Source organism: Streptomyces sp. NPDC060035 (assembly GCF_042736635.1).
Lineage (GTDB): Bacteria > Actinomycetota > Actinomycetes > Streptomycetales > Streptomycetaceae > Streptomyces.
This window is the reverse complement of record NZ_JBHWVO010000009.1, coordinates 57672-114027: the sequence shown is the minus strand read 5'-3', so window position 1 is coordinate 114027 and position 56356 is coordinate 57672. Positions and strand designations below refer to the sequence as shown.

General features: G+C 68.3%; 53 protein-coding genes, 1 tRNA gene and 1 riboswitch (2 of these 55 only partly in view). Of the genes, 27 read left to right on the top strand and 27 right to left on the bottom strand.

Annotation, left to right across the window (positions count from 1 at the left end; genetic code table 11):
- The 8 genes from ACFWBQ_RS16690 to ACFWBQ_RS16655 all read left to right on the top strand — a co-directional run.
- On the top strand, positions 1-21 hold the 3' portion of the coding sequence (locus ACFWBQ_RS16690) for a YcnI family protein (protein WP_385488829.1). Its footprint begins 720 nt before the window's first position; 21 of the gene's 741 nt are visible here — the last part of the coding sequence; its start codon lies beyond the left edge, outside the window; it ends in the stop codon at positions 19-21.
- 43 nt (positions 22-64) lie between these two features.
- Entirely contained in the window at positions 65-721 is a 657-nt protein-coding gene (locus tag ACFWBQ_RS16685; protein ID WP_385488826.1) for an SCO family protein, read from the top strand.
- Complete coding sequence (locus ACFWBQ_RS16680) at positions 718-1161, top strand: copper chaperone PCu(A)C (RefSeq protein ID WP_385488823.1); 444 nt, start codon at positions 718-720, stop codon at positions 1159-1161. Before ACFWBQ_RS16685 ends, ACFWBQ_RS16680 begins: the two co-directional genes overlap by 4 nt.
- A 14-nt stretch (positions 1162-1175) precedes the next feature.
- On the top strand, positions 1176-3149 hold the full coding sequence (locus ACFWBQ_RS16675) for a copper resistance CopC/CopD family protein (RefSeq protein WP_385488820.1): 1974 nt from the start codon (positions 1176-1178) through the stop codon (positions 3147-3149).
- 5 nt (positions 3150-3154) lie between these two features.
- Positions 3155-4495 carry an iron uptake transporter deferrochelatase/peroxidase subunit gene (gene efeB, locus ACFWBQ_RS16670; RefSeq protein WP_385488818.1) on the top strand — a complete coding sequence of 447 codons (1341 nt, stop codon included), beginning with the start codon at positions 3155-3157 and terminating at the stop codon, positions 4493-4495.
- Between the two features lie 41 nt (positions 4496-4536).
- Complete coding sequence (gene pheA, locus ACFWBQ_RS16665; RefSeq protein WP_385488816.1) at positions 4537-5472, top strand: prephenate dehydratase; 936 nt, start codon at positions 4537-4539, stop codon at positions 5470-5472.
- A gap of 678 nt (positions 5473-6150) precedes the next feature.
- Positions 6151-7428 carry a serine--tRNA ligase gene (gene serS / locus ACFWBQ_RS16660; RefSeq protein ID WP_385488813.1) on the top strand — a complete coding sequence of 426 codons (1278 nt, stop codon included), beginning with the start codon at positions 6151-6153 and terminating at the stop codon, positions 7426-7428.
- Positions 7425-8240 (top strand): HAD family hydrolase, encoded by an 816-nt coding sequence (locus tag ACFWBQ_RS16655; RefSeq protein WP_385488811.1) that lies wholly within the window; start codon positions 7425-7427, stop codon positions 8238-8240. The genes serS and ACFWBQ_RS16655 overlap by 4 nt, the downstream gene beginning before the upstream one ends.
- Before the next feature lie 31 nt (positions 8241-8271).
- Here the strand turns inward: ACFWBQ_RS16655 and ACFWBQ_RS16650 are convergent.
- The 6 genes from ACFWBQ_RS16650 to ACFWBQ_RS16625 form a co-directional block, all read right to left on the bottom strand.
- Positions 8272-8361 (bottom strand) — tRNA-Ser (locus ACFWBQ_RS16650).
- Positions 8362-8632: 271 nt separating this feature from the next.
- Positions 8633-9325: a hypothetical protein gene (locus ACFWBQ_RS16645; protein WP_385488808.1), complete on the bottom strand. Its 693-nt coding sequence runs from the start codon at positions 9323-9325 to the stop codon at positions 8633-8635.
- Positions 9326-9619: 294 nt separating this feature from the next.
- Complete coding sequence (locus tag ACFWBQ_RS16640; RefSeq protein WP_385488805.1) at positions 9620-10339, bottom strand: ABC transporter permease; 720 nt, start codon at positions 10337-10339, stop codon at positions 9620-9622.
- 30 nt (positions 10340-10369) lie between these two features.
- Positions 10370-11281, bottom strand: a complete 912-nt coding sequence (locus ACFWBQ_RS16635) for an ABC transporter ATP-binding protein (RefSeq protein WP_385488802.1) — start codon at positions 11279-11281, stop codon at positions 10370-10372.
- On the bottom strand, positions 11278-12192 hold the full coding sequence (locus tag ACFWBQ_RS16630) for an ABC transporter permease (protein ID WP_385488799.1): 915 nt from the start codon (positions 12190-12192) through the stop codon (positions 11278-11280). The genes ACFWBQ_RS16635 and ACFWBQ_RS16630 overlap by 4 nt, the downstream gene beginning before the upstream one ends.
- The gene (locus ACFWBQ_RS16625) at positions 12182-13192 is read right to left on the bottom strand and encodes an ABC transporter ATP-binding protein (RefSeq protein ID WP_385489162.1); all 1011 of its coding nucleotides are present in this window, start codon (positions 13190-13192) and stop codon (positions 12182-12184) included. Before ACFWBQ_RS16625 ends, ACFWBQ_RS16630 begins: the two co-directional genes overlap by 11 nt.
- Positions 13193-13536: 344 nt before the next feature.
- On the opposite strand from ACFWBQ_RS16625, the gene ACFWBQ_RS16620 reads away from it, so the two are divergent.
- The 5 genes from ACFWBQ_RS16620 (at position 13537) to ACFWBQ_RS16600 (ending at position 19104) form a co-directional block, all read left to right on the top strand.
- Positions 13537-15300 carry an SDR family oxidoreductase gene (locus tag ACFWBQ_RS16620; protein ID WP_385488796.1) on the top strand — a complete coding sequence of 588 codons (1764 nt, stop codon included), beginning with the start codon at positions 13537-13539 and terminating at the stop codon, positions 15298-15300.
- 59 nt (positions 15301-15359) lie between these two features.
- Complete coding sequence (locus tag ACFWBQ_RS16615; protein ID WP_385488793.1) at positions 15360-16334, top strand: MerR family transcriptional regulator; 975 nt, start codon at positions 15360-15362, stop codon at positions 16332-16334.
- Between the two features lie 148 nt (positions 16335-16482).
- Positions 16483-17025 (top strand): RNA 2'-phosphotransferase, encoded by a 543-nt coding sequence (locus ACFWBQ_RS16610; RefSeq protein WP_385488791.1) that lies wholly within the window; start codon positions 16483-16485, stop codon positions 17023-17025.
- A gap of 174 nt (positions 17026-17199) precedes the next feature.
- Entirely contained in the window at positions 17200-18111 is a 912-nt protein-coding gene (locus tag ACFWBQ_RS16605; RefSeq protein ID WP_385488788.1) for an LLM class flavin-dependent oxidoreductase, read from the top strand.
- A gap of 147 nt (positions 18112-18258) precedes the next feature.
- Complete coding sequence (locus ACFWBQ_RS16600; RefSeq protein ID WP_385488786.1) at positions 18259-19104, top strand: Cof-type HAD-IIB family hydrolase; 846 nt, start codon at positions 18259-18261, stop codon at positions 19102-19104.
- Positions 19105-19255: 151 nt separating this feature from the next.
- Here the strand turns inward: ACFWBQ_RS16600 and ACFWBQ_RS16595 are convergent, their stop codons facing one another.
- The 5 genes from ACFWBQ_RS16595 to hisC all read right to left on the bottom strand — a co-directional run bounded on the left by ACFWBQ_RS16595 (position 19256) and on the right by hisC (position 28544).
- Entirely contained in the window at positions 19256-20956 is a 1701-nt protein-coding gene (locus ACFWBQ_RS16595) for a GAF domain-containing sensor histidine kinase (RefSeq protein ID WP_385488783.1), read from the bottom strand.
- A gap of 56 nt (positions 20957-21012) precedes the next feature.
- On the bottom strand, positions 21013-24573 hold the full coding sequence (cydD, locus tag ACFWBQ_RS16590; RefSeq protein ID WP_385488780.1) for a thiol reductant ABC exporter subunit CydD: 3561 nt from the start codon (positions 24571-24573) through the stop codon (positions 21013-21015).
- Positions 24574-24651: 78 nt separating this feature from the next.
- Positions 24652-25653, bottom strand: coding sequence for a cytochrome d ubiquinol oxidase subunit II (cydB, locus tag ACFWBQ_RS16585; RefSeq protein ID WP_385488777.1), 1002 nt, complete (start codon positions 25651-25653; stop codon positions 24652-24654).
- Positions 25654-25671: 18 nt separating this feature from the next.
- A complete protein-coding gene (locus ACFWBQ_RS16580) occupies positions 25672-27180 on the bottom strand; it encodes a cytochrome ubiquinol oxidase subunit I (RefSeq protein WP_385488775.1) in 1509 nt (502 codons plus the stop codon).
- A gap of 284 nt (positions 27181-27464) precedes the next feature.
- Positions 27465-28544 carry a histidinol-phosphate transaminase gene (gene hisC, locus ACFWBQ_RS16575; protein WP_385488772.1) on the bottom strand — a complete coding sequence of 360 codons (1080 nt, stop codon included), beginning with the start codon at positions 28542-28544 and terminating at the stop codon, positions 27465-27467.
- A 403-nt stretch (positions 28545-28947) separates the two neighbouring features.
- Here hisC and ACFWBQ_RS16570 point away from each other — a divergent pair, with 403 nt between their 5' ends.
- The 3 genes from ACFWBQ_RS16570 to ACFWBQ_RS16560 all read left to right on the top strand — a co-directional run bounded on the left by ACFWBQ_RS16570 (position 28948) and on the right by ACFWBQ_RS16560 (position 32297).
- The gene (locus tag ACFWBQ_RS16570; RefSeq protein ID WP_385488770.1) at positions 28948-30060 is read left to right on the top strand and encodes a LacI family DNA-binding transcriptional regulator; all 1113 of its coding nucleotides are present in this window, start codon (positions 28948-28950) and stop codon (positions 30058-30060) included.
- A gap of 174 nt (positions 30061-30234) precedes the next feature.
- On the top strand, positions 30235-31290 hold the full coding sequence (locus tag ACFWBQ_RS16565) for a metallophosphoesterase (protein WP_385488767.1): 1056 nt from the start codon (positions 30235-30237) through the stop codon (positions 31288-31290).
- 182 nt (positions 31291-31472) lie between these two features.
- Complete coding sequence (locus ACFWBQ_RS16560; protein WP_385488764.1) at positions 31473-32297, top strand: hypothetical protein; 825 nt, start codon at positions 31473-31475, stop codon at positions 32295-32297.
- 129 nt (positions 32298-32426) lie between these two features.
- Here the strand turns inward: ACFWBQ_RS16560 and ACFWBQ_RS16555 are convergent, their stop codons facing one another.
- Both ACFWBQ_RS16555 and thiC read right to left on the bottom strand, forming a co-directional pair.
- Positions 32427-32783 (bottom strand): DUF805 domain-containing protein, encoded by a 357-nt coding sequence (locus ACFWBQ_RS16555; RefSeq protein ID WP_385488761.1) that lies wholly within the window; start codon positions 32781-32783, stop codon positions 32427-32429.
- Between the two features lie 320 nt (positions 32784-33103).
- On the bottom strand, positions 33104-34933 hold the full coding sequence (gene thiC / locus ACFWBQ_RS16550; protein ID WP_385488758.1) for a phosphomethylpyrimidine synthase ThiC: 1830 nt from the start codon (positions 34931-34933) through the stop codon (positions 33104-33106).
- Positions 34926-35059: riboswitch (TPP riboswitch) on the bottom strand. (Overlaps the previous gene by 8 nt.)
- A 71-nt stretch (positions 35060-35130) precedes the next feature.
- Between thiC and ACFWBQ_RS16545 the strand changes: the two genes are divergently transcribed.
- Positions 35131-36486: a YibE/F family protein gene (locus ACFWBQ_RS16545; RefSeq protein ID WP_385488756.1), complete on the top strand. Its 1356-nt coding sequence runs from the start codon at positions 35131-35133 to the stop codon at positions 36484-36486.
- A gap of 57 nt (positions 36487-36543) precedes the next feature.
- On the opposite strand, the gene ACFWBQ_RS16540 is transcribed toward ACFWBQ_RS16545, so the two are convergent.
- The 4 genes from ACFWBQ_RS16540 to ACFWBQ_RS16525 form a co-directional block, all read right to left on the bottom strand.
- The gene (locus ACFWBQ_RS16540) at positions 36544-36981 is read right to left on the bottom strand and encodes an SsgA family sporulation/cell division regulator (protein WP_329209020.1); all 438 of its coding nucleotides are present in this window, start codon (positions 36979-36981) and stop codon (positions 36544-36546) included.
- Positions 36982-37082: 101 nt separating this feature from the next.
- Positions 37083-37853: an IclR family transcriptional regulator gene (locus ACFWBQ_RS16535; protein WP_385488753.1), complete on the bottom strand. Its 771-nt coding sequence runs from the start codon at positions 37851-37853 to the stop codon at positions 37083-37085.
- 288 nt (positions 37854-38141) lie between these two features.
- The gene (locus tag ACFWBQ_RS16530; protein WP_385488751.1) at positions 38142-38351 is read right to left on the bottom strand and encodes a DUF5326 family protein; all 210 of its coding nucleotides are present in this window, start codon (positions 38349-38351) and stop codon (positions 38142-38144) included.
- A gap of 127 nt (positions 38352-38478) precedes the next feature.
- Positions 38479-38796 carry a cupin domain-containing protein gene (locus ACFWBQ_RS16525; RefSeq protein ID WP_385488748.1) on the bottom strand — a complete coding sequence of 106 codons (318 nt, stop codon included), beginning with the start codon at positions 38794-38796 and terminating at the stop codon, positions 38479-38481.
- A 78-nt stretch (positions 38797-38874) separates the two neighbouring features.
- On the opposite strand from ACFWBQ_RS16525, the gene ACFWBQ_RS16520 reads away from it, so the two are divergent.
- The 5 genes from ACFWBQ_RS16520 to ACFWBQ_RS16500 all read left to right on the top strand — a co-directional run bounded on the left by ACFWBQ_RS16520 (position 38875) and on the right by ACFWBQ_RS16500 (position 42751).
- Positions 38875-39252: a phage holin family protein gene (locus ACFWBQ_RS16520; RefSeq protein WP_385488746.1), complete on the top strand. Its 378-nt coding sequence runs from the start codon at positions 38875-38877 to the stop codon at positions 39250-39252.
- A 69-nt stretch (positions 39253-39321) separates the two neighbouring features.
- Entirely contained in the window at positions 39322-40446 is a 1125-nt protein-coding gene (locus ACFWBQ_RS16515; protein ID WP_385488743.1) for a cystathionine gamma-lyase, read from the top strand.
- A 282-nt stretch (positions 40447-40728) separates the two neighbouring features.
- A complete protein-coding gene (locus ACFWBQ_RS16510; protein WP_385489159.1) occupies positions 40729-41625 on the top strand; it encodes a LysR family transcriptional regulator in 897 nt (298 codons plus the stop codon).
- A gap of 52 nt (positions 41626-41677) precedes the next feature.
- The gene (locus ACFWBQ_RS16505; RefSeq protein ID WP_385488741.1) at positions 41678-42157 is read left to right on the top strand and encodes an NUDIX domain-containing protein; all 480 of its coding nucleotides are present in this window, start codon (positions 41678-41680) and stop codon (positions 42155-42157) included.
- A 108-nt stretch (positions 42158-42265) separates the two neighbouring features.
- Entirely contained in the window at positions 42266-42751 is a 486-nt protein-coding gene (locus ACFWBQ_RS16500; protein WP_385488738.1) for a DUF2269 domain-containing protein, read from the top strand.
- 79 nt (positions 42752-42830) lie between these two features.
- On the opposite strand, the gene ACFWBQ_RS16495 is transcribed toward ACFWBQ_RS16500, so the two are convergent.
- On the bottom strand, positions 42831-43253 hold the full coding sequence (locus ACFWBQ_RS16495; RefSeq protein ID WP_385488736.1) for a heme-binding protein: 423 nt from the start codon (positions 43251-43253) through the stop codon (positions 42831-42833).
- Positions 43254-43347: 94 nt separating this feature from the next.
- Positions 43348-44559, bottom strand: a complete 1212-nt coding sequence (locus tag ACFWBQ_RS16490) for an MFS transporter (protein ID WP_385488733.1) — start codon at positions 44557-44559, stop codon at positions 43348-43350.
- A gap of 139 nt (positions 44560-44698) precedes the next feature.
- Between ACFWBQ_RS16490 and ACFWBQ_RS16485 the strand changes: the two genes are divergently transcribed.
- The 3 genes from ACFWBQ_RS16485 to ACFWBQ_RS16475 are packed head-to-tail and all read left to right on the top strand — an operon-like array spanning position 44699 to position 46831.
- Complete coding sequence (locus tag ACFWBQ_RS16485) at positions 44699-45157, top strand: MarR family winged helix-turn-helix transcriptional regulator (protein WP_385488730.1); 459 nt, start codon at positions 44699-44701, stop codon at positions 45155-45157.
- A gap of 27 nt (positions 45158-45184) precedes the next feature.
- Positions 45185-45637, top strand: coding sequence for a GNAT family N-acetyltransferase (locus tag ACFWBQ_RS16480; protein ID WP_385488727.1), 453 nt, complete (start codon positions 45185-45187; stop codon positions 45635-45637).
- A 30-nt stretch (positions 45638-45667) separates the two neighbouring features.
- Positions 45668-46831 carry a winged helix DNA-binding domain-containing protein gene (locus ACFWBQ_RS16475; RefSeq protein WP_385488724.1) on the top strand — a complete coding sequence of 388 codons (1164 nt, stop codon included), beginning with the start codon at positions 45668-45670 and terminating at the stop codon, positions 46829-46831.
- Positions 46832-46881: 50 nt separating this feature from the next.
- Here ACFWBQ_RS16475 and ACFWBQ_RS16470 read toward each other — a convergent pair whose 3' ends face one another.
- Both ACFWBQ_RS16470 and ACFWBQ_RS16465 read right to left on the bottom strand, forming a co-directional pair.
- A complete protein-coding gene (locus tag ACFWBQ_RS16470) occupies positions 46882-48261 on the bottom strand; it encodes a serine hydrolase domain-containing protein (protein ID WP_385488723.1) in 1380 nt (459 codons plus the stop codon).
- A 98-nt stretch (positions 48262-48359) separates the two neighbouring features.
- Complete coding sequence (locus ACFWBQ_RS16465; protein WP_385488721.1) at positions 48360-48944, bottom strand: dihydrofolate reductase family protein; 585 nt, start codon at positions 48942-48944, stop codon at positions 48360-48362.
- A 149-nt stretch (positions 48945-49093) separates the two neighbouring features.
- Here ACFWBQ_RS16465 and ACFWBQ_RS16460 point away from each other — a divergent pair, with 149 nt between their 5' ends.
- Entirely contained in the window at positions 49094-49675 is a 582-nt protein-coding gene (locus ACFWBQ_RS16460; RefSeq protein ID WP_385488719.1) for a TetR/AcrR family transcriptional regulator, read from the top strand.
- 50 nt (positions 49676-49725) lie between these two features.
- Here ACFWBQ_RS16460 and ACFWBQ_RS16455 read toward each other — a convergent pair whose 3' ends face one another.
- From ACFWBQ_RS16455 to ACFWBQ_RS16440, 4 genes are all read right to left on the bottom strand, one after another.
- Entirely contained in the window at positions 49726-50394 is a 669-nt protein-coding gene (locus ACFWBQ_RS16455) for an NADAR family protein (protein WP_385488717.1), read from the bottom strand.
- Between the two features lie 998 nt (positions 50395-51392).
- A complete protein-coding gene (locus ACFWBQ_RS16450; protein ID WP_385488714.1) occupies positions 51393-51989 on the bottom strand; it encodes an MBL fold metallo-hydrolase in 597 nt (198 codons plus the stop codon).
- 590 nt (positions 51990-52579) lie between these two features.
- The gene (locus ACFWBQ_RS16445; RefSeq protein WP_385488711.1) at positions 52580-53788 is read right to left on the bottom strand and encodes an FAD-dependent oxidoreductase; all 1209 of its coding nucleotides are present in this window, start codon (positions 53786-53788) and stop codon (positions 52580-52582) included.
- Positions 53785-54246 (bottom strand): hypothetical protein, encoded by a 462-nt coding sequence (locus ACFWBQ_RS16440; RefSeq protein WP_385488708.1) that lies wholly within the window; start codon positions 54244-54246, stop codon positions 53785-53787. The genes ACFWBQ_RS16445 and ACFWBQ_RS16440 overlap by 4 nt, the downstream gene beginning before the upstream one ends.
- Positions 54247-54347: 101 nt before the next feature.
- Between ACFWBQ_RS16440 and ACFWBQ_RS16435 the strand changes: the two genes are divergently transcribed.
- Complete coding sequence (locus ACFWBQ_RS16435) at positions 54348-54962, top strand: PadR family transcriptional regulator (protein ID WP_385488705.1); 615 nt, start codon at positions 54348-54350, stop codon at positions 54960-54962.
- Positions 54963-55182: 220 nt separating this feature from the next.
- On the opposite strand, the gene ACFWBQ_RS16430 is transcribed toward ACFWBQ_RS16435, so the two are convergent.
- Both ACFWBQ_RS16430 and dnaB read right to left on the bottom strand, forming a co-directional pair.
- Positions 55183-55305: a hypothetical protein gene (locus ACFWBQ_RS16430; protein WP_385488703.1), complete on the bottom strand. Its 123-nt coding sequence runs from the start codon at positions 55303-55305 to the stop codon at positions 55183-55185.
- A 259-nt stretch (positions 55306-55564) separates the two neighbouring features.
- Positions 55565-56356, bottom strand: the 3' portion of a protein-coding gene (gene dnaB, locus ACFWBQ_RS16425; protein ID WP_385488700.1) for a replicative DNA helicase. It continues 684 nt past the right edge of the window; 792 of the gene's 1476 nt are visible here — the last part of the coding sequence; its start codon lies off the right edge, out of view; the stop codon is at positions 55565-55567.

The window sequence follows — 56356 nt, the reverse complement described above, 5'->3', positions numbered from 1 at the left end:
GGCCGTCGCCGTACTGCCTGACCCACCGGCCCCACCCGCACCACAGACCAGGAAACAGCTCTCCATGCGCAACAAGAAGACAGTGCTGGCCGCGGCGTTCGCCGCCGTGGCCGCACTGACCCTCTCGGCCTGCGGCAATGACGACGCCTCGGCGGACAAGTCCGTCGCCGACGTCTCCGTCGAGTCCGAGGCGAAGGCTGCGACCGTGCTCGATCAGCCGTTCACCAAGCCCAACCTCGTCCTCACCGACACGCACGGCAAGACGTACGACCTCCGTGAGCAGACCAAGGGCAAGCCGACGCTCATCTACTTCGGCTACACCAACTGCCCCGACGTATGCCCGCTGACCATGAGCAACATCGCGCTCGCCAAGCGGGCACTGTCCGAGGCCGATCGGGACAAGCTCCAGGTCGTCTTCGTCACCACGGATCCCGAACGGGACACCCCGGCGTCCCTGGGCAGCTGGCTCAAGGCCCAGGACCCCGAGTTCACCGGCCTCACCGGCGACTTCCCGACCATCCAGGCGGGAGCACGGCAGATCGGCATCGGCATCGACCCGCCGAAGAAGGAGAAGGACGGCACGGTCGTCTCGATGCACGGGGCCCAGGTCATCGCGTTCTCCCCGAAGACCGACAAGGGGTACGTGCTGTACGGCGAGGACACCACGGCCGACGACTACACCAAGGACCTCCCCAAGATCATCAAGGGGGAGAAGCCGTGAACCACCGCACGGCTCTGGTCGGCGCCCTGGCCCTCACCACGGGTCTGGCGCTGACGGGGTGCTCCTCGGACAGCAAGCCCGAACTGAAGGTGACCGGCGCCTTCATGCCGCAGCCCGTCGGCGACATGGCGGCAGGCTTCCTCGTCGTGAAGAACAGCGGCGGTACCGACCGGCTCACCTCGGTGAGCAGCTCCCTCTCGGACCACGTCACCATTCACGAGACGAAGAACCAGGCCATGCGGATGGTCTCCTCGTTCGAGGTGCCCGCCGGTGGCGAGCTCGACCTCGAACGCGGTGGCAGCCACATCATGTTCATGGACCTCAAGCAGCGGCCCAAGCAGGGCGAAACGGTCTTTTTGGAACTGCACTTCGAGACGGCCGACCCCATCAAGGTCGACGTTCCCGTGAAGGAGACCACCTACAACCCGAAGAAGCAGTGAGGTACTGACACCCCATGACAGCCACCGCCCCGCCCTTCGGGCCCTCCCCGACACGACGGCCGCTCGCCGCGGTCGCGCTCCTCGCCGCGCTGATCAGCCTGCTGTTCGGCCTGGTGCTGGCAGGCGCGAGTCCCGCGTCCGCGCACGCCGCCCTCACCGGGAGCGACCCGCAGGACGGGGCGGTGGTCGCCACCGCCCCCAAGGAGGTCACGCTCACCTTCTCCGAACAGATCGCCATGGGCGAGGACTCGATCCGCGTCCTCGACCCGAGCGGGAAGCGGGCCGACACCGGAGCCCCCCGTGACCTGCAGAGCGGCGCCGTGCAGTACGGCATCACGCTCCACGGCGGTCTGCCCGACGGCACCTACACCGTGGCCTGGCAGGCCGTCTCCGCGGACAGCCACCCGGTGTCCGGCGCCTTCACCTTCTCCATCGGCGCCCCTTCGCAGACCTCGGTCGCGCTCCCCTCCGACGAAGCCGGTGGCGGCCTCGTCGGAACGCTCTACGACATCGCGCGCTACGCCGCCTACGCCGGATTCATCCTCCTCGCCGGTGGCTCCGCCTTCGTGCTCGCCTGCTGGCAGCGCGGGGCGGGCGCCCGGCCGATGCAGCGCCTCGTCGTACGCGGCTGGGTCACACTCACTGCGGCCACCCTCGTCATGCTGCTCCTGCGCAGCCCGTACACCGGCTCCGGCAAGCTCGCGGACGCCTTCGACCTCGACGGTCTGCAGACCGTTCTCGACACCAAGCCGGGGGCTGCGCTGGTCTCCCGACTGCTCCTCCTCGGCGCCTCCGCGCTCTTCATCGCCGTCCTGTTCGGGGCGTACGCCAAGCGCGAGGACGAGAAGGAGAAGCAGGACCTCACCTTCGGGCTCGCCGTCGGCGGAACCGTCATCGCGGCGGGGATCGCAGGTACGTGGGCCCTGGCCGAGCACGCCTCGACCGGCATCCAGCCGGGCATCGCCATGCCGGTCGACGTACTGCACCTGCTCGCCGTCGCCGCCTGGCTCGGCGGGCTCGCCGCGCTGCTGGTCGCCCTGTACCGGACCCCGGACATCACGAGCGGCGCGGTGCGGCGGTTCTCCCGCATGGCGTTCGGCAGCGTGCTCGTACTCACCGCGACCGGGCTCTACCAGTCCTGGCGACAGGTGGGTTCGTGGTCCGCGCTGACCGACACCCGGTACGGACAACTGCTGCTCATCAAGGTGGCCCTGGTTGCCGTACTCGTCGGCGTCGCGTGGATCTCCCGGAGGTGGACGGGACGGCTGGCAGGGAATGGGGATCGGGCCGAGGCCGGGACGGAGAGTCCTGCGGCCGAGGCGGAGAGTCCCGGCGCCGGGGACGAGACGGAGAGTCCTTCCGTGGGCGCCGGGACGGAGAGTCCTGCAACGGGGGACACCGAAGAGGTGGGCCCCGAGCGCGCCGCGCAACTCACCAGGCAGCGTGCCGCTCTGACGGCGACGAAGGAGAAGCGCGCCCGGGACGCCGATCCGGACCGCGCCGGACTGCGCCGCTCGGTCATGGTGGAGACGGGCATCGCCGTGGTGCTGCTCGCGGTCACGACGGTCCTGACGTCCACCGAGCCCGGACGCACCGAGGAGGAGGCCGCCCGCAGCAACTCGGCGGCGGCCGCACCCGTGACCAGCGGGCAGATAAACCTGAGCCTGCCGTTCGACACGGGCGGCCGGAACGGCAAGGGGACCGTACGGCTGGACATCGCCCCCGGCGGGACCGGCTCCAACGGCGTGCACGTGTGGGTCGACGGGCCGGGCAGCCGCCCGATGGATATTCCCGAGGTGAAGCTCGCCTTCACTCTGGAGTCCAAGGACATCGGCCCTCTGCCCGTCGTCCCCGACCGTCTCACCGCAGGTCACTGGACGGCCGGCGGTGTACAGATCCCGATGGCGGGCGACTGGAAGGTCACGGTGACCGTGCGTACCTCGGACATCGACCAGACGACCGTCGACAAGAACGTGAAGATCGGCTGAGCAGGTTGAGCAGGGACAAGAGCAAGAAGAACGAACCCCGTGGCACCGCCGACGGCGTCGGTGGTGCCGGCATCTCCCGCCGACGGCTGATCGGCAGCGCCGGGGCAGCCGGGGCGACCGGCCTGGTGCTGGGTGCGGCGGGCGGTTACGCCGCGACCAGCGGCGACGAACCGACCCTGCTGACCGCCATCGGGTCGACGGAGGCAATGTTTCACGGGAAACATCAACCGGGGATCACCACTCCGCTTCAGGCCCGCGGACATCTGATCGCGTTCGATCTGGCGCCCGGTGCGGGACGCAGGGAAGCCGCCGCCCTGATGCGCCGCTGGTCGGCCGTGGCGCAACGGCTGATGGCCGGCAAGCCTGCCGGGGACGGCACCGGCCACGACACAGGGGTGGCCCTGGACGCCGGACCGTCCTCCCTGACGGTCACCTTCGGATTCGGCCGCACCTTCTTCGAACGCACGGGCCTGGTCGCCCGCCGGCCGGCCGGTCTGGACCCCCTGCCGCCGTTCTCCTCCGACCACCTCGACGCCAAGCGGTCCAACGGTGACCTCTGGGTGCAGATCGGCGCCGATGACGCGCTCGTCGCCTTCCACGCGCTGCGCGCCATTCAGAAGGAGGGCGGCGCGACGGCCCGGGTGCGCTGGCAGATGAACGGCTTCAACCGCACCCCGGGAGCCACGGCCCGGCCGATGACCGCCCGCAATTTGATGGGCCAGATCGACGGAACAGGCAACCCGAAGCCGGATGAGAGCGACTTCGACCAGCGGATCTTCGTCGCGTCGGCAGACTCCTCGGGCGGCTCCAAGGGATCCGGTGCATCGGACGGCTCCGCCTCCTCCGCTTCGGCGTACGAATGGCTGGCAGGCGGCTCCTATGCCGTCGTGCGGCGGATCAGGATGCTCCTCGACGACTGGGAGAAGCTCCCGGTCGTCCGGCAGGAACGGGTCATCGGGCGGCGCAAGGCCGACGGTGCACCCCTGAGCGGCGGCTCCGAGACCACCGAGATGGACCTGGAGAAAGCAGGCCGGGACGGCAGACTGCTGATCCCCGACAACGCCCACGCCAGGATCTCCTCGCCCGAGAAGAACGGCGGAGCCGCGATGCTGCGACGCCCGTTCTCGTACCACGACGGCATCTCCGCGGACGGCACTCCGGACGCCGGGCTGCTCTTCGTCTGCTGGCAGGCCGATCCGTTCAGGGGCTTCGTTCCGGTACAGCGCAAACTCGACCGCGGGGACGCGCTCTCACCGTTCATCCGGCACGAGGCAAGCGCCGTCTTCGCCGTTCCGGGTGGTGCCGCGCCCGGCGAGTACGTGGGGCAGCGCCTGCTGGAAGGGTGAACCCGCCCGGGCTCTTCCGTACGGCCCATTAGGGTGACCGTATGTCAGCCACGCGCTACGCCTATCTCGGCCCCGAAGGCACCTTCACCGAGGTTGCCCTCCGTACCCTTCCGGAAGCCGCCACCCGTGAGCTCGCCCCCATGCTCTCCGTACCGGCGGCACTGGACGCGGTACGCAACGGGGAGGCGGCGGCGGCACTCGTCCCCATCGAGAACTCCGTCGAGGGCGGGATCACCGCGACGCTGGACGAGCTGACCAGGGGCGCGCCCCTGATGATCTACCGCGAGGTGCTGCTCTCCATCACCTTCGCCCTGCTGGTGCGCCCCGGGACCAAGCTGTCGGACATCAAGACCGTCACCGCTCACCCGGCCGCGCAGCCGCAGGTACGCAACTGGATGGCGAACCATCTGCCGAACGCGGTGTGGGAGTCCGCCGCCTCGAACGCGGACGGTGCCCGGCTGGTCCAGGAGGGACGCTACGACGCGGCCTTCGCCGGTGAGTTCGCCGCGTCGACCTACGGGCTGGAACCACTGATCACGGAGATCCACGACGCGGAGAACGCGCAGACGCGCTTCGTGCTGGTGGGCCGGCCCGCCCGGCCGTCGGCACCGACCGGCGCGGACAAGACGTCTGTCGTCATCTGGCTCGGCGACGACCACCCGGGCGCCCTGCTCGAACTGCTCCAGGAGTTCGCGGTGCGAGGCGTCAACCTGATGCTGATCCAGTCGCGGCCGACGGGGGAGGGCATCGGGAACTACTGCTTCTCCGTGGACGCGGAGGGCCATATTTCGGACCGCCGGGTCGGGGAGGCTCTGATGGGGCTGAAGCGGATCTGCCCCAATGTGCGGTTCCTGGGTTCCTATCCGCGAGCCGGAGTGACGCCCGAGGAGGTGCGCGCCCTGCGGCCCGGAACGTCCGACAGGGACTTCACCGAGGCCTCGGACTGGCTCGCACGCAGCCAGGACGGCCGGGCCTGACCAGCACGGACAGGGCAGGGTCACACAGGGCGGGGCCGGCACGTCGCGCGTCACCCGCCGGTTCCACCTCCAGATCCCGTTCCCGGCCCAAAAGTTATCCACAGGCACCCCTGCGGCCTGGGGACAAGTCGACAGCGCAGTACGACATGGTCGACAAATCACCCCAGTGGGACCGGACCCCCCATGAGCCCCCAGTCCAGCCCCTGTCCGCCCAATTCCATTGATCAACTCACCAGAGCGATCAATTCCCACCCGAATGAGTGCGCGAACCGGGTTTCAACGAGAATCCATCGGCCCTCATGCGGCATTCGGAACGATCTCTTCCAGTGTCCACAGATCTTCTTCACAGCCTGTGGATAACTAATTGAATCCACGCACCCCTGTGGACAAGGCCCCCGCCCCACCCGCTCAACTCCCGCCCGAAACACCGGCGATGCGTCAAGGAGTGAAGGCACTTGCTCCCTTTTCGGAGCAATCAGGCCCCTTTATTGACGACATTGGCGACATCGATGACATTGGCGACCACCCCGGCAGGCCGGTCCGCGATTCTCCACCGATTCCCTGGCGTCGGCTCCAACGATTCTCCGCCCGGACGACGAATACCGGCAATTGGGGCAAATTGACACGCTCGTCGATATCGGTTCGAGCTGCGGATCCCCGCACCGGTAGCCTTGAGGGGTGATTGACCTTCGCCTGCTCCGTGAGGACCCCGACCGTGTTCGCGCCTCCCAGCGCGCCCGTGGAGAGGACGTCGCCCTCGTCGACGCCCTGCTCTCCGCCGACGAGCTGCGCAGGTCGTCCGGCGTCCGCTTCGACGAACTCCGTTCCGAGCAGAAGTCGCTCGGGAAGCTGATTCCCAAGGCAACACCCGAGGAGCGCACCGAGCTCCTCAAGAAAGCTGATCAGCTGAAGGCCGAAGTCAAGGCGGCCGACGCCGCGCAGGACGAGGCCGACGCCGAAGCCAAGCGGTTGCTCCTCCTGCTCGGCAACATCGTCCACGAGGACGTGCCGGTAGGCGGCGAGGAGGACTTCGTCGTCCTGGAGACACACGGCACGATCCGTGACTTCGGCGCGGAGGGCTTCGAACCCAAGGACCACCTGGAGCTCGGCGAATCGCTCGGCGCCATCGACATGGAGCGCGGCGCCAAGGTCTCGGGATCGCGCTTCTACTACCTGACCGGGGTCGGTGCACTGCTCGAACTCGCCCTGGTCAACGCGGCGATCGCCCAGGCCACCGAGGCCGGCTTCGTCCCGATGCTGACCCCCGCGCTGGTCCGGCCGCGCGCGATGGAGGGCACCGGCTTCCTCGGCCAGGCCGCGGAGAACGTGTACCACCTGGAGAAGGACGACTACTACCTGGTCGGCACCTCCGAGGTCCCGCTCGCCGCGTACCACATGGACGAGATCATCGACGCCGACAAGCTGCCCCTGCGGTACGCGGGCTTCTCGCCGTGCTTCCGCCGCGAGGCCGGTACGTACGGCAAGGACACCCGGGGCATCTTCCGCGTCCACCAGTTCGACAAGGTCGAGATGTTCTCCTACGTCGACCCGGCGGAGGCCGAAGCCGAGCACCGCAGGCTCCTGGACTGGGAGAAGCAGTGGCTCACCGGGCTCGAGCTGCCCTTCCAGGTGATCGACGTAGCCACCGGCGACCTGGGAGCTTCGGCCTCCCGGAAGTTCGACTGCGAGGCCTGGATCCCGACCCAGGGCAAGTACCGCGAGCTGACCTCCGCGTCGAACTGCAACGGCTTCCAGGCCCGCCGCCTCTCCGTCCGCATGCGCGACGGGAAGAAGGTCCAGCCGCTGGCCACTCTGAACGGCACGCTCTGCGCCGTACCGCGCACGATCGTGGCCATCCTGGAGAACCACCAGCTGGCGGACGGTTCCGTGCGGGTTCCGGAGGTGCTCCGTCCGTATCTGGGCGGGCGCGAGGTTCTGGAGCCGGTCTCCAAGTGAGCTTTCCCTACAAGCTCGTCGCGACCGATCTCGACGGCACGCTGCTGCGTGACGACGACACGGTCTCCGAGCGCACCCGTGAGGCGCTGGCCGCGGCTACCGCGGCCGGCGCGGCGCACATCATCGTCACCGGACGTGCGGTCCCCTGGACCCGGCACATCCTGGACGACCTGGGCTACGACGGCCTCGCGGTGTGCGGCCAGGGCGCGCAGGTCTACCACGCGGGCGAGCACAAGCTGTTGACCTCCCTGACCCTGGACCGGCAGCTCGCGGGCCTCGCCCTGTCCAAGATCGAGGCGGAGGTCGGCCCGCTGGCGCTGGCAGCGAGCCGTGACGGACTCGACGGCGAGGTGCTGGTCGGGCCCGGCTACCAGGTGCAGGAAGGACCGCTCCCCGCCCTGTTCGTGGACGACGCGGCCGAGATGTGGACCGCCCCCCTGAACAAGGTCTACATCCAGCACCCGGAACTCGGTGACGACGCGCTGGCCAAGGCTGCGCGGGAGGCCGTCGGCAGCCTGGTGGACGTCGTCATGGCGGGCCCGGGTGTCGTGGAGATCCTGCCTCTCGGACTCAGCAAGGCGACCGGCCTTTCGCTGGCCGCCCGCCGGCTGGGGCTGAAGGCCGCCGACACACTGGCCTTCGGCGACATGCCGAACGACATCCCCATGTTCGGCTGGGCACAGCACGGTGTGGCCATGGCCAACGCGCACGACGATCTCAAGGCCGTGGCGCACGAGATCACGGCGTCGAACGAGCACGACGGCATCGCGGTGGTGCTCGAGGAGCTGCTCAGGACGGCCACGCGCGCGTAGGGGTTCCCACGGTTCGGGCGGTCCTGCTTGGTGGCGGAGGATGCGCGGATCGAACGCGCGCGGGGGCACGCCCCCGACGACGGCTTAGCAAGCCGCTGCCTTACCACTCGGCCAATCCTCCGGGAGGGTGGCCGCGCGATGCGCAGGGAAGGCCACCCCGGGGGTCCTGCTCAGCGGTTCACGCGTAGCTGATGCGCTACTGGCGTACCGGCTGCGGACCACCCTGCTGGGAACTCGACGGACTCGGACTCTCGGTCATCGCCGCGCTCCTCTCCCGGACTTGTGGGCGCCGTGGTCGCGTGCGCCGTCTCCCTCACTGTGCCCGAGCGCGCCGTCCGGGGGCCACTCCTTTTCCCGTGGCCCCCGGCGGTCGTCCTCCTCCGGGCCGGATGTCAGCCGTGCTTGCGGCGGCTCAGGTCCTTGAGGTGCCGGGCGAAGTCGTCCATGTGTGCGTCGAGCCGGACGATGTCCTGCGAGACGTCGGTGAGCCGCAGACTGATGGCCCCGACGACCTGATGGGTGACGTCCAGCTTCCGGTCGAGGACATCGAGCCGGTGCGACATCCTGCTCAGTACGGGACCGAGCTCCTGGAGGGCGCTACCGACGCCGACGAGGCAGCCCTCGACACGCGTGACCCGATGGTCGAGCGAGGCGATCGAGGCCCGGAGGTCCTCCTCGGCGTCGAGGAGATAGGTCCGGACGCAGCGGGCGATGTCGCTGTCGCGAAGAAGCATGGCGACGTCGAGTACCGTCCTGCGCGTGTAGAGCCGCAGCTGAGTGGCTGCCTGTGGATAACTTTCCGGCACCTCACCCTCCCATAGCGACAGCATGTCGCCATGGAAGGAGCGCAGCTCATCACCCCGTAGAACCCTCATGCCGTTGTCGGTCAACTCTTGCTGATGCCGGTCGGTCAGCCTTCTGACCGAGGCTGTGGATACTTCGAAGTAACGAGCCACGTCGTCTGTGCGAACGTGAATCCCGTCAGGGAGCATGACAAGACTCTTGACCTTGTCGAGGGCGTCGACGCGCCCCATCTGCTCGACACGCAAGGCGTGCGATTCGAGCAGGGCTACTTCCGTGGGCATGGGCATGCCTTTCGTGCGCGGAAACGGCGATGGACGGCCCTGTCCCCGGGCCGCAAGGGCGGAGGACGCTCACGGTTGCCACTCACTCGATGACCGGCACCGCGGGGCACAGCCCCACCGGTGCCGGCATTCCCCGATTTCACGAAAGCTCGACGCCACAGATCCCAGTTGCCTCCACGCACCCCGGTCAACGAGCCGATAACCGTACAGTTACGCGCTCCACTGTCCGCTCATAGGACAACCCCCGTCCATGGGACGGGGGTTGCACAACGCATCAGGCCACCGACAGCGGCCTCACTCCTCGCCGGCGAGCTTCAGCGCCCGCAGCTTCTGGCCCGCGTACCAGGTGGCCACGACCGTGACACCCGCCAGCAGGACCGTCGCGAGCGGCAGGCCGACATCCGAGGTCACCAGACCGTCCCCGGCGACCTTCTCGGCGACCGAGAGGGACCACTGCTGCACGCTGAGCGTCCTGGCCCCCGGCACCAGGCTGCCGAAGAGCGCTTCCCAGACCAGCGCGTACACCAGACCGAAGACCACCGCATGCCTGCTGACCGTGCCGAGCAGCAGGAACAGCGCGCTGTAGGCGATCGAGGCGACCAGCGCCGCGATCGTGTACGCCACGGCGATCTGCCCGCCGTTGCCATTGAGGATCACGCCCGCGATGAAGGTGGGCAGCGCGGAGAAGAGCATCGTCACAGCGATGGCGACGATCAGCTTGGTGAAGATGATCGTGGGCCGCTTCACCGGCTTGGCCAGCAGATAGACGATCGAACCGTCGTCGATCTCCGGTCCGATGGCTCCGGTCCCGGCGATGACGCCGATCAGCGGCACCATCGTGGCGATGGCGAAACCGCCGAGCACACCGGAGGCGACGCCGTCATCGGCTCCGGCGAACGCCCGTACCGCCACGGCGATGGCCACCAGGAGCACGGGCAGGATGAACAGGATGGCGGCCCGGCGCCGGCCGAGCAGGGCCCGGTAGGTGAGCCGGGCGACTGTGGGGTCGTACATGACGCTTCACAGCTCCTTTCAGGCCACTACTCAGGCCGCTACGAGATAGGAAAAGACCGATTCGAGGGACTCGTCGGACGGCGAAACGGTCAGCAGCCGGATGCCCTGTTCGCGTGCCACCTTCGGCAGCAACGTGGTGAAGCGCCCGAAGTCGACGGCCTGGATACGCAGGGCCTGCTCGCTCAGGTCGACCTCGATACCCGCGGTCGACGGGTCGGCAATGAGCGCGGCAGCCAGTGCCCGGTCGTCGCTGGACCGCACGAGATAGCGGTGCGGCCGGTCCGTCATCAGCCGGCGGATCTTCCGGAAGTCACCGGACGCGGCATGCCGCCCCGCCACAATGACCTCGATGTGCGAGGCGAGTTGCTCGACCTCCTCGAGGATGTGGGACGAGAAGAGGACCGTGCGCCCCTCCGCTCCCATCCGCCGAAGCAGCTCCATCAGCTGCATGCGCTGACGCGGGTCCATGCCGTTGAACGGTTCGTCGAGCAGCAGCACCGAGGGCTCGTGGACCAGGGCGGACGCCATCTTCACGCGCTGGCGCATGCCCTTGCTGTACGTCGAGATCTTGCGGTCCTGCGCGTACTCCATCTCGACCGTGGCCAGTGCCTTGCGCGCCTCCGCGTCACCGAGTCCGTGCAGCTCCGCGTTGGCGACGACGAACTCGCGGCCGGTCAGGAAGTCGTACATACCTTCGCGCTCCGGCACGATGCCGATCGCCTTGTAGACCGCTTCGTTGCGCCAGATGGTCTTGCCGTCGAGCGTGACCTTGCCCGTCGACGGAGCGAGAAACCCGGCCATCATGTTGATCAGCGTGGACTTTCCGGCACCGTTGGGACCCAACAGCCCGGTGACACCGGGCCCCACCGTCATGCTCACGTCGTTGACGGCAACCACGTTCCCGAACCAGCGCGATGTGTGGTCGATCTCGATGGTGGTCACAGCCCGACCCTCCGGTAGCGGCGCATCAGTACGGCGAACGAGCCGGCGACGAGCGCGAGTACAACGATCAGATAGGCCACCCCGGCACCGGCACCCGGGCCCACTCCGCCGGGGAAATTGGTGGAAGCACCGAGGAACGCGGTCTGCACCCCGTCGATCAGCGTGATCGGGGAGAAGAGACCCAGCCAGGTGATGGCACCCATGGAATCCGTCGACCAGGCGATCGCCTGGACCGTGGAGACCGCACCGTAGGTGATGGTCAGTACGGCGATCACAGCGGCGACACCGAAGCCGCGGCGCGGCGTCAGGGCGGCCACCACCAGTCCGATTCCGGCGAACAGCACGGACAGCAGCGCCACCGATACCATCCCCTGCCCGAACCCCGCGGTCTGGTCCGCGAAGTCGAACTTCGCGAGCAGCGCACCCACGTAGAGGATGACGAGCGGCAGGCCGGTGAGGATGAAGAGAGCCGACGTCATGGCCGCGAATTTGGCGATGACGTAGTCGACGCGCTCGATCGGCCGCGAGAAGTACAGCGGAACACTCTTGAAACGCAGGTCCCTCGACACGGACTGCGGTGCCTGGGAGGCGATGAAGAGCCCGATCACCGCCTGCAGGTAGATCGCGAACGCCGTGTATTTGATGGGGAGTTTCGTCATGGTCCCCGGCGGGGCGGCCATGGCGACCGCGACGATGATCAGCGCCACCAGGCACATCACCCCGCACAACAGCATCGGCAGCACCTTGGACTTGGCGGAACGGCCCAGTCCGAAGGAGCCCCGCAGGGACTGGGAGTAGAGCGAACGGCGGGCATAGGCCCGGCCCAGTCGGACCCCGTCGTAGGAGCGGTACCCGATGTTGTGGATCCGGGAGGTGTCGCTCCCGGTCACGGTCCCGGTCTCAGTGCTCATCACGACCGCTCCCCTTCTGCTGTACTGCCCCGGCTGTCACGGTCATGGCCTGCGGTGCCTCTTCGGCACGGAAGACCTCGGCGATGTGGTGACGCCGCTGTTCCATCCGGATGAGCCCGAGTCCGAGTCCGGCGACACTGTCGCGGACCAGGTCGTACGTCTCCTCGCCCGTTGCCTCGATCAGAAGGATGTGACCCGCGCCGGGCAGCCCCTCGGAGTCGAGACCGTCCAGGCCGATGAGCTTGACCCCTGCGCCGGTGAGGCTCCGGCGCAGGGCGTCGGTGCCGTCCGGGTGGGTGTCGCTGTCGGTGACTTCGACCGCCAGGGTCGTCGTCATCTGGGTGAAGTCGCTGGTGGAGCTCGATCGCAGCAGAGCACCGCCGTCGATGACGACGACGTGGTCGCAGGTGCGCTCGAGTTCGCCAAGGAGGTGCGAGGTGACCAGCACCGAGATGCCGAAGTCGGTGTGGATACGGCGGATCAGACCGAGCATCTCGTCGCGGCCGACCGGGTCCAGACCGTTGGTCGGCTCGTCGAGAAGGACCAGCTGGGGGTCGTGAACCAGCGCCTGTGCCAGCTTCACCCGCTGCTTCATGCCGGTCGAGTAGCCGCCGATGGGGCGGTAGCGCTCCTCGTACAGACCGACGTGGCGCAGCGTGTCGGCGGTGCGCTCGCGCGCAGCCGTCGGCGGGAGTCCGGACATCCGCGCCATATGTACGACGAACTCGGTCGCTGATACATCGGGGGGCAGGCAGTCGTGCTCAGGCATGTACCCGACCCGCTCCCGGATCGCGGCGCCACTGGTGGCGACGTCGAGCCCGAGCACTGCGGCCCGGCCCTCGGTGGCGGGGGACAGACCCAGCAGGATCTTGATCAATGTGGACTTGCCGGCTCCGTTGGCACCCACCAGGCCGGTTACGCCCGGTCCGATGTCCAAGGAGAGCCGGTCAAGCGCGGTCACCCGGGGGAACCGCTTGCTCAGGCTTTCGGTCGCGATCACAGTCACGTGTTCGAAGGTAGTGGTGCGCACCGCCGGAGTCGTCAGACCTGGCGGTGGTATCCGCGTCCGACTCCAGGCGTACGGACCCGTAGGGGGGACCCCACAAGGGAGGACCCGGGAGCCACGGACACACCCGGGCCAGGACGCACCGCGTCCGGTTCCGCCCCCGCACTGCCTCCGGTTCCGCCCCCGCACCGCGTCCGCGTCGCGTCCGCACCGAGTTGTCCACATACCGTTGTCCACAGGCCCGGCGCACCCCTTGACGCAGCCGGCAGGGATTGTCACATTCGTCGGTGTCACGTTACGGGCACGTACCGCGACACCGCACAGACCAAGGGGGCTGCGTGAATCTACGAGGCGCGCGCGAGCGCTGGGTTCGAACGGGCGGAGTCGAGCTGTGCGTCGCCGAGCTGGGCGACCGGACGCAGCCGACGATCGTCCTGGTGCACGGCTATCCGGACAGCAAGGAGGTCTGGTCCCAGGTGGCGCTGCGGCTGGCCGGGAGCTGGCATGTCGTGCTGTACGACGTGCGGGGACACGGCCGGTCGACGGCGCCCGGACCACTGCGCGGCGGCTTCACACTGGAGAAGCTGACCGACGACTTCCTGGCCGTCGTGGATGCGGTGAGCCCGGACCGGCCGGTGCACGTGGTCGGCCACGACTGGGGTTCCGTCCAGGCCTGGGAGTTCGCGACGGTCGAGCGGACCAAGGGCCGGATCGCCTCGTTCACCTCGATGTCGGGCCCGTCCCTGGACCACTTCGGGCACTGGATCAAGCAGCGGGTTTCCCGCCCCACTCCGCGCCGGGTCGGTCAGCTGCTCGGCCAGGGCGCCAAGTCCTGGTACGTGTACGCGTTGCACACACCGGTCCTGCCCGAGCTCGCCTGGCGCGGGACGCTCGGCAAGCAGTGGCCGCGCATTCTGCAGCGGATGGAGAAGGTCCCCGCGGACGGCTACCCGACGTCCTCGCTCCCGCGGGACGCGGCACACGGGGCCTGGCTCTACCGCGACAACGTCCGGGCCCGTCTGCGCAGACCTCGCGCCGACGCGTTCGCCCATGTGCCGGTCCAGCTGATCACACCGACCGGTGACATCTTTCTCTCGGCGACGCTCTACGACGAACTCGGCTCCTGGGCACCCCGGCTGGTGCGGCGTTCCCTGCCTGCCAAGCACTGGGTGCCGCGCACCAGGCCGGATCAGGTGTCCGCCTGGATCACCGACTTCGTCACCGCCACCGAGGCGGCCGGTGCGGACGGCCCGCCGTTGCCCCGGACGGTGGCGACAGGTGCCCACGCGGACCGGTTCGGCGGGCAGTTGGTTCTGGTGACGGGCGCGGCCGGGGGCATCGGGCGGGCCACCGCTCTCGCGTTCGCAGCAGCGGGCGCGCGCGTGGTGGTCGTGGACCGGGACCCGGAGGGGGCAGCCCGGACCGTACAGGCAGCCCGTCGGGCCGGCGCACCGGACGCCTGGAGCGAGGTGGTGGACGTCAGCGACGAGGAAGCGATGGAGAAGTTGGCCGAGAAGGTCGCGGCGGAGTACGGAGTCGTCGACGTCCTGGTGAACAACGCCGGGATCGGGTTGTCCGGTTCCTTCCTGGAGACCACGAGCCAGGACTGGAGGAACGTCCTCGACGTCAATCTGTGGGGGGTCATCCACGGCTGCCGGATCTTCGGCAAGCAGATGGCCGCCCGCGGCCAGGGCGGCCACATCGCCTCGGCAGCCGGCTACCAGCCGTCGAGGGCGCTGCCCGCGTACAGCACCTCGAAGGCCGCCGTGCTGATGCTCAGCGAATGCCTCCGGGCGGAGCTCGCCGGACAGTCGATCGGGGTCAGTGCGATATGCCCGGGCATCGTCAACACCGGCATCACGGGAACGGCGCACTTCGCCGGGACCGATGCGGCTGAGGAGAACCGTCTTCGAAAGCGGACCGGCCGCCTGTACGCGCTTCGCAACTACCCGCCGGAGAAGGTCGCCGACGCGATCCTCGGGGCCGTGGTGCACAACCGGGGCGTGGTGCCGGTGACGCCCGAGGCCCGCGGCGCCCGGCTGCTGTCGCGGATCAGTCCCGGAGTGCTGCGAGGTATCGCCCGGCTGAAGCCGCCGCTGTGAGCGGGCCCCGGGCGTCCGGGACGCAGAGCCGGAACACTGCGGCGGACCCTCCGCAGCACATGGGCGCGGTTGCCCCGGAGTACCGGATCGAGGACCTGGCGCAGGCGAGCGGCGCGACCGTCCGTACGATCCGCGCCTACCAGGACCGCGGCCTGCTGCCCGCACCGGAGCGGCGCGGGCGGGCCAATGTCTACGGCGAGATACATCTGACCCGCCTCAGGCAGATCGCCGGTCTGCTGGACCGCGGCTACACCCTGACCAGCATCAGGGAGCTGCTGGACGCGTGGGACACGGGCCGCGGGCTCGGCGGAGTGCTCGGTCTGGTCGCCGAGGTGCAGGGCCCGTGGTCGGACGAGGAGGCCGGCCGGATCACGCGGGCGGAGCTGGAGGCGAGGTTCGGCGGGATGCCGGGCGGCGCGTCGGCCGAAGAGGCAGTGACAGACGGGTTCGCGGATGCGGTGGCCGACGCGGTGGCACTCGGCGTGCTCGAACCCGTCCCGGGAAGCGACGACGCATTCCTGGTCCCGAGCCCTCAAGAACTGTCCGTGGCAGTGGAGTTGCATGCTGCCGGGGTTCCTCTGTCCGCAATCTCCGGCCATCTGGGGGAACTCCGGCAGCAGGTCGAGCACATCGCTTCCCGCTTCCTGGAGTTCACCACCGAGCACGTCTTCGCCCGCTACGCGGGCCCTCCCAGACGAACGGACACGGACGCGGCGGAGGCGGCCTCGATGGTGCGCCGCCTGCGCCCGCTCGCCCAGCAGGTGGTGGACGCCGAACTTGCGCGTGCCATGGGTAGGTTGGCCGTCCGGCATCTGCAGAGACACCTCACCGCCCCGGATCCGTCCGGCGAGCGCCCCGGACCGCGACCCGTACTCCTTCCGGCTTCGACAATGCAGGCTGTCCAGGACCTTGTTGGGCTGCAGGGCATCGCCCCCTTCGTCGCGGCGGCAGCCGAACGTGAGGTCCAGGCGCGAGCATTGGATGTTTTGGCTTCATCTCATGCCATATCGGCAAAACTTGGACAAAAGGCTTGAATGTTCCGTGACTTGTCCACAGATTCGCCAAATACCTTGTGGATAACTTGAGTTGGCTGTGGATCAAACCTGGACACCTCCATGGGTGTCACGAACTCTGAACGAAATCGGGGTGCGCCGGGATGAACGCTGAGGGCACTCTGGCGGGATGGACGAGCGACGCACCGTCAAGGTGTCCAAGTACCTGTCACAACACCTGCGGCATCAGCCGGAACGCATCGGTATCACCCTCGACGCCTCCGGCTGGGTGCCGATCGACGCACTGATGCGGGCCTGCGCCGCGCACGGATTCCCCATCACCCGGGCAGAGCTCGACCATGTCGTCGCAGCCAACGACAAACAGCGTTTCGCCGTGGACGGCGACCGCATCCGGGCGAACCAGGGCCACACGATCACGGTCGACCTCGGCCTGCCACCGGCCGAGCCGCCCCCGTACCTCTACCACGGCACAGTGGGCCGGGTGCTTGACGTCATCCGTACCGAGGGACTGCGGCCCATGGCCCGCCACCACGTCCACCTATCGCCCGACCGCGAGACGGCGACTCGCGTCGGCGCCCGGCGTGGAGTGCCGGTCATCCTCTCCGTGGACGCGGGCGCCATGCACCGGGCGGGTCACGTCTTTCACGTCAGCACCAACGGGGTGTGGCTCACCGACTCCGTACCACCGCAGTTCCTGCGTCTGCGCGAGTAACTGCGCGAGCCGAGTAACTGCGCGAGCCGTCCCGGCCGCCGGAGCCGGTCTCCGGGCACCCTCCCGACCTGTTCGCGCGGTCAGCGCTCCAGCAGGCCGAAACCCGTCGGACGGACCATGCGCTCTGCTCCCATCGGCGTGGAGGACGGCACGCCTCGCCGTAGAGTCGGATGCATGACGTCCTCTCTGCGCCTGAGCACCGTGATCCTCCCCATCCGCCGCTGGCACGACGGCGGCCGGGCACTGTGGGCCCGCGCCGAGGAACTGGGTTTCCATGCCGCGTACACCTACGACCATCTGGCCTGGCGAACCTTTCGCGACGGCCCGTGGTTCGGCGCGGTCCCGACCCTGACGGCCGCTGCTGCCACCACGGAGCGGCTGCGCCTGGGCACCCTGGTCACCTCGCCCAACTTCCGGCACCCTGTGACGCTCGCCAAGGACCTCATCACGCTGGACGACGTCTCCGAGGGACGGATCACGCTCGGGATCGGCGCCGGCGGGAACGGTTTCGACGCCACGACTCTGCGCAGGGGCGACGAGGAGCCGTGGACACCGCGGGAACGCGCCGACCACTTCGACGAGTTCGTTCCGCTCCTGGACCGGCTGCTGCGGGAGCCCTCGGTGACGCACGAGGGCCGGCTCTACGCCGCGAACGAGGCCCGCAACATCCCCGGCTGCGTGCAGAGTCCCCGACTGCCCTTCGCGATCGCCGCCACGGGGCCACGGGGGCTGAAGCTCGCGGCACAGTACGGACAGGCTTGGGTGACGACGGGCGATCCGAAGCTGTACGAGAGCGGCACCCCGGAGCAGTCCGTGGCCGCCATCCGCGGGCAGATCGCCAGGCTCGGCGCGGCCGGCGAATCCGTGGGCCGGGATGTCTCGGAGCTGGACAAGGTCCTGCTCACCGGCTTCACGCCGGACCGTCCGCTGCAGTCCTTCGACGCGTTCGTGGACTTCGCGGGTACGCATGCCGAGCTCGGCTTCACCGAGATCGTCGTGCACTGGCCGGTACCTGACTCCGATTTCGCCGTCGACGAAAAGGTGTTCGAGCGGATCGCCACCGAGGGCCTGTCCCAGCTCGGCTGACCGAGCGGGGCCCGCGCTCGGGCACCGATTCGCAGGCCGAAAAGCCGTCGGCATATGCCTTTGACATGTTCTGCAGTTCAGGGGCGCGCTATCTCAGATGTGCGCCCCTCTGCACGACCGTGCAACTCCATACGGGAGAATGGGCAGGTGACCTCAGCTATCGACTCGCCTCTGCCTGCCGTGACCCGGCTGATCGCCACCGACCTGGACGGCACCCTGCTGCGCGACGACAAGACCCTGTCGGACCGTACCGTCGCCGCCCTCGCCGCGGCCGAGGAGGCGGGAATCGAAGTCTTCTTCGTCACCGGCCGGCCCGCCCGCTGGATGGACGTCGTGACCGCCCATGTACACGGTCACGGCATGGCGATCTGCGCGAACGGGGCCGCCGTCGCCGATCTGCACGCGGACGGCCGGCTGATCGAGGTCCGCCCGCTGGAGCGTGACGTGGCCCTGGACGTGGTTCATGTACTGCGGGAGGCCGCACCCGGTGTCTCCTTCGCGGTCGAGCTGACCACGGGCATCCACTACGAACCTGCCTACCCGCCCTTCCACATGGATCCGGGGGCCACCGTCGCCGTCGCGGAGAAGCTGCTCCACGAGGAAGCGCCGGGCTCCGCAGCCCCCGTTCTGAAGGTCCTGGCCCACCACCAGGAACTGGCTCCGGACACCTTCCTCGCGCTGGCCCGTGAGGCGGCGGGGGACCGGGCCTCGTTCACCCGCTCCAGTCCCACCGCGCTGCTGGAGATCAGCGGTCTCGGGGTCTCCAAGGCCGGCACGCTCGCCGCGTGCTGCGAGCGGCGCGGCATCGCCGCGGCCGAGGTGGTGGCCTTCGGGGACATGCCCAACGACATCGAGATGCTGAGCTGGGCCGGCGCCTCGTTCGCGATGGGCAATGCCCACCCGGCCGCGGTGGCTGCCGCCTCCGGCGTGACCCTTTCCAACAACGAGGACGGTGTCGCCGTCGTCATCGAGCGGATCCTCGCCGCCCGCTGAAGCCGTCCGCCGACGCCATCCGGACGGAGCACGGCAGGCGGCCCGGAAGCAGCGCTCCGGACGGATGCTGCGGAAGTGCTCCGGACGGATGGTGCGGCAGTGCACCGCACCGATGTCCCGGAAGTGCTCCGGACCGATGGACCCCGCATCGTCAGAGCGGGACCTCCCAGACCACCGCCGCGCCTCCGCCGTTCTCCCCGGGCCCGAACCAGCTCGCTCCCCCCAGGGACTCCGCACGACGTGCGAGGTTGCGCAGTCCGCTGCGCCGTCCGCTGTCCGGGATACCCACCCCGTCGTCGACGACCGAAAGCCGTACCGCATCCCGTCCGTCCGGCAGGGTCGCGGTCGCATCCACACTCACCTCGACCATCGACGCCCCGGCATGCCTGAAGGTGTTGGACAGCGCCTCGCGCAGCGCCGCGATGAGGTTCTTGCCCGCCAGTTCGCCGACCAGCGTGTCGACGGGGCCCAGGAAACGGTGCGACGGCTTGAAGCCGAGGGGCACGGCCGCCATGTTGATCTCCCGCAGCACACGGGTCCGCAGTCCGGACGGTGCCTCTGCCGGTTCCTGCTGCAGCGCGAAGATCGCGGTACGGATCTCCTGGATGGTCACATCCAGTTCGTCGACGGCCCGTCCGACGCCGGTCTGCACCGCGGGGACAGCCGAGCGGCGCTGCGCCCGCTCCAGCATCATCCCGGCGGCGAACAGGCGCTGGATGACGAGGTCGTGGAGGTCCCGGGCGATCCGGTCCCGGTCCTCGTACACAGCGAGCCGCTCCCGGTCGCGCTGCGCCTCGGCCATCTTCAGCGCGAGGGCGGCCTGCGCGGCGAACTGGGTGGCCAGCGTTCGCTCCGCCTGTGTGAAGGGACGGTCGCCCCGTGCCCGTGGGATGGCGAGCGCGCCGAGCACCCGCCCGCCGCTGCGCAGCGGAAGCAGCATGTGCGGGCCGAACTGGTGGGCCAGCCTGGTGATCATGCGGGGGTCGGTCGCGGCGTCGTCCATGAAGACCGCCTCGCCCCTGAGGAGCGCCGCCACCACGGGGCTCCGGGACGGAATGATCACTCCGAGCGAGGCCGACGGGTTGTCGCCGGCGACGGCGACGATTTCCAGACCGCCATCCTCGGCCGGCAGCAGCACGATTCCTGCGGCTGAGTCGGCGAGACGGCGGGCCTGTTCGGCGACGACAGTCAGCGCGTCGTCGGCGTCCCCACCGGAGAGAAGGGCAGTGGTGACGGCCACCGAACCTTCGATCCACCGTTCTCGCCGGCGCGCGGCCCCGTACAACTGCGCGTGACCGATGGCGATCCCCGCCTCCGTGGCGAGTACCCGCAGCACGTGCAGATCGTTGTCGTCGAACTCGCCCCCGCCGTGCTTCTCCGCCACATAGAGATTCCCGAAGATCTCGCCCTGGACGCGGACCGGAACCCCGAGGAAGGTCCGCATCCTCGGGTGGGCGGGCGGGAACCCGGCGAAGCGCGGGTCGGCCGACAGGTCTGCCAGCCGGATGGGAACCGGATCATGAATCAGTGCGCCCAGAAGCCCGGTACGGCCATCAGGCCGGTGTCCGATCGCGCGAGCGACCTCTTCCGGGACTCCGTGGGTGATGAAGTCGGAAAGGGCCTCGCCCGAATCGTCGACCACGCCGATCGCGGCGTAGCGGGCGTGGGCAAGCTCAGCCGCGGTCTCGCAGATGCGCTCGAGTGTGGAATGGAGCTGCAGCCCCGTACCGAGGGACCGCATGGCGTCCAGCAGTTGCGGAACACGGGCGGTCAGCTCCGTGGAGAGTCCCCGCGGGCTTCCCTCGGCCCGCGCCGTGGCTTCGGGTGAGTCCTGCGCGTCCTGCTCGGGCATGAGCCGAGCCTAGTCAGTCATGTTTCGTCCGGAAAGTCGGGATGCGTCTCCGCCCGTCACGGCCGCACCTCCTCCAGCCGCGCCTCCTGCAACCGCACCGGCTCCTGCTCGCGCTCCAGCATCCGGCTCAACGGCCCGTCCTGCGCGGCCAGAGCGGCGTACGTTCCCTGCTGCACCACTCGGCCCCCGTCCAGCACCAGGACCTCGTCCACCGCGTCGAGTCCCGCCAGCCGATGGGTGATCAGCACGGTCGTACGTCCCCGTGTGGCGGCCAGTAGATCCGCCGTCAGCGCATCCGCCGTGGCCACATCGAGGTGCTCGGCGGGCTCGTCGAGGACGAGAACGGGGAAGTCCGCGAGCAGCGCCCGGGCCAGCGCGAGCCGTTGCCGCTGGCCGCCGGAGAGCCGGGCACCGTGTTCGCCCACCAGGGTGTCGAGACCGTCCGGCAGCGACTGGGCCCAGTCCAGCAGCCGGGCCCGGGCGAGCGCGTCCCGCAGCTCACCGTCCGTGGCACCCGTGCGGGCAAGCCGAAGGTTCTCGCGGATGGAACTGTCGAAGACATGGGCATCCTGGGCGCACAGTCCGACGAACGTCCGGACCGTGTCCCCGTCCAGCGCGGACGCCTCGACGCCGCCGAGCCGGTACGTCCCCTTCCGTGCGTCCAGGAAGCGGAGCAGGACCTGGGCGAGCGTCGTCTTTCCCGAGCCGGACGGCCCTACGACCGCCACCCGCTTTCCTGGGAGCAGTGTCAGGTTCACGGAGTCCAGTGCGTCCCGCTCCGCTCCCTCGTACCGCGCCGACAACGCCCGTACGGAGAGAGGGAAGGGCGAGGCGGGCGCCTCGGCCGGCGCGGCAGGCTCCTGGACCGGCACGGGGGCGTCGAGCACCTCGTAGACCCGCTCAGCGCTCCGCTCGACCCGCCGGCGGTACTGCACGGCGAGCGGCAGTCCCGTCACGGCCTCGAACGCTGCCAGCGGGGTGAGGACGACAACGGCGAGCTCCACGCCGGCCAGCCGTCCGTCGAGCACCGCAGGAAGGGCGACCAGTGCGGCACCGACGACAGTGAGTCCGCAGATCAGTGCCGAGAGTCCGCCGCCGAGCGCGGTCGCGGTCGCGGCGCGCGAGGCGATCCGGGTGAGTACGGCGTCGGCCGCGCGCAGCTGCCTCATGCGGAAGGGCAGCGCGCCCGCGACGGTCAGCTCCGCCGTCCCGCCGAGCAGATCAGTGACGTGGGTGGCCAGCGCTGCCCGGGCCGGCGCCAGTTGGCGCTCCGCATGCCGGGCACAGGCCCCACTCACCAGCGGCACGCCCACGCCGGCGAGGAACAGGCCCACGGCCAGGACGGCACCCGCCTCCGGGAGAAGCCAGCCGGTGAACCCGACAGCCCCCACCCCGACAGCGAGCGCGGTTCCTGCGGGCAGCAGCCAGCGCAGCCAGTAGTCCTGCATCGCGTCGACATCGGAGACCAGCCGGGTCAGCAGGTCGCCGCGCCGTGTCGTACGCAGGCCGGCCGGTGCGATGCGTTCGAGCCCTCGGTACACAGCGACCCTGAGTTCGGCGAGCATCCTGAGCACCGCATCGTGGGACACCAGCCGCTCGGCATAGCGGAATACGGCCCGGCCGATACCGAAAGCCCGGGTCGCGGTGACCGCGACCATCAGATACAGCACCGGGGGCTGCTCCGATGCGCGCGAGATCAGCCAGCCGGAGACGGCCATGAGGCCGACGGACGAGCCCACGGCGAGGCTGCCCAGCAGCAGCGCGAGGCCCAGCTTCCCGTGCCGGGCGCCGGCAGCCTCCCTGACCCGGGCGAGCACGCGTCCGCCGGGCCTGGGGGCGGTGTCCTTCAGGAGCTCGGGTTCCCCCGCGCGCACCAGTACGCCGGGGACCGGAGACGCCGGGCCGTCAAGACCGCCCAGCCCGTCCAGCCCGTTCGGGCCCGCCACCGCCGCCCGCACGGTGCTCGCCCCGGCCTGCCCGGCCGCCCGCGGCTCCAGCGCCACCACCCGGTCCGCGACCGAAAGCAGTGCCGGGCGGTGTACGACCAGCAGCACCGTACGTCCGGCCGCCAGCCTCCGTACCGCATCGACGATGCCCGCCTCCGTCTCGCCGTCCAGGCTCGCGGTCGGCTCATCGAGCAGCAGCAGAGGCCGGTCGGCAAGAAACGCCCGTGCCAGTGCGAGCCGTTGGCGCTGGCCTGCGGAGAGCCCGGCGCCGTCCTCACCCAGCAGTGTCCGCACACCGTCCGGTAGGCCGGCCACGAAGTCGTAGGCCCCCGCGTCCCGCAGCGCCGCCGTGACCGCGTCGTCGTCGGCGTCCGGGCGTGCCAGCCGTACGTTCTCCGCGATCGTCCCGGCGAAGAGATGAGGGCGCTGCGGCACCCACGCGAGCTGCTCGCGCCAGCGTTCGGGAGAGAGCTCGGACAGGTCGGTTCCACCGACCCGTACCCGTCCCTCGTCGGGAACGGCGAACCCCAGCACCACGTTCAGGAGCGTGGACTTGCCCACCCCGCTGGGGCCGACCAGCGCAACGGTCTCTCCCGGCTCCACCACCAGGGAGACGGCGTCCAGCGAGGGTTCGGTACGGCCCCGGTGCCGGACCGTCACATGCTCCAGTTCCAGCCGCAACAAGGGCGGAACATCCTGGGTGCCTCCGGGCCGGGATTCGGTCTCCAGCACCGAGAAGATCTCCTCGGCGGCCGAGAGCCCTTCGGCTGCGGCGTGGTACTGCGCCCCCACTTGCCGGATCGGCAGATAGGCCTCGGGCGCCAGGATGAGAACCACCAGACCGGTGTAGAGGTCGAGTTCCCCGTGGACGAGCCGCATTCCGACCGTCACGGCGACCAGCGCCACGGACAGCGTCGCCAGCAGCTCCAGCGCGAAGGACGACAGGAAGGCGATCCGCAGCGTCTTCAGCGTGGCGAGGCGGTACTGCGAGGTGATGGTACGAATCGAGTCGGCCTGCGCCTTGGCGCGACCGAATACCTTCAGCGTCGGCAGCCCCGCGACGACATCGAGGAAGTGCCCGGACAGCCGCGACAGCAGTTGCCACTGACGGTCCATACGGGACTGGGTGGCCCAGCCGATGAGAATCATGAAGAGGGGAATGAGCGGCAGGGTCACCACGATGATCGCGGCCGAGACCCAGTCCTCGGTGACGATCCGGGCCAGGACCGCCACCGGCACCACGACCGCGAGTCCCAGCTGCGGGAGATAGCGCGAGAAGTAGTCGTCGAGCGCGTCGACACCCCGGGTGGCGAGAGCCACCAGCGAACCGGTGCGCTGCCCACTCAGCCAGTCCGGACCCAGGACTGCTGCCCGCTCCATGAGCCTGCCGCGCAGTTCGGACTTGACCGCAGCGCTCGCCCGGTACGCCGCCAGTTCGGTCAGCCAGGCCACCAGCGCCCGGCCGAGCGCGACCGCGGCGAGCAGCAGCAGGGGTGTGCGGAGTCCGGGAACGGTCAGGCCGTCCTCGAATCCGCCCACCACCACTTCGGCAATGAGCATGGCCTGGGCGATGACCAGGGACGCTCCGACCAGTCCGAGTGCCACCACGGCCGCCAGGAACAGGCGGGTGGCGCGGGCGTAGCGGAGCAGACGCGGATCGATCGGTTTCACGTGAAACAGCTCCCCAGTGAGCTCATGCCGTTCGTTTGACACAGCACCTGTTGACGCAGCATCTGTGCCTGCCGGCTGTCAGTGCGGATCGGCGATGTGCTGCGTGCCGATCCGCTTGCGGAACACCCAGTACGTCCAGCCCTGGTACAGCAGCACCACCGGAGTCGCGATACCGGCACACCACGTCATGATCTTGAGGGTGTACGGGGCGGACGAGGCGTTGGTCACCGTCAGGTTCCAGGCGTCGTTCAGCGAGGACGGCATGACGTTCGGGAAGAGCGTCAGGAAGAGCATCGCGACCGCGGCCGTGATGGTCAGTCCGGAGAGCGCGAACGACCAGCCCTCTCGTCCCCTCGCGATGGCTCCGACCGCCCCGGTCAGCGAAACCACGGCGATGATCAGCGCCCACAGGCTCCAGCCGTCACCGTTCTCCGCCTGGGTCCAGACGAGAAAGCCCAGGGCCAGTACCGCGGCAGCGGGACCCAGTCCGAGCGCCAGCCTGCGCGCCCGCTCGCGGATGTCCCCGACGGTCTTCAGCGCGGCGAACACCGCGCCGTGGAAGGTGAAGAGGGACAGCGTGACCAGCCCGCCGAGCAGTGCGTACGGGTTGAGCAGGTCCCAGAGGTTGCCGACGTACTCCATGTCGGCGTCGATCTTCACGCCCCGGACGATGTTCCCGAAGGCCACACCCCAGAGCAGTGACGGAATCAGGGAGGTCCAGAAGATCGCGTGCTCCCAGTTGGTCTGCCACCGCTCCTCCGGCCGCTTCGCCCGGTACTCGAAGGCCACACCGCGCACGATCAGGCAGACCAGGATGAGCAGCAGCGGCAGATAGAAGCCGGAGAACAGCGTGGCGTACCACTCGGGAAAAGCGGCGAAGGTCGCACCGCCCGCGCTGAGCAGCCAGACCTCGTTCCCGTCCCAGACGGGCCCGATCGTATTGATCAGGACGCGCCGTTCCTTGCGGTCACGGGCGAGCAGCTTGGTCAGTACCCCGATTCCGAAGTCGAATCCCTCCAGGAAGAAGTAGCCCGTCCAGAGGACGGCGATGAGCACGAACCAGACGTCGTGGAGTTCCATCTCTCAGCTCCGCTGCTCTCAGTAGGAGAAGGCCATGGGCCTGTCGGCGTCCTGGTCATGGCCGCCGATCCTGGTGGGCGGATTGAGGTCGGCCTCCGTGAGCTCCGGCGGTCCGGCCTTGACGTACTTCAGGAGCAGCCTGACCTCGATCACGGCGAGCACCGCGTAGAGCGCCGTGAAGACGATCATCGAGGTGAGCACCTCGCCCTGCGAGACACTGGGGGAGACCGCGTCACGGGTCTGGAACACGCCGTACACCACCCACGGCTGGCGGCCCGTCTCTGTGAAGATCCAGCCCCAGGAGTTGGCGATCAGCGGAAAGAGCATGGTCCACAGGGAGACGATCCAGTACAGCTGCGTGAGCTTCGGGCTCAGCACCTTGCTCTTGAAGAGCACCAGATGCGGCACTTCGTCCTCACCGGTCCGCAGGGCCGGCGGCAGCATGAACTTCTTCCGCGTCAGCCACAGCCCCAGCAGACCGAGTCCGAAGGACGCCATGCCGAAGCCGATCATCCAGCGGAAGCTCCAGAAGGCGACGGGGATGTTCGGCCGGTAGTCACCGGGGCCGAACTTCTCCTGCTCCGCCTTGTTGATGTCGTTGATGCCGGGGACGTAGGAGGTGAAGCTGTCGTCCGCGAGGAAGGACAGTATTCCGGGGATCGAAACTTCTACGGTGTTGTGCCCCTCGGCGACGTCGCCCACCGCGAAGAGCGAGAAGGGCGCACCGTGCTCCCCCTCCCACAGGGCCTCTGCCGCGGCCATCTTCATCGGCTGCTGCTTGAACATCACCTTGCCGAGCAGGTCTCCGCTGACCGCTGTGAGCATGCCTGCGACCACGACCGTGACCAGTCCGAGGCGCAGCGATGTCCGCATCACCCGGATGTGCTTCCTGCGCGCGAGGTGGAAGGCGGAGATGCCGACCATGAACGCGCCGCCGACGAGGAACGCCGCCGTGATGGTGTGGAAGAACTGGGTGAGCGCGGTGTTCTGGGTGAGCACCTGCCAGAAGTCCGTGAGCTCGGCACGGCCCCGTTCCTCGTTGATGCGGTAGCCGACCGGGTGCTGCATCCAGGAGTTGGCCGCCAGGATGAAGAACGTGGAGAGAACCGTTCCGATGGAGACCATCCAGATACAGGCGAGATGGATCTTCTTCGGCAGTTTGTCCCAGCCGAAGATCCACAGCCCGATGAAGGTGGACTCGAAGAAGAACGCGATCAGCGCCTCGAAGGCGAGCGGCGCACCGAAGACGTCACCGACGAACCGCGAGTAGTCGGACCAGTTCATACCGAACTGGAATTCCTGGACGATGCCCGTGACCACACCCATGGCGATGTTGATCAGGAAGAGCTTGCCCCAGAACTTCGTGGCCCTGAGGTACTTCTCGTTGTCCGTGCGCACCCAGGCGGTCTGCAGGCCGGCCGTGAGGGCGGCGAGAGAGATCGTCAGTGGGACAAACAGGAAGTGGTAGACGGTGGTGATGCCGAACTGCCATCGCGCCAGAGTCTCTGGCGCCAGAGCTAGGTTCACGTCCTTTTCTCCTTGCGTCGCCGTGATCACAGCCGCAGCTCGCCCCCTCAATCCCATGGATCACGGGATGAAACGGGGCACGCTTGTGAACGCGTTCACATTCACAAGCAATTATGGCGCACACACCTTCGAAGCCATCGAGCGGGGGGTGCTTTCAAGCCGACCGGGCCGAGCCACCGATACCGGACACCGCCTCCGCGTACGGCCGACGCGCAGCACAGTGGCCCCGGACCTCATCGAGCGAGGTCCGGGGCCACCGGCACACCGACGGGGAAGGCGCCTTGCTACTGCTCCCTGTGGTACGACTCCGCCACCTTGAGGAACACGTCGTTGGCCTCGGTCTCCCCGACCGTGACCCGCACGCCCTCACCCGCGAACGGCCTGACCACCACACCCGCCCGCTCGCACACGGCGGCGAAATCGAGCGTACGGTCCCCGAGCCGGAGCCAGACGAAGTTGGCCTGCGACTCGGGCACGGTCCAGCCCTGCTGAACCAGGCCCTCGTACACCCGGGCGCGCTCGCCGACCAGCGACCCGACCCGGCCCAGCAGTTCGTCCTCGGCCCGCAACGAGGCAACCGCGGCGTCCTGGGCGATCTGGCTGACTCCGAAGGGGACGGCGGTCTTGCGCAGCGCCGCCGCCACCGGCTCGTGCGCCACCGCGAACCCGACCCGCAGACCTGCCAGACCGTAGGCCTTGGAGAAGGTCCGCAGCACCGCCACATTGGGCCTGTCCCGGTAGATCTCGATGCCGTCCGGCACATCGGCGTCCCGGATGAACTCCTTGTACGCCTCGTCGAGCACCACCAGAACATCACCCGGCACCCGGTCCAGGAAGCGCTCCAGCTCCGCCCTGCGCACCACGGTGCCGGTCGGATTGTTCGGGTTGCAGACGAAGATCATCCGGGTGCGGTCGGTGATCGCATCGGCCATCGCGTCGAGATCGTGCACCTCACCGTCGGTGAGCGGCACCTTGACCGAGGTCGCACCGCTGACCTGGGTGATGATCGGGTACGCCTCGAAGGAACGCCACGCGTAGATGACCTCGTCACCCGGGCCCGACGTGGCTTGGAGCAGCTGCTGCGCCACGCCGACCGAGCCGGTACCGGTGGCCAGGTGGGAGACCGGCACACCGAATCGGTCTGCCAGCTCGTTCATCAGGCCGGTACAGGCCATGTCCGGGTACCGGTTGAAGTTCCCGGCGGCGCCCAGCGCGGACTCCATGACCCCCGGCAGCGGCGGATACGGGTTCTCGTTGGAGGACAGCTTGAAAGCAATCGGTCCGTCGGCAGCCGCCGGCTTGCCCGGCACATAGGCAGGGACTCCGTCCAGCTCGGCGCGCAGCTTGGGGCTCGTCTCGCTCACCGCAGGTCCTCCTCGACCATCCGTACACATCAATACTGCTCACCTTATGAGGATTCGACGTCCCTGCGAATGGCCGGACCCGAGAATCGTCCGCTGTGCCGGAAAGCACCGGTAATGCCCGGCCGCCCGGGTGAGCCCCGAGGGGGAGCGCCGCACTTTCCGGCGCGCGCCGGTGGCTCACTCCGTAGCGCGCATCACTCGAACAGGTGAGTTGAGACCTCTTCGAGACATGAACCATTTAGCAGGCCCGCGTACACCGACACATGACACATCGGCTTCCAACCTGCCAACTCCCTTGATTTTCAAGGTGTTTCATACTTAATGATCATGCAAAAACGTGCCTGTCAACGTGTGCATATGCGACCGGCCCTACCCACCGCCGGAGCCCTACTATCGGCTCGCCATGACAGCAGCAGGGAAGCACCAGGTGAGCCGGACAGAGACGCCCCGGCGCAGCGGCCGGCCGGGACGGGCAGGGATCCGCGATGTAGCCGCCGCGGCCGGGGTATCGATCACGACCGTCTCCGACGCGCTCAACGGCAAGGGCAGGCTCCCGGACGCCACCCGCCGACATGTCCGCGAGGTCGCCGAGCGGCTGGGCTACCGCCCGTCCGCCGCGGCCCGCACCCTCCGTACCGGCAGGTCGGGGCTCATCGGCCTCACTGTGACCACCTACGGGGACGAACCCTTCACCTTCACCGAGTTCGCGTACTTCGCGGAGATGGCCAGAGCCGCCACATCGGCGGCGCTCGCCCGCGGTTACGCCCTCGTCATCCTCCCCGCCACTTCGCGCCACGACGTCTGGTCGAACGTCGCCCTGGACGGCACCGTCGTCATCGACCCCTCCGACCAGGACCCGGTGGTCACCGAACTCGTGCGGCAGGGCCTGCCCGTCGTGTCGGACGGCCGCCCGGCGGGAACGCTGCCGGTCACCGCCTGGGTCGACAACGATCACCGGGCAGCCGTTCTCGACCTCCTCGACCATCTCGCCGCCGCAGGAGCCCGCCGCATCGGGCTGCTGACCGGCACGACCACCGACACGTACACCCGCCTCTCCACCACCGCCTACCTCCACTGGTGCGAGCGGGTGGGCCAGGACCCGGTCTACGAGTCCTATCCGGCCCACGATCCCTGCGCGGGTGCCGTGGCCGCCGACCGCCTCCTCGCCCGTCCGGACCGGCCCGACGCCGTCTACGGGCTCTTCGACCCCAATGGGACCGATCTGCTCGCCGCCGCCCGCCGCTACGGCCTGCGGGTCCCCGAGGACCTGCTGGTGGTCTGCTGCAGCGAATCCACCGTGTACGAGGCAACGGATCCCCCCATCACGACGCTCTCGCTCAAGCCGCGCAGAATCGGCACAGCTGTCGTCCAGCTCCTCATCGACGCCATCGAGGGCGTCGAGCACGACGGCCCGGTGGAGCAGGTGATACCGACAGAACTCATCGTCCGGACGTCCTCGCAGCGGCGTCCGCCCCGCACCACGGTCAGCCCTCCGCGCTCCCCCGCCGGGGACTGATCGGATTAATCCGGACCAAACGGTCGGTGAACCACGAGTACGCTCGGATTCACCACCCCTGGTGCGTCACACAGCACGATCCGCATTCCTATGATGGGCGCACGACACCGCGGACCACCTCTACCAGGCAGGGCCCGTCAGGTGTACGGCGGCGCGACGGTGGTGGAGGGGTCGATGACTCAGGGGGCCGGTCAGGAACCCGTGGTGCGGACAGCGACGTTGCGCGACTTCCGCGTACCACCGTATGCGCAGGCGCCGATGCCTTCGCCCTTGCCGCATCCCGGCAACGCCGTCATGGGCGACGAGCCGGAGGGGTACACCCCCACCGAGCGCGATCTTCCCGTGATCAACCGTGGCGACACCGTCCAGGTGCAGGCCGTTCCCCAGCCCCGGCCCCCCTCCGGCACGGGGCGGGGTCCCCTGTACGTCGTCGGCGACGTACACGGCTACCTCGACGAGCTCCTTGCCGCCCTCGGCGAGCAGGGCCTCATCGACCCGGAGGGCCGCTGGGCCGCCGGCAACGCCAGACTGTGGTTCCTCGGCGACTTCACCGACCGGGGGCCGGACGGCATCGGCGTCATCGACCTCGTCATGCGGCTCTCGGCCGAGGCCGCGGCCGCCGGCGGGTACTGCAAGGCCCTCATGGGCAATCACGAACTGCTGCTCATCGGCGCCAAGAGGTTCGGCGACACCCCGGTGAACTCCGGTGCGGGCACCGCGACCTTCCAGGCGGCCTGGCTGCTCAACGGCGGTCAGAAGACCGACATGGAGCGGCTCCAGGACGTCCACCTGCAGTGGATGGCCCGGCTGGACGCGGTCGTCGAGGAGGACGGGCATCTGCTGATGCACTCCGACACGACGGCCTACCTCGACTACGGCTCCACCATCGAGGACGTCAACGACACGGTGCACGCCATTCTCACGCGCAACGACGCCGATGAGTGCTGGGACCTCTTCCGCAAGCTCACCAAGCGGTTCGCCTTCCGCGACGAGGGCGGTTCGCAGGCCGTTCGCGAGCTGATGTCGACGTACGGCGGACAGCGCGTCGTGCATGGTCACAGCCCTATTCCGTATCTGCTCGGCGAGGTCGGATCCGAGGACGGCGAGGACAGCGCCCGCCCCGTGGTGGACGGTCCGCACGTGTACGCGGACGGGCTTGCCATCGCCATGGACGGCGGAGTGACCATGGCCGGAAAGCTATTGGTCGTGCAACTCCCCCTGAATGACTGACGCCCATCGGGGAAGACGCATGCACGACCTGACTACGCCGACCACTGGGCCTATTTCCGGAAACCCCCTGTCACCTCGTGCCGTGGGCGCTCTACCATCGGCGTATCAGTAGCAGGCTCTCCTCCGTTTCCGCCCGATTGCCCGGCCCAGGCGGTCGATCAGGCCCTACGGAGCATCGGGGGATGCACATGAAAAGCGCTCCGCACCTGCTGGCCGAGGACCGCCCCGAGTATGAGCGGATCCTTGCCGACTCTCTGCGTCATGCTCGCGAACGCCCGGATCTGGACGGTGTCGGCGACCGGCTCAACACGGAACAGCTGCGGACGATGGCGTTGAACGCCACGGCTCTGATCACCGCAGCCGCGGCGACCGAGTACGAGCACTACGTGAAGGTCCGCGGCGAACTGCGCGGGCCGGCCGATCCGGCGGGCAACGAATCCGCCCTCGGTCCTGCCCCGGACGAAGCGGACCGGGCGGGCGCAGGGACGCTCGCGGTCATCGCCGCGCTGGCCCCGGTGCTCGCGTGCTCCGCCGCCCTCATATTCCTGTTGGTCGGCTATCTCCTGAAGGCGCTCAGCCCTGATCTGGCGTTCGGCGGCACCCTGGTCACCGCCGGATGGTTCTTCGCGGCGGTCGCCGCCGCGGCCATCCTGGTCGCCGCGGTCGGACTCCTCATCACCGCGCTGCGGAACGGAGCCACCGCGCTGCCGGCCGTGGACGACGGGCAGGAGCTGCCCGAGGATGTCGCGCGCGCCAGGGAGGCCTGGCGCCACGCGCTGCTGGAGCGCGGGATCCTGCCCTTCCTGCGGGACGCCCTGGCCGACCCGACCGCGGGGCCGGCCTCGCGGACCCCGCACCGCTCGGCGAACCGGATCCCGAAGATCGGCTACAGCAGACCGGACTTCTCAGGTCCGCAGGACGGCCCCTCGGCCGGGCCGCGTCCCAGCTTCACCAGCCCCGACTTCACCAGCCCCGACTTCGGCGGCCCGGAGCACCAGCCGGAGTGATCCCGGTCGCGATCCGGCACGGCAGCGGCCGTGTCGCGTTCGGGCACGGCAAAGGCCGGGGCAGCTCCTGCTGCACCCGGCCTCAGCGTTCAGTGTGCGGTGGTGCTCCGACCCGGTCGGAGCACCCCGTCAGACTCCCTGGGGAGCAAGCTTGGGGTTCGCGCCGTACTCGTTCGCCTCGTGCGCGCCCTCGGAGCACATGAAGACGAGCAGGATGATGCCGCCCACGAGCGGGACGAACGAGATCAGGAACCACCAGCCCGAACGACCGGTGTCGTGCAGTCGGCGGACGACGACGGCGAGCGAGGGAATCAGCACGGCGAGGATGTAGATGATGTACGGGATCTGCGTCTCGATGGCGACACCGATGCCGAGCAGAACCGCGGCGATGATGACGTTGAAGAGCGCGAACATCCAGTACTCCTTGCGGCGCGCACGACCGCTGAAGCCCGCGTAGTTCTTGAGTACGTTCAGGTACCAGCTCACTGTGTTTCCCTCCCCTGGCGCCCCCGGTCGGGGCGCACACCTTTTCGGCCAAGCACAGCGGAAGGTAAGGCACAGATAAGTAAACGGTCAAGCCAGGACATGCTGCCGCCGAAACATACATCGACCTGCCACGTTTCCGTGTCCCTATCGACGCCGAACGGCCCCTGAAATGAGGTCATCAGAGGAGCCATCATGTGAAATCGGCCATTGCTCATACTCTTCGGACTCAAAGCGGACAACCTGATGAACAGGCGGACGGCGCCGCCCCGGGCACGTAACGCCCAGGACAGCGCCGAGATTTCCTGCGTTCTCGCCCGGCGTCAGTCCGCCAGCGGCAGGTACACCCTGTTGCCGCTCGCGGCGAACTCCTTGGACTTCTCCAGCATCCCCGCCTCGATCTCCTCCTCCGAGGCAGAGGGGAGCAAGTCGGGGGCGAACTGTTCCGTGATGCTCCTGCTGATCTTCATCGAACAGAACTTCGGGCCGCACATCGAGCAGAAGTGCGCCGTCTTCGCCGGCTCCGCCGGCAGCGTCTCGTCGTGGAACTCCCGTGCCGTGTCCGGGTCGAGCGCCAGATTGAACTGGTCCTCCCAGCGGAATTCGAACCGGGCGTCCGACAGCGCGTCGTCCCAGTCCTGCGCCCCGGGGTGACCCTTGGCGAGATCCGCCGCGTGCGCGGCGATCTTGTAGGTGATGACACCGGTCTTCACGTCGTCCCTGTTCGGCAGCCCCAGGTGCTCCTTGGGCGTGACGTAGCAGAGCATCGCCGTCCCCCACCAGGCGATCATCGCCGCACCGATGCCCGAGGTGATGTGGTCGTACGCCGGGGCGACATCGGTGGTCAGCGGGCCGAGCGTGTAGAACGGCGCCTCTTCGCAGATCTCCTGCTGGAGGTCGATGTTCTCCTTGATCTTGTGCATCGGGACATGGCCCGGGCCCTCGATCATCGTCTGGACACCGAACCGCTTGGCGACGGAGTTCAGTTCACCGAGTGTGCGCAGTTCGGCGAACTGCGCCTCGTCGTTGGCGTCGGCGATGGAGCCGGGGCGCAGTCCGTCACCGAGCGAGTAGGTCACGTCGTAGGCCGCGAGGATCTCGCAGAGCTCCTCGAAGTGCTCGTAGAGGAACGACTCCTTGTGGTGCGCGAGGCACCAGGCCGCCATGATCGAGCCGCCTCGGGACACGATGCCGGTCTTGCGGCGGGCCGTCAGCGGGACGTACGGCAGCCGGACACCGGCGTGCACCGTCATGTAGTCGACGCCTTGCTCGGCCTGCTCGATGACGGTGTCCTTGTAGATCTCCCAGGTCAGCTCCTCCGCCCGGCCGTCGACCTTCTCCAGCGCCTGGTAGAGCGGAACGGTGCCGATCGGCACGGGGGAGTTGCGCAGAACCCACTCACGCGTGGTGTGGATGTTGCGGCCGGTGGACAGGTCCATGACCGTGTCGGCACCCCACTTGGTGGCCCAGGTCATCTTGTCCACCTCCTCCTCGATGGAGGAGGTGACCGCGGAGTTACCGATGTTGGCGTTGACCTTCACCAGGAACCGCTTGCCGATGATCATCGGCTCGATCTCCGGGTGGTTGACGTTGGCCGGCAGCACGGCACGTCCCGCCGCGATCTCCTCGCGCACCACCTCGGGCTCCACGTTCTCCCGGATCGCGACGTACTCCATCTCCGGAGTGATCTCGCCGCGGCGGGCATACGCGAGTTGGGTGACCGGCTGTCCGTCGCGACTGCGGCGGGGCTGGCGGGGGCGGCCGGGGAAGACCGCGTCGAGGTTGCGCAGGCCTCCGCGCGGCGATGTGTGCTTGAGCCCGTCGTCCTCGGGTCGTGCGGGGCGGCCCGCGTACTCCTCGGTGTCGCCGCGGGCGATGATCCAGTTCTCCCGCAGGGGAGCGAGCCCACGGCGGACATCGGTCTCGGTGGTGGGATCGGTGTACGGACCCGACGTGTCGTAGAGCGTCACGTCCTTGCCGTTGGTGAGGTGCACCTGACGGACCGGCACCCGGAGGTCCGGGCGCGAGCCCTGGACGTACCCCTTGTGCCAGCCGATGGACTTCCCGGCCTCGTTGTTCGCCGCGTCCTGCGCATTCTGGATGTTCTGCGCATTCTGCTTCGAGGCAGGCGTGCGTGCGTCCGCTGTGGTCATGAGACCTACTCCCTACGCCGGCATTACCCGGTAACAGGTTCGGCGGTCGGCGCAGCGTGTCCCGTACGGATATACGGAGGTCAGCGCCCTCTCAGCCCGGTGCTCCGAGCTCCCGCGTGTGCAAAGGTGCCTCCACGCTAGCCTCCCTGCTGGCGTGCTGGCCAGAGGGCCTCTTCGCTTCTTGGGATGATCGCCCGGTGACGTCCTCCCCGAGCGCCCCCGAACCGCACGGCTCCGAATCCGGCAGCACACAGAGTCATGCGCCCGGCCACACGCACAGCCACGGCCCCGCCGCGCCCGTGTCCAAGCATCTGCGCAAGGTCATCGCCGCCGTGCTGATCCCGTTCGCAGCCGCGGTCGTTGTCGGTCTCGTGGCCTTCTGGCCGGGCGGCGCCCCCTCCCACGAGCGCACGGGTGTCGGCTTCGACCGGCAGACCCAGCAGGGCAAGGTGGTGAAGATCGACAAGGTGGACTGCGCGGACGTGAATGCCGCACAGGTGCCACCGACCGGTGACACCTCGACGCCCTCGGGGCGCGAGGCCGTCGACGAACAGTCGGGGCTGTGCAAGAAGGCCACGATCGAGGTGACGAGCGGCAAGGACAAGGGCCGTACGTTCGTCGAGATCATCCAGCCCGACGCCTCCAGGCAACTGCAGGACGGCCAAGGGGTGGTTGTGGCGTACGCGCCCGACGCGCCCCACGATCTGCAGTACTCGGTGACCGACGTGGACCGTACGTTCCCGATGGCTCTGCTGGCCGGGATCTTCGCCCTCGCGGTGATCGTGGTGGGCAGGCTGCGCGGACTGATGGCGCTGATCGCACTCGCGGTCTCGTTCGCCGTGCTGACGCTGTTCATTCTGCCGGCGATCCTGCAGGGCTCGAATCCGCTGGTCGTCGCGGTGATCGGGGCCAGCGCCATCATGCTGATCGCCCTCTACATGTGCCACGGACCGACCGCACGCACATCCGTGGCCGTCATCGGCACGCTCATCTCGCTGCTGCTGATCGGACTGCTGGGCTCCCTCTTCATCGGCTGGGCACGTCTGAGCGGCAACACGGATGACAACACCGGACTGATTCACGGGCTGTACCCGGACATCGACATGAGCGGCCTGCTGCTGGCCGGTGTCATCATCGGCTCGCTCGGGGTGCTCGACGACGTGACCGTCACCCAGACGTCGGCGGTCTGGGAACTGCACCAGGCAGACCCGACGATGGGCGTGCGGGGGCTCTACCGGGCAGGCATCAGGATCGGGCGCGACCACATCGCCTCGGTCGTCAATACGCTGGTTCTCGCTTACGCGGGCGCCGCACTGCCCCTGCTGCTGCTCTTCTCGATCGCCCAGAGCAGCGTGGGAACGGTGGCCAGCAGCGAACTGGTCGCCATGGAGATCGTCCGGACCCTGGTCGGATCGATCGGGCTGGTCGCCTCGGTGCCGGTGACGACGGTGCTCGCGGCCCTGGTGGTCTCCGCGGACCGCACGGGGCTCGGCGCGGAAGCCGGAGCTCCTGTCCCCGTACGGACCGGGAGGGGCCGACGCCGTAAGGCGTGAGCGCGAACACCGGGCCCACGTGGCACCGGTGTTGCCTGTTCAGCAGGTGGCCCCTGTTCAGCCGGCGTTCTGTTCCTTGGCAAGGATGCGGCCCAGCGCCTCTTCCAGATTGCCGTCGAAGTCACCCAGCGTGTGCTCCTGTCCCAGTGGCACCAGTTTGTCCGTGCGGTCGAGAAATGCCACAAGAGGCGCCGTGCCGGCCCGGAAGAGCGCACGATCCGTGCCGACCTGAAGCCGGATGTGTACATCCGAGAGCCCCTCGGGCTCGGTCGGGCCGATGTGCACATCGCCGTCGCCGCTCGGGTTGTTGAGACCGTCGAGCAGCAGCTCACGGCCGAAGGCCCAGGTGACGGGGGCGTCACCCGGCAGGTGGAAGGTCATCCGGATCGCGTACGGATCGCCCACCTCGTAGCGGAGCTCCACCGGAATACGGAACGAAAGCTCCTCCGAGACGAGGAAGCTCATCATGACCTCTGCTTGAACCGACTCGCGCATCGTTCAACCCCGCAGTAGATGAATCTGGCCAGGAATGATCCCCCATGGCCCTATTGACGCCATCGTGGTGCACGCGATAGCAGATCACAAGGAGTGATTTTTCAGATACTGATAGAGAACACGAACGAGCGCAAGAAGCTCATCACTTCACAGCGTAGTTGTTCGACTGCGGGGAGCAACCGTTCCTCTTGGTTCAGGGGTAGCGAAATGGCCATGGCCGCCACGGCGGACCCGACGGTGATCGGGATGGCCGCACAGACCGTCCCCAATGCGTATTCCTGTCGTTCAATGACAGGTTCCATACGGTTCATTGATCTCATCCGGTCGAGAAACGCCGAGCGATCCCTTACGGAGTAGCGCGTCAGTGGTTGCACAGGGTGACGGTCCAGATGATCCTCGCGCGCCCTCTCGTCGAGCTGACTCAACAGGCACTGACCGAGGGCATGGGCATGGCCGGTCTCACGGAAGGCGGCCCACTCGTCGACGGCGGGAAAGTCGGGGGTGTCCGCCACCGCGACGAGGTCGATCTCGCCGTCGCGGTAGACGGCGCAGTACACAGGCGCGCCGATGACGTCGGCCCAGTGTGCGAGCGATTCGATGATCACACCGCGGCGAGGTGCGGCCGCCCTGCCTCCGACGAGGCGCTCGGCAGCGGCACCGAACAGGAAGACGCCGTTCTCCCTGCGGAGATAGCCCTCATGGGTCAGGGTGCGCAGCAGGTGGTAGGCAGTGGGAAGAGGAAGCCCCGCTTCCCGTGCGAGCTGCTTCGCCGGCGCCCCTTCCTGATGGGCACCCACAGCCTCCAGCAGTCGCAACGCCCGCTGAACCGAACCGATCAACGTCGGGACAGCGGTACTCGATGCCGTGGTCAAAGGTCACCCCCAGGCATGGTGACGGGCGTTCAGCCCTCCCGCGGGGGCCGCCCCCACGGGCCCGCCGCGAGCCGGGGGTCCGGAGACCGGGCGGTCGCACAAACCACTGGTCAGGACGGTGACGGGCAGTCATTTCCCAGCCGACGGCAGCGGTCTGCCACTGTATCGGCACCATCCGTCACGGGTGAGGTTTCATCCTGGACTTAGCTCAGCTGGGCTAATCGCCGTATCTACGGCCCGGCTCCCGGCCCTCACCCGCCCGGCTGTCCCCGCCACCGTCCCGCGTTCCTACCAGTCGCTGCGTGAGGACGACGCCATGAACTTCCGGACGACGAAGACCAGGCCACCGACCAGGACGACGAAGACCAGCGCCTTGAACAGCAGACCGATCACGAACCCGACCACGCTGGCGATGAGGCCACCGAACACGACGATCGCGATGAGAGGCACCGCGACCCACTTCACCCACCAGGGCATCCCCGCGAAAATCTCCCGCACCGCCATGGTCCTTACCTCGTCTCTGTGAGTTCTTGCCTCGATGCTAGAGGCGTGGGGGTGGCCGGCGGGGCCCCGGGAGCCCTTGAAGTCCCCTGACCGATCCCCTAGGGAACCCCGAGGCGCCGGCTCAGCTCTCCGGCGGAGAGAAGACCACCATCACCCGGAGGTCCTCGGTGATGTGGTGGAACTTATGGGCTGTACCGGCGGGAACGTACACGACGCTCCCCCTGCCCACCGTTGTGGTCTCCATGCCGACGGTGATCGCGGCGCGACCGCTCACGACGAAGTAGACCTCGTCCTGATTGTGCGGCTGCTGGGGGTCGAGCTCGCCGGCATCCAGTGCGTACAGACCGACGGACATGTTGCGTTCCCGGACAAACTGCAGGTAGGCGCCGTCGTTGGCGGCCCGCTCCGCCTCCAGCTCGTCCAGTCTGAATGCCTTCATCGCCTGTCCGCCCCTTGCATCTGTTCTCGTCTGTTCTGCCGGTGTTCGACAGAGATCACGTCTGCCACGATCAGACACATGAAGAATTTCGTAGTCAAGACGATCGCCAACGCGGGTGCGCTGGCCGTGGCCATCTGGCTGCTCAAGGACATCACGCTCACCGGCGACGACACCGGGCGCAAGGTGCTCACACTGATCGTGGTCGCCCTGCTCTTCGGCCTGGTCAATTTCGTCGTCAAGCCGGTGGTACAGCTGCTCACGCTGCCACTTTTCATTCTGACCCTCGGGCTGATCACCCTGGTGGTCAATGCCCTGATGCTGATGCTGACCTCATGGCTGGCCGACGTCTTCGACCTGAGCTTCCAGGTCGACGGCTTCTGGACCGCTGTCCTCGGTGGCCTCATCATCTCGGTCGTGTCCTGGGCACTCAACGTCGTGCTGCCCGACGAGGACTGATCCACCCCCTACTGAAAGAGTGCGGGCAGGACCGGTGTGACACCGGGGAGAGAAACGAGGAAAGAACAGATGAGCACCATGGGCGACGGGACGCGGGCCGTACGAGCAGGACTTCCCGAACCGGTGCAGTACGAACCCACGCTGCCCGGGCCCGTTTTCGCCGCGCACTTCCATCTGTCGGGCGAGCCCGTCGGCCCCTATACCTACGGCCGGGAGGCGAACCCGACGTGGACCCATCTGGAGCGGGCCATCAGCGAGCTGGAGGCGCCGGGGGAGTCGGTCGAGACCACGGTCTTCGCCTCCGGAATGGCGGCCGTCTCGGCCGTGCTGCTGTCCCAGGCGCGCACCGGTGACGTCGTCGTGCTCCCGGATGACGGCTACCAGGCGCTCCCCCTGGTGCGGCAGCAACTGGAGGCATTCGGCGTCGAGGTACGGACCGCGCCGACGGGGGACGACGCCCAGCTGGAGGTCCTCGACGGGGCGAAGCTGCTGTGGATCGAGACCCCGTCGAACCCGGGGCTCGATGTCTGCGACGTGCGCCGGCTCGTCGCGGCAGCACACACGGCGGGTGTTCTGGTCGCGGTCGACAACACGCTGGCCACCGCCCTCGGCCAGCGCCCCTTGGAGCTGGGCGCGGACTTCTCGGTCGCCAGTGACACGAAGGGGATGACCGGGCACGGCGACATCCTGCTCGGCCATGTGACCTGCCGGGATCCGCAGCTGTCCGCGGGCGTACGACGCTGGCGCAAGGTCGTCGGCGCGATCCCCGGCCCCATGGAGGCCTGGCTCGCGCACCGCTCTCTGGCCACGCTGCAGCTGCGGATCGACCGGCAGTGCAGCACCGCGCTGGCGCTCGCCGAGGCGCTGACCAAGCGAACGGAGGTGGCCGGGCTGCGCTACCCCGGACTGCCCACCGACTCCTCGTACCCGACGGCCGTGCGGCAGATGCGGCGCTTCGGCTCCGTGGTCTCGTTCACGCTGGCGGACGAGGGGACTGCCGAACGCTTCCTGGCCGGACTGCGTCTGGTCGACGACGCGACGAGTTTCGGCGGCGTGCGCTCCACCGCCGAGCGCCGGGCGCGCTGGGGCGGCGACGCTGTCCCGGAAGGCTTCATCCGTTTCTCGGTCGGAGCCGAGGACCCCGCGGATCTGCTGGCCGATGTGGAGCGCGCGCTCGACGAGGCCGCCCGCTGACAACCAGCAGGACCGCCCTGAAGGAGACCTGCGGTCCGGCAGGACCGGCCCGGGACAGGCGTCCCCGTCCGCCTGGCCGGTCCTGCTCGGGACGGGTGGTCCGAGCCTCCCCCCTCTTGGCTCGGACCACCCCGGTTCCTTGCGCGAAGAACCGCCTGCACCAGGCTAATTGACTCAGCGTCAGTGTCCAATCACAGTAGCGACAGCTACCTATCGACATATTTATAGTTGAGCGTTCCAGTTATGCGGTTCCGAGCGTCGCGAGGGTGGGAGATGCAAGCCATGGACCTGGCCCTGCTGCGCACATTCGTCACGGTGCACCGGGCCGGATCCTTCACCCGGGCTGCCGCGCTGCTCGGGCTGTCCCAGCCCGCTGTCACTTCTCAGATACGCACGCTGGAGAGGCAGCTGGGCCGCCCGCTCTTTCTGCGCAGGGCCCGCGGTGTCACCCCGACCACCATCGGCGACGAGCTCGCGCACCGGGCCGCGCCTCATCTGGACGCGCTGGTCGAGATCGCCGAGGTGGGCCTCGACGACGAGCCAGGGGTGCGCACCCTCCATCTGGCCGGGCCCCCGGAGTTCACCGCCGTACGCGCGCTGCCCGCGCTCACCCCCCTGATCTCCCAGGGCATCGCGCTGCGCAGCACATTCAACGGCAATGCCGAGGACACGCTGGAAGGACTGGCCGCCGGTCACCACGACCTGGCCATCACGACCGCTCGCCCACGGGGAGGACTCTTCACGTCGACGACCCTCTGCGACGAGGAGCACGTCCTGGTAGCGGCGCCACGCTGGGCCGGGCGGCTGGGGCCCGGAACCCTGCGGCACAAGGGCTCAGTGGTGCTGGAACAGCTTCCGGTGGTCGAAGTGCACGAGAGCCTCCCCCTGGTGTCCCGGTACTGGGCCGCCGTGTTCGACAGCAGACCCGCCGCTTCCGCCACGGTGATCGCGCCGGATCTACGAGCGGTTCTGCAGTGTGCGGCGGCGGGCGCCGGTCTCGCCGTACTGCCCCGCTACCTCTGCGAGGACGCGCTGGAGCGGGGCGAGGTCGTGGCGCTCCTCGACCCGCCCGTACCGCCACTGCGGACCTATTTCCTTGCCGTGCGGACCGGCACACTGGCGCTCCCGCACATTGCGCGGGCGCACGAGTGCCTGGTGCGTGCTGCCGTCGGCTGGTGACCGGTCGGCCTGCAGGAGTTTCAGATCGCGTTTCGTGGGCCACTCTCTTGCCATGACCGAACGTCCTGTGGTCAAGCGCACCGCACGCGCCGTCCTGCTCGACGGCGATGACCTCATCCTCATCAAGCGCACCAAGCCAGGGGTGGATCCGTACTGGCTCACCCCCGGTGGCGGCGTCGAGCCTGAGGACGCCACCGTCGTCGAAGCCCTGCACCGCGAGGTCGACGAAGAGCTCGGCGCCAAGATCGTCGATGTCGTGCCCTGCTTCGTCGATACCGTGGAACACATCGCGGGTGGCGGCGTCAAAGGGGTGAAGGTGCAGCACTTCTTCGTCTGTCGGCTGGAATCCATGGATCCGTCACGACGGCACGGCCCCGAGATCGAAGACCCCTGTGGGGAGTACGAAATCGTGCGGGTGCCCTTCAGCCGGGTCGGCATCGCAGCCGTGCATCTGGTGCCGCTGTCCTTGCGTCACTACCTGGACGGCAACATCGAGGGAGTACGGGCGATGCATGCGCCCGACCTGGGCTGAGACGGCCCGGCACACCGGCACCACGGCCGTCCGTACGCCGAGGCCAGTACATGCGGATACTCCCGCCGTCGGATGACCGCTCGCTCCATGCTTGGCACCGTGTTTCACGTGAAACCACTCAATCGCCCTCTTCGCCGGAGCCTGCTCGTCGCCCATGTCGCCGTTTCCGTGAGCTGGCTGGGCCTCACGGTCGGGCTGCTGACCCTCGGCCTCACCGCGTTCCTCACCGGTGACACCTCGACGGCGGAGGCCGCCACCCGTGCCATGAAGATCTTCGGTGACTGGCTGGTCGTGCCGGTTGCCCTGCTCTCCCTCCTGAGCGGCCTCGTACTGTCGCTCGGCACCCCCTGGGGCCTGGCAAGGCATCGCTGGGTCTGGACGAAGTTCTGGCTGACTCTGGTCACGGCCGGGCTGTCGATCTTCTCGCTCCGCCCCGGCATCAACGAAGCCGCGGCCCAGGGTGTCGCAGACATCGATCTGGTCATCGCACCCTCGGTGGCAACGGCCACCTACCTCTTCATCACCGCGATCTCGGTGCTGAAGCCGTGGGGGCCGACCCGGCGGGGCCGGCGCCTGCGTGCGTCAAAGACCTGACGCACACCTCGGGGGCCCGCGAATCGCGGGCCCCCGAGGGCAGTCAGCAGCGTTGCCGGTGTTCGCGCGGCGGGAGCCCTCAGACGAGGGACTCGACGGCGGCGGTCGCGAACCCGTGGTCCTGCTCGGGTGCGCCTCCACCGACGCCGACGGCACCTATGAGACGACCGCCGCGATGGACGGGGACACCGCCGGCAATGAAGAGCAGCGGACGATCGAGTGCGGTCGGCAGCATGTGGAAGAGGCCGCCGGGCTGGACAGCTTCGACCAGGTCAGCCGTGGGGGCGTTCAACTGCAGGGCGGTGTACGCCTTGCGGGTACTGGTCTCTCCGGCGATGAGGACGGCCCGGTCGTCGCGACGGAAGGACAGCAGATGACCGCCTGCGTCCAGGACGGTGACAGCCACGGTCACGCCGGCCGCCTCGGCAACACGACGGGCGGTGTCCACGAGGGCTTCCGCGTCCTGGATGGTCAGCGGGGCGAAGGAGGTGGTGGTGCTCATGGGGGACGACTCCCTGGTGCAGAGGTACGGAGGTGCAGAGGTACGGAGGGGCGGGGGTGCGGGGGTGCGGGGGTGGAGCTGGATGTGGCGGGCGTCAGTGCCGGCCGACGGCGACAGCGGCCGGCTCGGGGGCGCGCTCGGCGACGAGCCGGCTACGGGCGCCTGTGCGGCGCTCGAGTGCGCCGGAGACGATGGCGAGGACCAGCGCCGAAGCCGCGAGAACGGCGCCGACCCAGTTGGGTGCGGTGTATCCGAGCCCGGCCGCGATGACTATTCCGCCGAGCCACGCCGACAGCGCGTTCCCAAGGTTGAAGGCCCCGATGTTCACGGCGGAGGCAAGGGTGGGTGCGCCCGCGGCCTGATCGAGGACGCGCTTCTGGAGCGGTGGCACGGTCGCGAAGCCCAGCCCCCCGATGAGGAAGACGGTGGCGGCGGCAGCGATCTTGTCGTGAGCGGTCAGCGTGAACAGCGCCAGGACCACGGCGAGAGCGCCGAGCGACACGTACAGCAGCGGCATCAGGTGACGGTCGGCGAACTTTCCGCCGAGCAGATTGCCGCCGACCATGCCGAGCCCGAACAGGACCAGCAGCCAGGTGACGGAGGACGGCGAATAGCCGGCGATCTCGGTCATCATCGGGGTGATGTAGGTGATCGCCGCGAAGACACCGCCGAAGCCCAGAACCGTCATCGCCATGGCGAGCAGCACCTGCACCTTGCGGAAGGCGGCCAGCTCGTGGCGGATCCTTACGCCCTCGGGCCTGGGCTGCTCGGGTACGAGCTTCGCCACACCGAGAAGGCCGATGACACCGAGTCCGGCGACGATGAAGAACGTGGTCCGCCAGCCGACACTCTGACCGATGAAGGTACCCAGGGGAACCCCGACGACGTTGGCGACGGTGAGCCCGGTGAACATCATGGCGATGGCACCGGCCTTCTTCTGCGGGGCGACCAGGTCGGCGGCAACGACCGATCCGATGCCGAAGAAGGCTCCGTGGGCGAGCGAGGCGATGACACGTCCGGCGAGCATCACGCCGAATACGGGGGCGAGTGCGGACACCACGTTACCCACGATGAACAGCCCCATCAGGAGCATCAACATGCGTTTGCGGGTGACCCGGGTGCCAAGCACCGTCATCAGCGGAGCGCCGAGGACCACTCCGAGGGCGTAGCCCGTGACCAGAAAACCTGCGGTGGGGATCGAGACCTGGAAGTCCGCCGCAACATCGGGGAGCAACCCCATGATCACGAACTCGGTGGTTCCGATACCGAATGCCCCAATGGCGAGGGCGAGGAGCGCGAGCGGCATGGGTTTCACCTTCCCTGAAGATTGCGTCTGCGCCTTACAAGCGTTGACAATAATTGCAGACGCTGGTTAATTGCAAGCGCGGGCTATTGCGTATGTGCCCTATCCTGGACGCAAGCAGCTCCGCACGGAGGAGAGACACATGACCGCGACAGATCCCGCGCTGACCGCCCTCTCCCAGGGCTGGTGCGCCCTCTCCCTGCTCCACGGAAAGATCGAGGCCCACATCGAGCGGGCTCTGCAGTCCCGGCACGGCCTCAGCGTGCGCGAGTACTCACTGCTCGACGTCCTGAGCCGCCAGCACAGCGGCACGGGTGGCCATCTCCAGATGAAGCAGGTGGCCGACGCCGTGGTGCTGAGCCAGAGCGCCACCACCCGGCTGGTCACCCGGCTCGAGGACCGTGGCCTGCTGACCCGGTATCTGTGCGACACGGACCGGCGAGGCATCTACACCGATGTCACCGAGGCCGGTCTCTCGCTGCTCGGCGAGGCCAGACCGACCAACGACACGGCGCTGCGCACCGCCTTGGACGAGGCCGCGAAGAACCCGGAGCTCGCCCCGCTGGTCAGGACGGTCGAAGCACTCAAGGTCCCCGCCTGAGCCGGTGAGTTGCGTAGTCTGCCGATCATGAGCGATATCGCAATACGTGCCGCTGTCCTCGCCGACATCCCGGCCGTCGTGGCCATGCTCGCCGACGACGCGCTCGGTGCGCAGCGCGAGTCACCGGACGACCTCGCCCCGTACCACGCCGCATTCCGGCGACTGGCCGACGACTCCAACCAGCGTCTCGTCGTCGCCGTGCGCGACAAGCGCGTCGTGGGGACGCTGCAGCTCACGGTGATCCCCGGGTTGTCGCGGCGCGGTTCGACACGCTCGATCATCGAGGGCGTCCGCATCCACGCCGATGAGCGCGGCAGCGGCCTCGGCACTCAGCTGATCCAGTGGGCCGTCGACGAATCACGGCGCCAGAAGTGCCAGTTGGTGCAGCTGACATCCGATGCCTCCCGTACCGATGCCCATCGCTTCTACGAGCGGCTCGGCTTCACCGCGAGCCATGTGGGCTTCAAGCTCGCGCTCTGAACCCGGAAAGTCTCCACCCCCAGGGGAGCAATGCACCGCATCGATGACCACCAGCGTCGGGCCAGGCTGGGCAGGCGGCATCTGCTGGCCCCGTCCGTGCGGGCTGCCTCCGTCGTAGCCGCAGCCGACGCAGTCGTGGCCCTGCACGCCACCGACGCTGCCACGGTCTTCCTCTCCGTGTGTGCCCGGCTGTCCGACGCGAGTGTCGGGGCAGTGGAGCGCGCACTGTACGAGGACGTCTCACTGGTGCGCCTGCTCGCCATGCGGAACACCTTGTTCACCATGTCGACGGACGTTGCGCCTTCCATCGACGCGTCGAATGCGCGGGCCGTGGCTGCCAAGGAACGCCGCACCCTGCTCAAGCATCTGCGGGCGGACGGCAACGGGCTGGACGAAACCTGGCTCACCGCCACCGAGCAGGAGACGCTGGCCGCCCTGGCCACGCGCGGCCAGGCCACGGGGAGCGAGCTCTCCGCTGCTGTAACCGCCCTGCGCACAAAGATCACCGTCTTCCCGGGTACGAGGCAGGAGACGGTGCAAGGGGTCGCCTCCCGGGTCATCCGCGTCCTGGCCGCCGACGGACGCATCCGCCGGGGCCGTCCCCGTGGTTCGTGGACTTCCAGTCAGTTCCGCTGGACGGCCGCTGAGCCCTGGCCCACGTCCGTGATCGCCGAGGCACAGGCGGAGGTGGCCCGGCGCTGGCTCCGCGCGTACGGTCCCGCGACCGAAGCCGACCTGAAGTGGTGGACGGGCTGGGGCCTCCGTGAGACGCGCAAGGCGCTGGGCGCCGCCGATGCGGAGGAGGTGCTGCTCGACAATGGAGCCTCCGGCTGGGTCGCGTCGGGCGACGTGGCGCCGGAACAGCCCCTGGAACCTTGGGCGGCGCTGCTGCCCAGCCTCGATCCGAGCGCCATGGGCTGGAGCGACCGGAGCTTCCACCTGGCGGCCGGCCACCGTGCGGCGCTCTTGGACCGAGCAGGCAACATCGGCCCCACGGTGTGGTGGAACGGCGAAATCGTGGGCGGCTGGGCACAACGAGCGGACGGCGAGCCGGTGTGGCGGCTCCTGTCCGACGTGGGCCGGGATGCCTCTGAGCTCATTGGGGCCGAGGCATCTCGGCTGTCGGCCTTGGTGGGCGATGCCCGGATCACACCGCGCTTCCGCACCCCGCTGGAGCGCGCGCTGTCGGCCTGAGCCGTCCGTCGCCCACAGTCGGCGTTTCACGTGAAACACCGCCACGACGCTCAGATGGCAAGTCCTCGCCAGCCGCCCTCGGCCACACCACCGGGAATCGCCACCCTCGTGTCGTAGGGCTCCCGCGTGAAGGCGAACGACCCGAGGTCGAGATGATCCACGGTGCCGTCATCGGCGCGCACGACCCGGAGTGTCTCCCCCGCGTAGTAACCATTGAGGCCGGTCCACGTGCCGTCCGGACATGCACGGAATCGGGCACCGCGACCGGCACCGCGCAAGGGCTGAAGCTCCAGGCCGCGCTCCGCGGCCAGCTTCAGGGTGTAGGCGTGAGTGCCCCAGTACCAGGGGCCGGTCAGCGCCAGCAGCTCCTCGTCGACGTCGGGCAGCGGACGCCAAGGCTCCGGGATCTTCGGCTCCGCTTCGGCGACGATCTGCACGAGGTCCGCGGCGACCGTGGCGGTGAGCGGGCCGGAAGTGGCATTGGCGAGCACCACGGCGGCCACATCGTCCTCGACGCTGAACCACAGTGCGGCGACGAAGCCCGGAAGCGACCCTGTATGGCCGAGGAGCGTTCGGCCTTCCCGTCGCACGGCCTGCAGGCCAAGACCGTACGTGCCGCCCCAGTCACCCTCTTCGGGAGGAGCCGCGGGCGCACGCATCTCTTCGACGGACGAGGCACGGAGCACACGGTCGTCCCCCCGCGCGAGGAAGGACGCGAACCGGAGGAGATCGGTGGTGGTCGACCAGAGCTGGCCGGCCGGTGCCATCAAGCCGAGGTCCTCGGCCGGCTCGGGAAGCATGACGTCTGCCCACGGATGGACCGCCCAGCCTCCCGCATGCGGGGCCTGCGGCTGCGGAGTCGTACGAACCATCCCCAGCGGTTCAAGAATCTCACGGTGCAGCACCTCGGCCCAGGCGGCACCTCGCAGCGCCTCGATGAGGGAACCGAGCAGTGTGTAGCCGGGGTTGGAGTAGTGGTGACTGCGCCCGGCCGGATGCAGCTGCGGCTGCTCACCCAGAACGTCGGCAAGCTCGGGCCGAGCAGTACCCGGTGTCCGCTCCCACCAAGGTGCGGGCGTTTCCGCGGCCAGTCCTGCACTGTGGCCCAGCAGTTGGAAGATGGTGACCTTCCCGACTCCCGTGCCGGAGAGATGTTTCTCCAGGGGGTCGTCCAGATCGAGCAGACCTTCGTCACGCAGGCGCAGCACCAGAACAGCGGTGAACGTCTTGGTGAGGGAGCCGATTCTGAACTGTGTATCGGCATCGGGGGCATGGCCGTCGACGCAGCTGCGCGAGCCGCTCCAGGCCACCTGCCTCTCGCGCTGAACGGCGGCGACGACTGAGGGGGCACGCCCTTCGGACTGCGCAACGGCAACGCGGTGGAGCAGAGCACGCCTGGTGCTGGGAAGCAGCGCTTCAGATGAAGTCATGGCACAAGGACTACCCGCGCGGCATCCGCCGGGCGAATCCTTATTGCTCTACGGCCGACGGCGCCCCGGCGCCCCGGCGCCGGGGCGCGCCGGCTGTGTCAGCGCTTACGGCTGTACTTCCGCACCAGCGACCCGTTGTCGAAGACGCGCACGTCCTTCAGAGTGAAGTCGGTGGCCGCGAAGTCCGAACCGAACATCGGCATTCCGGACCCGTACACCTGCGGATAGGTCTTGATGACGAGGTCATCGATCTCATCGATCAGCTCACCGGCAACCGCGGATCCCCCGCAGAGCCAGATGCCCAGCTCGCCGTCCTCCGCCTTGAGTTCCCTGATCCGGCCGACCAGGTCGTCGGCCACGAGCTCCACGTTCGGGTCGGGGGACTCCCGCAGAGTCCTGGAGGCCACCAGCTCCCTCATGTGTGCGTACGGGCTGGTGATCCCGATGTCCAGTGCCAGCTGGTAGCTGGCCCGCCCCTGGATCACGGTGTCGAAGTGCTGGTTCTTTGCATCCTGGAATCCCAGCGCCTCACGCCCCGGCGCCGAGATCGTCTCCGGATACTCGGACGTGAGGAATCCGAGGAACTCCTCACTGACGAAGGACATCATCGATGTGGCATCGCCGTTCGGATCGCCGATGAAGCCGTCGATCGAGCAGGCGACGAAATAGGTGAGCTTTCGCATCTGATCCCCGTTCTGTACAAGCCTGTTGGTCTTGAAGACAAGCGGGCCGCAGCGCCGGCTGACCCGCTACGCCAACCACTTCAACTAGAGTGCTTCACATGTAGTGGTAGTGCAAGCCTCTTTCCGAGGCGGGCGGAGGGAGCGGACTCATGGCCAGGAACCCGGAGCGCAGAACGGCGCTCGTCGACGCAGCCATCGACGTACTGGCCCACGAAGGAGCCCGCGGACTCACCTTCCGCGCGGTGGACACCCGGGCGGGTGTCCCCCTCGGCACGTCGTCCAACTACTTCACGAGCCGGGATGATCTGTTCATGCAGGCCGGCTCCCGCATCAACCACCGCATGACACCGGACGCGGCCGAGGTCGCGCACGCGATGCGCCCCGAACCCTCACGCGAGCTGGTCGCCGCCCTCATGCGCTGGCTGGTCCAGCGCATGATCGATGACCGCACCGGCTATCTGGCCATGCTGGAACTCCGCCTCGAAGCCACACGCCGCCCTGCGCTGCGGATCCGTTTGACCGAGACCGTACGGGCGGAGTTCGACCGGAACCACAGCCTCTATCTGGACGCGGAACTGCCGGGCGACACCACTACCTTCCTCGCGCTCCACCTGGCCATGACGGGCCTTCTCCTGGAGCACCTCACCCTGCCCGACATGCTCTCCGACACGACGCTCGACCGCTTGGTGGACCTCGTGGTCACCTGTGTCGTGCCCGCTCGCCACGCCTGAACAGCTCCGCCGTGATGCTCCGCAGACGCTGTGCAGGATTCTGAGCGCTGTCAGCCCGGCAGCGTTTGTCGGGCAACGAGCCCGGAGCGGGTCAGCTCAAGCAGGCGGCCCATCCAGTTGCGCCCCCGGCGGTCGGATACGTCCCGCCAGAAGGGGGAGTCCGAGAGGCCGGTGTAACTGATCACGCTGTCCCCGGTGGAGAGGAGGATATCGGCGAGGTCGGGATGCTGGGAGAATTTCGCTTCCAGCAAGCCGCCCATGACGGCGAGTCGCATCCTGGGCCAATCCGCCCTCCGCTGTGCCCGGCCTCCCCTGTCGTGCGCTTCCTGTCCGCTCGGCGCATCACGGATCCGGTCGTGGTCACAAGGGTCGGCCGCCGACAGGGCCCAGTAGCCGTGGAGTACGGACGGGTAGGTTTCCCCGGCGAAGACCACCGGTGCCGGGAACTCGTTACGCAGCACGAACAGTCCGAGTGTTTCCGGCCAGCCCCGCGGATAGACGGTTTCATGCGAAGTGAAGGCAGCCTGGCCGACCGCGACCGGATCGTCAGCGTGCCGGACGGCGCAGCGCTCCTGCTCGCGCGCAACTCCTTCGTCACCCCGGTTGAAGTAGTCCAAGGCGTCCGTGTGCATGTCCGATGTCACCACCGGGCCGTCGCCGTCGACAGCGATGCCCACGTCGGTCAACAGGATCCGCAGGGGGCGGTCCTGACGGTCCATGTCACCGAGGACGTATATGCGGAGGTGGGGTGGAACCGCTAGGTAAGCCTCTCGGAGCAAGATGCGGCTGGATTCACTCCGGTCCTGCTGGAAACGTCCGATCGCGTCCCAGCAACGCTGTCCAGCCGTAGGCCGTCCGTTGAGTTCTTCGACCTTGTCCGCGACTTCCAGGAGGAACCCCTCCGGGGTCAAAGGTTCGCCGCATCGGGAGCGCCACTTCGACGGGTTGTCAGGAAGCTCCGAAATCCCGGGCTCCGTGGCTGCGATTCGACCCGATGCCAGCAGCTTCTCCAGACCGCGCAGGTCGGTCCGCTCCTCGCACCTGACTGCCCCGTCCGCGAAGACGATGAGATCGTCGAGGAAGTACCGGTCATCCCCTCGGCTCCGCCGCCAGACGTGGCACCAGGCCCCGTCGATCCTCTCCCCGTCCACCGTCCGATACGTCGGTCCCCGCCACGTCATGCGTGCACGCTACCGCCCGAGAACAGACAACTGGGCCACGGGCGGTGAGGAGCACACTCGCTGGAGGGACCACCGTCACAGGACTGCCGAACCGACATCACTTCGGCCACACCCCCACACCTCCACGGCGATGGGGCGGGAGCCCTTCCTGACCGGAACCATCGTGTGGATCACCCTCCTGGGAACGGGGAAGCCGCGTAGCCGAGTTCCCGCTCCGTCATCGTCCTGCCGGTGCCGGAGGTCCCGTTCAGCTGGACGGTCATCCGAGGACAAGCGGGGTCTCGCGGTTGGCTCGCCCAGGTGGGCCGTCTCCGCGCCGGTCGGGGCACGCCGTCCGGCACCGGCCAGCAGCGCGTCCTTGTCGGAGAGCCATGCGGGCAACACGGCCCCTGCGGTCGCCTCCAGCCTCTCGCGGGACCGGGCAGCCCCTTCGCGGGCGATTCCGCCGCGTCGGGAGGCGCGCAACCAGGTAGGTCGCCCGCGTTTCGGTACGTCCCGGTAGGTCACCGCGTCTCAGGTCGGCCCTGGCCGTCACCTCAGACGGATTCGCCGGGCGCCAGATACCGGTAGCCGCTGTCGGTCTCCTCGGCGAGCCAGCCGTTGACGCTGCTGAGGCCGCGACCGTTGATCTGGGCGTCGTGGATCGGGAACGCCCGCTGCGGTGCGATCGCCTTCACGAAGTCGATCGCCTCCGCCGTCTTCATCCACGATCCTTGGACCGGAACCAGGAGCGTCTCGATCGGCTGCTCGGGGACGTGCAGCGCGTCACCGGGGTGGTAGATCGCCTCGTCGATGATGTAGCCGAGGTTCGCGCAGTCCGGTTGGCCGCCGTAGATGAACGCGTGACGCCCACCGACTGCCTGTACGCGGAAGCCGGCAGCGGTGAACTCCGCACCGGAGGCCACCGCCGTGACCTCCAGCCGTGGAATGTTCGCTTCGGCCGGGGCATGGACCGGAACGCCGAGTCCGGCCAGGCGAAGGACATCGATGTGATCGGCGTGTTCGTGAGTCACCAGCACCGCGTCCGCGCCGATCAAGGCGTCCGGCTCGCTCCACATCCCGGGATCGATGACCAGCACCCGGCCATCGTGTTCGAGCCGTACACATGCGTGGGTGTACTTCGTGATTCGCATAGCCTCCAAACCTACGCCGGCCGCACCACCCCGCGCCCGCTGATCCCAGGCTGGACGCACAGGCCCGCGCACCACTTACTCTGCGTGCCCATGAGCGAGTAATCGGCCTGGCCGATGGCGATCCAGCCGTCAGGCGCTACGTGATCACGAACCGGAGTTCAGGACGTTCCCACGTGTCGTGGGATACGGGCTCGACCGTTGAGCTGAACCGGCCCCCTACGGCTGTAGGTTCTCGTTTCCGCTGTCCCCTTGCGTGACGCTGACCGGCGCAGATACGCCTGTCTCCCAGGCGGTCACCCACGAGTTCATCTCACTTCCGTGCCCTTTCCGCGCTGTCCGGCAGGAGTTGCGACGGACGAACGGGGGCTGGCCGGGGCCGTCACATGGGTCTCTGACCCGTCGGACCCGGTACCGGCGAGATCTGGGAGGAGGCCGCCAAGCACTACGACGAGCAGGATCTGGGGGTTCCTGCTTCTCTCGATCGGTGAGGTCGATGTCTGGAGCCACCTCGACCTCGCCACCCGGCAAGGGCCACCCACGGGGTTGGACCTGGCACAGGCACCAGCCCGTGACCGAGGGCGGGCCGGAGTTCAGGCGAGCGGGGAGGCCTTCGCGTCCCAGTCGATGTGGTGCTCGAACTGCCAGGCCGTCTTCTCCGGGTTGATCAGCTTCATGCCCACCGGCATCAGCAGGTCGCGCAGCACCCGGCCGACCGGGCCCGGTGACTTGTTGCTGTTCGTACGGGCGCCGAGCTTGATAATGCGTTCAACGCGGGGGCGGCGCAGTTTCTCGTATACGGCGAAAGCCTGGTCGTAGGGCAGGTCCCGGAGACAGCGCGCCAGTTCAACGGCGCCTTCGGTGGCGATGGAGGCGCCCTGCCCCGAGCTGGACGAGGCGGCGTGGGCGGCGTCGCCGATCAGGGTCATGCGGCCGCGGGTCCAGGTCGGGACACTCGGCATGTTCTCCATCGGGCCGGTGATCAGGAACCGGCCGGGGTCGGTAGCGCTGATCATCTCCAGAGCCGGGGTGCTGTCGCCGGCGAAGGCGGTGTGCAGGGTGCGCATCCACGTGTTCACGCCGATCGCCTGGGCCTCGGCGAGCGTCATCGGGGCGGGGTGCGGCAGGTTCACGAACCACACCGCCGAGGAGTCGTCGAAGATCTGGTAGCCGAAGAAGGCGCGCTTGCCGAAGCACAAATACATGACGCCGTTGGTGGAGGGCAGCCCGCACTCGTCCATCCGCGCACCGAAGGAGACCAGGCCGGCGTAGTTCGGCGGTGGTGCGGCCGGGTCGATCAGGGGGCGGACCGTGGACCGGATGCCGTCGGCACCGATCAGAATGTCGGCGCTCGCCTGCGTACCGTCCGCGAAGTGCGCGGTGACACCGGATCCGGTGTCCGTCGCGCCGGTCAGCCGCTTGCCGTGGTGGATGGGTACGGAGCGGTGCTCCGCCTCGTCGTAGATCCCTCGGTAGAGGTCGGCGCGCCAGACGAACTGCTGAACGGGGAGGCGCGAGGGCGGGGCGAACTGTGCGAGCTGCTTGCCCGTCCCGCTGCGCAGGACCATGGAGGTGACCGGGGTGCCGATGGCGCGGACGAGGCCGCCCGCACCGATGGCGTCGAGGGCGTTCTGGCCGTTGGGGGCGATGGTCATGCCGCCGCCGGCCCCGTCCGCCGTGGAGTCGTACGCCTCGTAGACGGCGGCCTCGATACCAGCCTGACGCAGGGCCATCGCGGCGACCGGGCCTGCGATCCCACCCCCGATGATGAGCGCGGTGCGGGCTCTGTCCGTGCTGATCATGACTGGTGCCCCCTTGTCGGGTCGTCGATCGCCGGTACGCCGCCGGCCTTGTGGGCGCGGCGCACATCCTGGACATACGCACGGGAGAACATCGCCGACAGGAGCGCGATGCCACCGCGGTGGATGCGGATCTCGCTGTTCGTCGCGGAGCCGGACAGATGGACAAGGCGACCGGCCGCCTTGGCGCCGTTGGATGAGGACGTGGAGTCCTTGATCTTGCCGCGAGCGGTCCAGCTCAGGTTCCAGTGGTCGATGGCAGTGTCGTCGTCGACGAGCAGCTTGACCATGGCCCGGTCCATATCGAGGTGAATCTCGATCTCGTCGGGGAGGCCGGGCGAGCGAAGGTCGAGGACGGCTGCGCCATGGCGGGCCTTGACCTCGAAGTGGCCGGCGTCGGTCCAGTTGCCCAGGTGCTTGACGAGGCCGTGGTCGGAGTGGATGCGCTCGGTGGGGGACATCTCGGTGGTTCCTCTCTGGAGGGGTGCTGCGCCGACTATTAGATAGTTGCAGTGAAACTAGTATCTCGTCAACTAGTTATTCTGAGGCTAGAATCAGGTGCATGACCCCATCAGTCCCCCGCAGCTCCCCGCTCGCCCTCACCGTCCTGGCTCTGCTGCACTACAAACCGCTGCACCCGTACGGCGTCCAGCGTCTGATCAAGGACTGGGGCAAGGACCAGGTCGTCAACGTCAGCCAGCGCGCGAGCCTCTACCGCACGATCGAGCGGCTCAATGGCGCCGGGCTGATCGCCGTCCGCGAGACCGGGCGCGATCAGCAGTACCCGGAGCGGACCGTGTACGAAATCACCGACGCGGGGCGCGAGACCGCCCGCGCCTGGCTGGAGGAGATGCTCTCCGCGCCCAAGCAGGAGTTCCCGGAGTTCCCGGCCGCCCTGTCGAACCTGCTGCTGCTCACGGCGCGAGACATGGCTGACGTACTGGATCAGCGGACCGACGCACTCACGGAGAAGCTCGACGGGTTGGAATCGGCCCTGGCCGAGCAGACGGAGCAAGGGCTGCCACGCATCACCCGCCTGGAGACCGAATACCTGAGGGCCGTGACGGTCGCGGAGCTGGAGTGGGTGCGCGCAGTGGTCAATGATCTGCGGACCGGCGGGCTCTCGTGGTCGCAGGAGCGGCTGGACGCCCTCGCGGCAGGACCGGTGCAGCAGTGAGCCCGCCCCCGGTGCGACCGGGGACGGGCTGGCGCTGCATTCCCCCGGAGGGCCAAACCCTGGCCCCTCGTCTCACTTCTGTGTCCTTTGGGCCTGACAAGGGACACAACCAGTGAGAAAAGGCCACTGAAAATGCGAACCTGCACGGCGTGCAGGGTCTCGCGGCTCGTGTCCTAGGACGAGGCTGTGAGCTGCGGTTTCCACGACGCCGGCACACGTCCTAGTCGTTGCCGCCCAGGATGGCGCGGGCCCGGTCGATGAACTCGTCCGTGGCCTCGCTGTGCTCCTGCCTGCGCCGTGCCGGCACCGGAGCCAGCTCTTCGTTCGTGCAGTCGACGATCAAGGAGAACTGCTCGAAGGGGTCAGGCCCGAGACCTGGGCGAGAGCAGCGTTCGCCTCGTCCTGCTGCGCCGTTACGTCGGTGGCATCAGACCGATATACGTCGCGGAAGGAGGACAGCGCCGTCCGCGCGCGCTGGACCCAGCCACCCGAAAGGGTGAATCACCTGACCGGCCAGTCTCAGAATCGTGTCCGCCAGGACTTCACTTGGACATCGTGCCTGAGATCAGGACACGAAATCTGAGTACCTGCAACGGCGGGACTCAGGTCTGCGCCATGTCCACGAAACGCGAGTAGTGGCCCTGGAAGGCCACAGTGATCGTCGCCGTCGGGCCGTTACGGTGCTTGGCCACGATCAGGTCCGCCTCGCCCGCACGGGGCGACTCCTTCTCGTACGCGTCCTCGCGGTGCAGCAGGATCACCATGTCGGCGTCCTGCTCGATGGAACCGGATTCACGCAGGTCGGAGACCATCGGCTTCTTGTCCGTACGCTGCTCGGGACCACGGTTCAGCTGGGAGAGTGCGATGACGGGCACCTCCAGTTCCTTGGCGAGGAGCTTGAGGTTTCGGGACATGTCCGAGACTTCCTGCTGACGGCTCTCGGCACGCTTGGCGCCGCCGGACTGCATCAGCTGCAGATAGTCGATGACGACGAGCTTGAGGCCGTTGCGCTGCTTCAGACGGCGGCATTTCGCCCGGATCTCCATCATCGACAGGTTCGGCGAATCATCGATGTACAGCGGAGCTGCCGAAACGTCCGGCATCCGCCGGGCCAGCCTCGTCCAGTCCTCGTCGGTCATCGTGCCGGAGCGCATGTGGTGGAGCGCCACCCGCGCCTCGGCGGACAGCAGGCGCATCGCGATCTCGTTGCGCCCCATTTCCAGGGAGAAGATCACACTCGGCAGATTGCTCTTGATCGAACATGCGCGAGCGAAGTCCAGGGCCAGCGTGGACTTTCCCATGGCGGGGCGGGCCGCGATGACGATCATCTGGCCGGGGTGCAGGCCGTTCGTCAGGGAGTCCAGATCGGTGAATCCGGTCGGTACGCCGGTCAT

Excerpts from the sequence above, each read along its gene's own strand:
- ACFWBQ_RS16685 (WP_385488826.1), top strand. The coding sequence starts at position 65 with ATGCGCAACAAGAAGACAGTGCTGGCCGCGGCGTTCGCCGCCGTGGCC.
- ACFWBQ_RS16675 (WP_385488820.1), top strand. The coding sequence starts at position 1,176 with ATGACAGCCACCGCCCCGCCCTTCGGGCCCTCCCCGACACGACGGCCG.
- pheA (WP_385488816.1), top strand. The coding sequence starts at position 4,537 with ATGTCAGCCACGCGCTACGCCTATCTCGGCCCCGAAGGCACCTTCACC.
- ACFWBQ_RS16645 (WP_385488808.1), bottom strand. The coding sequence starts at position 9,325 with ATGCCCACGGAAGTAGCCCTGCTCGAATCGCACGCCTTGCGTGTCGAG.
- ACFWBQ_RS16640 (WP_385488805.1), bottom strand. The coding sequence starts at position 10,339 with ATGTACGACCCCACAGTCGCCCGGCTCACCTACCGGGCCCTGCTCGGC.
- ACFWBQ_RS16630 (WP_385488799.1), bottom strand. The coding sequence starts at position 12,192 with ATGAGCACTGAGACCGGGACCGTGACCGGGAGCGACACCTCCCGGATC.
- ACFWBQ_RS16615 (WP_385488793.1), top strand. The coding sequence starts at position 15,360 with ATGGGCGCGGTTGCCCCGGAGTACCGGATCGAGGACCTGGCGCAGGCG.
- ACFWBQ_RS16610 (WP_385488791.1), top strand. The coding sequence starts at position 16,483 with ATGGACGAGCGACGCACCGTCAAGGTGTCCAAGTACCTGTCACAACAC.
- ACFWBQ_RS16605 (WP_385488788.1), top strand. The coding sequence starts at position 17,200 with ATGACGTCCTCTCTGCGCCTGAGCACCGTGATCCTCCCCATCCGCCGC.
- ACFWBQ_RS16595 (WP_385488783.1), bottom strand. The coding sequence starts at position 20,956 with ATGCCCGAGCAGGACGCGCAGGACTCACCCGAAGCCACGGCGCGGGCC.
- cydB (WP_385488777.1), bottom strand. The coding sequence starts at position 25,653 with ATGGAACTCCACGACGTCTGGTTCGTGCTCATCGCCGTCCTCTGGACG.
- ACFWBQ_RS16570 (WP_385488770.1), top strand. The coding sequence starts at position 28,948 with ATGACAGCAGCAGGGAAGCACCAGGTGAGCCGGACAGAGACGCCCCGG.
- ACFWBQ_RS16565 (WP_385488767.1), top strand. The coding sequence starts at position 30,235 with ATGACTCAGGGGGCCGGTCAGGAACCCGTGGTGCGGACAGCGACGTTG.
- ACFWBQ_RS16560 (WP_385488764.1), top strand. The coding sequence starts at position 31,473 with ATGCACATGAAAAGCGCTCCGCACCTGCTGGCCGAGGACCGCCCCGAG.
- thiC (WP_385488758.1), bottom strand. The coding sequence starts at position 34,933 with ATGACCACAGCGGACGCACGCACGCCTGCCTCGAAGCAGAATGCGCAG.
- ACFWBQ_RS16540 (WP_329209020.1), bottom strand. The coding sequence starts at position 36,981 with ATGCGCGAGTCGGTTCAAGCAGAGGTCATGATGAGCTTCCTCGTCTCG.
- ACFWBQ_RS16525 (WP_385488748.1), bottom strand. The coding sequence starts at position 38,796 with ATGAAGGCATTCAGACTGGACGAGCTGGAGGCGGAGCGGGCCGCCAAC.
- ACFWBQ_RS16520 (WP_385488746.1), top strand. The coding sequence starts at position 38,875 with ATGAAGAATTTCGTAGTCAAGACGATCGCCAACGCGGGTGCGCTGGCC.
- ACFWBQ_RS16515 (WP_385488743.1), top strand. The coding sequence starts at position 39,322 with ATGAGCACCATGGGCGACGGGACGCGGGCCGTACGAGCAGGACTTCCC.
- ACFWBQ_RS16510 (WP_385489159.1), top strand. The coding sequence starts at position 40,729 with ATGGACCTGGCCCTGCTGCGCACATTCGTCACGGTGCACCGGGCCGGA.
- ACFWBQ_RS16505 (WP_385488741.1), top strand. The coding sequence starts at position 41,678 with ATGACCGAACGTCCTGTGGTCAAGCGCACCGCACGCGCCGTCCTGCTC.
- ACFWBQ_RS16495 (WP_385488736.1), bottom strand. The coding sequence starts at position 43,253 with ATGAGCACCACCACCTCCTTCGCCCCGCTGACCATCCAGGACGCGGAA.
- ACFWBQ_RS16490 (WP_385488733.1), bottom strand. The coding sequence starts at position 44,559 with ATGCCGCTCGCGCTCCTCGCCCTCGCCATTGGGGCATTCGGTATCGGA.
- ACFWBQ_RS16485 (WP_385488730.1), top strand. The coding sequence starts at position 44,699 with ATGACCGCGACAGATCCCGCGCTGACCGCCCTCTCCCAGGGCTGGTGC.
- ACFWBQ_RS16480 (WP_385488727.1), top strand. The coding sequence starts at position 45,185 with ATGAGCGATATCGCAATACGTGCCGCTGTCCTCGCCGACATCCCGGCC.
- ACFWBQ_RS16475 (WP_385488724.1), top strand. The coding sequence starts at position 45,668 with ATGCACCGCATCGATGACCACCAGCGTCGGGCCAGGCTGGGCAGGCGG.
- ACFWBQ_RS16470 (WP_385488723.1), bottom strand. The coding sequence starts at position 48,261 with ATGACTTCATCTGAAGCGCTGCTTCCCAGCACCAGGCGTGCTCTGCTC.
- ACFWBQ_RS16465 (WP_385488721.1), bottom strand. The coding sequence starts at position 48,944 with ATGCGAAAGCTCACCTATTTCGTCGCCTGCTCGATCGACGGCTTCATC.
- ACFWBQ_RS16460 (WP_385488719.1), top strand. The coding sequence starts at position 49,094 with ATGGCCAGGAACCCGGAGCGCAGAACGGCGCTCGTCGACGCAGCCATC.
- ACFWBQ_RS16455 (WP_385488717.1), bottom strand. The coding sequence starts at position 50,394 with ATGGACCGTCAGGACCGCCCCCTGCGGATCCTGTTGACCGACGTGGGC.
- ACFWBQ_RS16450 (WP_385488714.1), bottom strand. The coding sequence starts at position 51,989 with ATGCGAATCACGAAGTACACCCACGCATGTGTACGGCTCGAACACGAT.
- ACFWBQ_RS16445 (WP_385488711.1), bottom strand. The coding sequence starts at position 53,788 with ATGATCAGCACGGACAGAGCCCGCACCGCGCTCATCATCGGGGGTGGG.
- ACFWBQ_RS16440 (WP_385488708.1), bottom strand. The coding sequence starts at position 54,246 with ATGTCCCCCACCGAGCGCATCCACTCCGACCACGGCCTCGTCAAGCAC.
- ACFWBQ_RS16435 (WP_385488705.1), top strand. The coding sequence starts at position 54,348 with ATGACCCCATCAGTCCCCCGCAGCTCCCCGCTCGCCCTCACCGTCCTG.